This window comes from Streptomyces sp. UC4497, assembly GCF_054871485.1.
Genome location: NZ_JBTYHB010000040.1, coordinates 1 through 57671 on the forward strand (window position 1 = coordinate 1; position 57671 = coordinate 57671).

The following is a 57671-nucleotide window of genomic DNA, read 5'->3' on the forward strand; positions in this document are numbered from 1 at the left end:
TGGGGTGTGTCCCCCCCCCCCGCACCCCCCCCGCCCTGGGTTTGTTACCGGCCGGGCCTGCCCCCCCCCCCCCCGCGCCCCGGGGGGGGTTCGCCGGCGGCCCCAACCCCCCCCCGGGGGGGTGGGGGGGGGGGGGGGCAACGCCCCGGGGGGCCGGGCCCCACCCCCTCGCTCTCACTGCAATGTGACGCCCCGACTCCGCAACGCGTCGAGACATGGACGGCATGGCCGTGACCGAAGTCCGTCAGTAGGTCGCCCGTCCCCCGCTGATGTCATAGACGGCTCCGGTGGAGAAGCTGACGCGCTCGGACGCGAGGAAGGCGACCAGCTCTGCCACCTCTTCCGGGCGTCCGATACGCCTCATCGGGATGAGCCCGGTGATGTGGGCAAGGACGTCGGCGGCGGTGGAGTCGTTCATGGGAGTGGCGATGACCGCGGGGGCGATGACGTTCACGAGGACACCGCTGGTGGCCAGTTCCTTGCCTGCGGACTTGGTCAGCGCGATCACGGCCGCCTTGGAGGCGGAGTAGATCGAGAGGTTGGGGTTACCGTCCTTGCCGGCCATGCTGGCGAAGTTGACGACGCGACCCCAGCTCCGCACCCGCATGCCGGGCACGAAGGCCCGCATAGTGTTCACGGTGCCGATGACATTGACGTCGAAGACACCTCGCCACTGCTCGGACGTGGTGTCGAGCAGCGGGGCGTTCGGCCCGACGATGCCGGCGGAGTTCACCAGGATGTCGAATGGGCCGATGTCGGCGGCCAGTTGATGCAGCGTCGGCCCGTCGGTCACGTCCGCCTCGACGTCGGCACCTGCGAGATCGAGCGTGGTCACCTGAACGCCGTCGGCCCGCAGGCGTTCGGCGGCGGCAGCGCCAAGGCCGCTGGCGCCGCCGGTGACCAGGGCGGTCCGGGCAGAGGTTGTCATCGTGCGCCTCCTGTGATTGGTCAGTGGGATTCACGGCTGACGGCGGAGCCGCTGGAGCCGGTGAGGAAGTCGAGGTCGGCGCCGGTGTCGGCCTGTTGGACGTGGTCGACGTAGAGGCGTTCCCAGCCGCGGCCCGGGGCGGCGAAGCCGTCGAGGGTGGTCTTGTTCGGGGTGCGGCGGGCGAGTTCGTCGTCGGGTACGTCGATGTCGATGCGGCGGGCCGCTACGTCGAGGGTGACGGTGTCGCCGGTGCGGACGAGGGCGAGCGGCCCGCCGGCGGCCGCCTCGGGCGCCACGTGCAGCACCACCGTCCCGTACGCGGTGCCGCTCATGCGGCCGTCGCAGACCCGCACCATGTCCCGTATGCCCTGCTCCAACAGCTTCTTCGGCAGCGGCATGTTGGAGACCTCCGGCATGCCGGGGTAGCCCTTGGGGCCGCAGCCGCGCAGCACGAGGACAGAGTCGGCGTCGACGTCCAGGTCGGGGTCGTCGATGCGGGCGTGGAAGTCCTCGATGGAGTCGAAGACGAGAGCGCGGCCGCGGTGTTGGAGCAGGTGCGGGGAGGCCGCGGCGGGTTTGATGAGGGCGCCGTCGGGGGCGAGGTTGCCGCGCAGGACGGCGATGCCGCCTTCAGCGACGAGGGGCTGTACGCGGGTGCGGATCACCTCGGGGTCCCAAACAGGCGCGTCCTGAAGGTAGTTGACCAAGGGCTTGCCGGTGACGGTGAGCGCGTCGGGATCGAGCAGGTCGCTCACCTCGCGCAGTACGGCGAGGAGGCCGCCGGCGCGGTGGAAGTCCTCCATCAGGAACCGGCCGGCCGGCTGGAGATCGACGAGGACGGGGACGCGGGAGCCGATGCGGTCGAAGTCGTCGAGGGTGAGGTCGATGCCGAGGCGTCCGGCAATGGCGAGGAGGTGGACGACGGCGTTGGTGGAGCCGCCGACGGCGGCGAGCGCCACGATCGCGTTGTGGAAGGAGGACCTGGTCAGGAACGTGCCGGGGCGGCGGTCGGAGGCGACCATCTCGACGGCGAGGCGCCCGGAGTCGTGGGCGGCCTTGAGCAGGCGGCTGTCGGGAGCGGGGGTTCCGGCGGTGCCGGGAACGACGGCGCCGAGGGCCTCGGCGACCAGGGCCATGGTGGAGGCAGTGCCCATGGTGTTGCAGTGGCCGCGGCTGCGGATCATCGCGGACTCGGAGCGGGTGAAGTCGTCCTGGCTGAGGGTGCCACCGCGCACCTCCTCGGACAGTTTCCACACATCGGTGCCGCAGCCGAGCGGCCTGCCGCGGAAGGTGCCGGTGAGCATGGGGCCGCCGGGGACGACGACGGCGGGCAGGTCGACCGAGGCGGCGCCCATCAAAAGCGAGGGAATCGTCTTGTCGCAGCCGCCCAACAGGACCACTCCGTCAAGGGGGTTGGCCCGCAGCAACTCCTCGGTGGCCATCGCGGCCATGTTCCGCCACAGCATGGCGGTGGGCCGCATCTGGGTCTCCCCCAGGGACACCAAGGGCAGGTCGAGCGGGATGCCGCCCGCCTCGTACACACCATGGCGGACGGAGGCGGCGACCTCGTTCAGATGGGCGTTGCAGGGGGTCAGGTCGGAGGCGGTGTTGGCGATGGCGATCTGGGGGCGGCCCGTGAAGGCATCGTCCGGAACGCCGCGACGCATCCAGGCCCGGTGGATGTAGGCGTTGCGATCGTGACCCGCGTACCACTGTGAGCTTCGGAGCTTCACACGCGACTCTTTCCAATAGTCGATACGACGGTCTAATCTCTGGAATGCCATGGACAATACGCAGACGTTCGACGGACCGAAAGCCCCCGGCGGCAAGAAGATCGAGAGCCCGGAGGAGGGCTCAACCAAGCGTGCGGGCAAGGGACTTGTGGGATCCGACCGAGTACTCGCAGTCCTCAAGGAACTCGCGCGCCACCCCGACGGTGTAGGCCTTGAGGAGCTGACCCGGGTGATCGCCAGCCCGAAGCCGACCGTGCACCGCGCCCTGCAGTCATTGCGCCGAGCCGGGCTCGCCGACCAGGACGCTCAAGGGCGCTACCTACTCGGGGACGAGTTTCTGCGCATGGCTTTCGCGCACCATGAGGCCCGCCCCGAACACGTCCGCGTACGCCCTGTTCTGGAGGCGCTGGCCGAGCGGTTCAACGAGACCGTGCACTACGCGGTTCTGGACGGCCACGAAGTGGTCTACCGCGCCAAGGTCGACCCGCCCACCGGCGCCGTACGCCTGACCTCCACGGTCGGCGGCCGCAACCCCGCCCATGCCACCGGCGTCGGAAAGCTGCTGCTCGCATACGAGTTGAAGTCCCTCGCCGACGTCGAGGCATGGATCGACGACGACCCACTGGAGCGCCGCACGCCGCGGACCCACTGCACCACCACCGACCTGCACCATGAATTCCAGGCCACACGCGAGCGCGGCTACGCCGTCGACGACCAGGAGAACGAGCCCGGCGTCAACTGCATCGCGCTGCCCGTGTACGCAACGTCGGCGACGGCACCATCGGGGGCGGTGAGCGTGAGCGCACTGGCCTACCGCACCCCACTGACCACGCTGGTCGACGCGTACGACGAAATCCGCACCCTGCTCGGCCCGTTGGGCACCCCCCTCGCCTGACCGCATCGACGCTCACACCGCTGAACTGCCCGCCTACCTTGGAGACTGAGCCCGTTGTATCTCATGCGCATCGGTTCCGTCGGCGCCGAGAAGCCCGTCGCCCGCATCGACGACAACACCTACGTAGACCTCTCCGACGTCGTCTCCGACTTCGACGAGTCGTTCTTCGGCACCGGCGGCCTCGACCGCATCCGCCCCCTCGTGACCGAGCGCGCAGCAGCGGGCCAGGTATCACGCTTCGCCGGGGAACGCACCGGCGCCCCCATCGCCCGCCCGCACCAGATCCTCTGCATCGGACTCAACTACCGCGACCACGCGGCCGAATCCGGCATGGCTGTGCCGGACGAACCGATCCTGTTCACCAAGTCGCCCAACACCCTCGTCGGCCCCAATGACGACGTGCGTATCCCCCGCGGCTCAACCAAACCCGACTGGGAGGTCGAGCTCGGCATCGTCATCGGCCGGCGCACCAGCTACCTCGAATCGATTGACGACGCGCGTGATGCCATCGCCGGATATCTGGTCGTCAACGACGTCAGCGAACGCGCTTTCCAGCTGGAGCGCGGCGGACAGTGGGCCAAGGGCAAGTCCGCCGAGACCTTCAACCCCGCGGGCCCCTGGCTGGCGACGACCGACGAAATCGACGACGTTCTCGCGCTCGACATGTGGCTCGACGTCAATGGAGTACGCCGCCAGGACGGCAACACCAAAACAATGATCTTCGACCCGTACGTCATCGTGCACCATCTGAGCCAGTTCATGGTCCTGGAACCCGGTGACCTCATCAACACCGGCACCCCGCCCGGCGTCGGCATGGGCTTCACCCCGCCCATCTGGCTCGGGCCCGGTGACGTGATGGAGCTGGGCATCAGCGGACTCGGTACACAGCTCCAGCACGTCGTCGGGCCCCGGTGAGCGCGCACCATGCGCGCATTCGTCGTCACGGGCCCCGGCACATACGAGGTCCAGGACCTGCAGAAGCCCATCGCGGCACCCGGTGAAGTAGTCGTCGATGTGGAACGAGTCGGCGTGTGCGGCACCGATGTCGAGCTGTTCACGGGCGAGATGGCCTACCTGCACCAGGGACTGGCCGCCCACCCGCTGCGGCCGGGCCACGAATGGTCCGGCCGCGTGGTGTCCGTCGGCCCGGGCGTCGACGCCGGTTGGCTGGGGCGGCGCGTCACGGGGGACACCATGCTCGGCTGCGGGACATGCCACCGCTGCACACACGGCCGGCAGCACCTGTGCGAGCAGCGTGACGAGCTCGGCGTCCGTGGGCCCCGGCCGGGCGCCCTGGCCGAGCAAGTCTCCGTACCGGCAACCTCGTTGCACACCCTGCCCGCCTCCATCGACGCCACGCTCGGCGCCCTGGTGGAACCGGGTGGAAACGCCCTGCGCGCGGCGCAGGCGGCGGTTCGAGACCGAGGCGAACGGGTACTGGTCCTCGGCCCGGGCACCATCGGACTCCTCACCGCGATGTTCGCACGATCCCTGGGCGCCGAGGTGCACCTCGTGGGTGAGACACAGAGCTCGCTGGACTTCGCTGGCAGCCTCGGCTTCGAGCACCTCTGGCGACATGCCGCCGTCCCGGATCTCCCGTTCGAGGCTGTCGTCGACGCCTCCAATGCCACCCCACTACCGGCTCTGGCCCTGGACCTGGTCGAGCCGGGCGGCCGGGTCGTCTACATAGGTCTGGCCCCTGAACCGAGCCACATCGACACCCGCACACTCGCCCTCAAGGACGTCACCGCCGTCGGTGTCCTCTCCGCCTCCCCCGCCCTCGATGCGACCATCGCGGCGTACGCGGACAGGTCCGTGGACCCCAGATCCCTGGTGGGGGCGACCGTGGGTCTGGAGCAGATCGGCCCGGTGCTCGTCGGCGAACGCCCCGCAGGCGCCGGCGCCGGACCCAAGATCCATGTCGACCCGCGCCTGATCGAGAGGTGAACGAGGCGACGGCGTTCCGGACGGTGGTCCAGGAAGACCGCGGACGGTGACGATCACCGAGTGGGATACGGCCTGTCAGCAGGAGGCCGGCAGGACATGACTGGCGGGTCCGACGGTTCCGCGGGCGAGGTCGCGGCTGATGACCATGCGCTGGATCTGGTTGGTGCCTTCGAAGATCTGCATGACCTTGGCCTCCCGCATGTAGCGCTCCACTGGAAAGTCCCGGGAGTAGCCGGCTCCCCCGAAGATCTGCACCGCGTCCGTGGTGACCCGCATCGCCGCGTCGGTCGCGATGAGCTTGGCGATGCTGGCCTGTCGGCCGTACGGCAGTCCGGCGTCCTTGCGTCGCGCCGCGGCCAGCACGGTCGCCCGTGCGGAGACAATCGCTGCCTCCATGTCGGCGAGCAGGAAAGCGATCGCCTGGTGGTCGATGATCTTGCGGCCAAAGGTCTCGCGCTGTTGGGCGTAGGCGAGCGCTTCGTCCAACGCCCCCTGGGCCAGCCCGACGGCGACCGCGGCGATGCCCAGGCGGCCGGCGTCCAGGCCCGCGAGCGCGATGGCGAGCCCCTGGCCCTCCGCTCCAATGAGCCGGTCGTCCGGCACCCGGACGTCATCGAAGCGCATGGTTGCGGTCGCCGACCCTGTCAGTCCCATCTTGCGCTCCGGCGGATCAGCCTCGATGCCTGATACGTCGGCAGGCACGTGGAAGCAAGAGATGCCGCGACCCCGGTCGTCGGAGGTGCGTGCCATCACCGTGTAGAAGTCCGCGTATCCGCCGTGTGTCGTCCATGCCTTGGTGCCGCGCATCAGGTACGTGTCACCGTTGAGCACGGCCCGACTGGTCATGGCGGCCGGATCCGATCCCGCATGCGGCTCGGACAGACAGTAGGCACCGAGCAGGTCACCGGCCAGCAACTCCGGCAGCAGGCTCTCACGTTGGGTGTCGGTGCCGAACGTGGCCAGCGGGAAGCACGACAGCGTATGCACGCTGACACCGACGGCGACGCTCGCCCAGCGGGCCGCGAGCTCCTCGACGACCTGCAGATACACCTCGTAGGGCTGACCGCCACCGCCGAACTCGACGGGGTACGGCAGGCCAAGAAGACCGGACCGGCCGAGCGTGCGGAACACCTCGCGGGGGAAGCGTTCCGCCGCTTCATGCTCGGCGGCGCGCGGGGCCAAGTGACGCTCGGCGATCTCGCGTGTCAGGTCGAGGAGCCCCGCCGACTCTTCGGTCGGCAGCAGGCGTGAAACGGGCATGGACATCGTTCTCCGGATGGCTCGTGCGGGGACGGGGTGACGGAGGCGAGCAGGACGGACAGGTTGGGTCAGTGGCCGTTCAGTTCGTCACGACGCTGCTTGCGCAGGACGTATCGCTGGATCTTCCCGCTGGGGGTCTTCGGCAGCTGGTCGGCGAAGTGGACGGTACGCGGGTAGGCGTGGGCGGCGAACCGTGACTTCACCAGCTTCTTTAGTTCATCGGCAAGTTGGTCGTCTCCGTCCGCTCCAGGACGCAGGACCACAAAGGCTTCGAGTACCTCCCCGCGCAACTCATCCGGCACCCCGACGACCGCGACATCGGTCACCAGCTCGTGCTGCAGCAGCACGCTCTCGACATCGAAGGGGCCGATGCGGTACCCGGCCATGATGATGACGTCGTCGTCACGGGCGGAGAAGTAGAAGTAGCCCTCCTCGTCGCGAGTTCCGGCGTCGCCGGTGAGGTACCACCGGCCGTCTCCGGTGAAGCGTTCCGCGGTCTTCTCCGGGGCGCCGGTGTATCCGGAGAACCACATCAGCGGACTGTCCTCGGCCCTGATCGCGACGCGGCCCGCAGTTCCCGCAGGGGCAGGCTCGTCCCGTGCGTCGTACAGGATCTCGGCCGACCAGCCCGGCAGAGGCCGGCCCATCGACCCCGGCCGGACTGCCGAACGTACGTCCTCGGCCCACCCGTTGACGATGACCATCCCGTGTTCGGTCTGCCCGTAGTGGTCGCGCACCGGGACACCGAGCGTCTGCTCGGCCCATGTGATGACCTCGGGGGTGAGTGGCTCGCCGGCGGAAGAGGCGATGCGCAGTCGCACCCCGTCCGGCACGGGCTCGGGGGCGCTGCGCAGGCTGCGGTAGACGGTGGGGGCCGCGGTGAAGTTCGTGACACCGAACTCGCGCATCACCTGCCACGTCAGGGGCGCGGAGAAGCCAGAGTGCAGCAACAGGCTGCGTCGTCCCGCGGCCAACGGGCCGAGGATCGCGTAGTACAGCCCATAGGCCCAGCCGGGATCGGCGGCGTTCCAGAACACGTCGTCGCGCCGCACGTCAAGGCCGTACTCCAGGTACGCCTGGAACGAGGCCAGCGCCTTCACAGGAACGGGCACGCTCTTCGGCGTCCCGGTGGTCCCGGAGGTGAACAGCTGGACCAGAACCGCGTTCCCACCGAGCGCGACCGCCCGGCCCTCGGGCTCGTCCCCGCGATACGCACCGAGCAGGCGGCCGAACGACAGCTCGCCTTCGGCCGGTTGTCCGCCAGCGACCACGATCTGCCAGGGGGCATCGGCAGGCATGTCCTCACCAGGCACGAGCTTGTCCCGCTGGTCGGCGTCGACGACAACAGCCTTTGCAGCGCTGGCGGTGAGCCTCAGCGCGATGGCCGGCGGGGCGAAGGCAGTGAACAGCGGCACGTGCACGGCCCCGCGGCGCCAGATACCCAACAGCGCCACGATCAGGTCGGCCGACTTGCCCATCAGCACGGCCACGGCTTCGCCGGGGCCAACACCGATGCCGGCCAGGGCGGCGGCGAAGCGTGCCGAGTCGCGACGGAGCTCGCCGAAAGTGAGGTCGCGGGCGGACAGATCCGCCTCGATGACGGTGAAGGCCACGTCGTCGGCGGGGTGCAGGTCGCACAGCAGCTCCGCGGCGCACGCCTCTGGGGAGCCGAAGCGGGAGAGGAGCTCTTGGACGCGGACCGACGCGGTCGCCGAGACGCCGGCTCCCTTTGGCCCAACAGAAGACGAGAGCTCGGATCGCCCGTGGTGTTGCTCTTTGGATTGCCCGGTTGATCGGCCGGTGTTGGTCATGGTCATCCCCTTTCCGGCGGCATTGCCGGTCGACTCTTTGCTGTGGGGTTACGGCGACTTATGCTCCGGGTCACATGGATGGCCGACTACCCCCGGAAAGGGGCAGTGGCAATGCAGCCCGTTTCAGATGTGTCCATGCGCCCCGACGACGGAGACGCCATCCGGCAGGCACTGCGCCTCGTCCAGCGGCGCTCGGACATCCCGATCACGTTCGGCGGCCCCGTCCGGGGAGACGTCCTGCGCCTGACGGAGCACTTGGGAGTTCGCACGGCAGGCCTGCGCGGACTCGCCGTCGCGGCCTCAACCGGCCTGGGCGGGCAGGTCATCGTGGAACGCCGCCCTACCACCGTGGCGGATTACGGGGCGGACGACTCCATCACCCATGACTACGACACACCCGTGCTCGCGGAAGGCATCCGCTCTGTCGTTGCCGTTCCCGTCGTCGTGTCGGGTTCGGTACGCGGCGTTCTGTACGGCGCGGCGCGCGGCGTGACCTCGGTCGGTGAGCGCGCGACCGATGTGATGGTCGGCGCCTCGCGCCAACTGGCGGGCGAACTCGCCCTGCGGGACGAGGTGGACCGCCGCGTACAGCTGCGCCTGACCGCGCAGACCGATGCTGACCGAGGTATGAGCCGCAGCGCCACCGAGGAGATCCGCGCACTGCACGCCGATCTCCGGGCCCTCGCCCAGACTGTGCACAACGACACTCTGCGCGAGCAGCTCATGGACGCGACAAGGCGTTTGGCCGGACTCGGCGCGGTGCAGGGGCTGGCCACTCATGCACCACTGTCACCCCGCGAGACCGACGTCCTGGCCCAAGTCGCCCTCGGATGCAGCAACGCCGACGCGGCGTCGCGGCTCTCCCTGCGTCCCGAGACCGTGAAGGCCTACCTGCGCAGCGCGATGCGCAAGCTCGACGCCCATACGCGGCTGGAGGCGGTCGTCACAGCGCGCCGCCGCGGTCTGCTGCCCTGACAACCGGAGCACGGCCCCTGCCTGCCGCCTGCTGAGCACGTTGAACCTCTCAGCAGGCGGCAGCGCATCTCGGATGTCCATGTATCGCTCATCGAACGGGTTGGGGCCGGTACCGGCGGTGCCCATGTAGACCGCCATCTACACCCCACCCGGGCCGTATGCCCAGGTAGGCAGGGAGTCGTGTCGTTCAGATACCGAGCAGCTCGCAGCCGCAGACGGTATCCAGGATCGTCGCGCTCACCGGTCCGGCCGACGATCAGCCGTGGGCGTCGGCTTCGCCGACCGACACAGGGAAGTTGGTCACGACCAGGAGGAAGATCACCAGGAGGGTAGAGGCCGGCACCGGGGTGCGGTGCCGCAGGTTCTGTCGGCCGAGCAGGGACGGAACAGTACCGCCGCACGCATCGGTAAAGAGGTACCGCGATACCACGTTGTGGAAAGACAGGACGCAGCCGAGCAGGCTCGTAACCAGGAGCGCACTCACCGCGAGACCGACCCAGGTGCGGACGTAACGCTCCGCAGTGCGCTGGTACATGTCGCCGGTCTGAACGCTGGAGCCCGCCACCTCGACTACCTTGCCGCCCCAGCGGGGGATCGTCCGGTCAGGATCCCGTGCCTCATCGAGGTGGACAGCGGCAACGAGCAAAGTGCTGAGGACCTCGGCGCTGAGGTGTTCCCGATCAGGCCACGAGGAACACGACCCAGCGCCTACGCCGGTTACCACGCGAGGCATCAATGGTGGCGAGAGGGGCGGAGAGGCCCGGTCGACGATCCCGGACCTCCCCAGAGGAGTACTGCCTTCTACTTCGCGAAGCGGTAGAGCTTCTTGTTGGCGAACTCGAGCATGCCGACCTTGCCCATCTCGCGGCCGTAGCCCGACTTCTTGACACCGCCGAAGGGCACGTCCGGGCCTCCGAGGAGGCCGGCGTTGACGAACACCATGCCGACGTCGAGCTGGTCACCGACGCGCTCGGCGCGCTCCAGGTCATCGCAGATCACAACCGAGCTGAGGCCGTAGGGCGAGGAGTTGGCGAGCTCGATGGCCTCCTCATCGCTGGAGACCCGGTAGAGCTGCGCCACCGGGCCGAACAGCTCCTCGCTGTAGACGTCCATGTCCGGCGTGATATCGCCGATGACACTCGGCGTGTAGACGTTGCCCCTGGGCTGGTTGTCGCCGACAAGGAGCGTGGCACCCTGGTCAAGGGCTCCCTGCACCTGGCCCGTCAGCGTCTTGGTCGCGGAGTCGGACGACAGCGGTCCGTAATCGCCGTTCTCGTACGACTGGGCACCCATCGCGGCGGTGAACTTCGCCGCGAACTCGTCGAAGTGCCGGTCGATGACGACGATGCGCTTCGAGCCGATACAGCTCTGCCCGGTATTGTCCATGCGCCCCGCCACCGCATGCTTGACCGCGTGGTCGACGTCAGCCGTGTCGAGCACCAGGAACACGTCGGACCCGCCGAGCTCGAGCACGCACTTCTTCAGCGCACGACCGGCCTGCTCGGCGACGATCGCACCGGCACGTTCGGAGCCGGTGAGTGACACTCCCTGCACGCGATCGTCGGCGATGATGTCGGCGACCTGCTGATGAGTCGAGAACACATTGACGTACGCACCCTCGGGGAAGCCGGCATCGCGGAACAGCTGCTGCAGCGCGAGTGCGGACTCCGGGCACTGAGCGGCGTGGCGCAGGACCACCGTGTTGCCAAGGATCAGATTCGGCACCGCGAATCGCACGACCTGGTAGTACGGGTAGTTCCACGGCATGACCCCGAGGATCACTCCGGTCCCCTGGTAGCGGAAGAAGCTGCGCAGGCCGTCGGCGACCTCGAGCGGCTCGTCGGCGAGCCACCTTTCGGCGTTGTCGGCGAAGGCAGCAGTGATCTTGGCTGCGAACTGGACTTCGCCGATCCCCTGCGGGATCGGCTTGCCCATCTCGCGGTTGATGATCTTCGCGAGCTCGTCCTGGCGCTCGCTGAAGAGCTCGGAGAGGCGCCGCGCGAGAGCGGCGCGCTCGCGCACCGTGGTTCGGCGGGACCACGTTTGGTACACGTCGTGGGTGGCGACGAGGGCGGCCTCGATCTCCTCCGCGGTCGCCGTGGGGTATTCGGCGGCGATCTCGCCCGTGGACGGGTCGGTGACGGCGAATGTGCTCATCGGTCTTCCTCCTTGCCTTCTTGGCTCATGGGAGATGGTGTGCCGGAAGAAACGGCTGTCCCGCGACGGAAGGCCGCGGGACAGCCGAGGTGTGTGTGCGCCGGGATTCCGGTCAGACCCCGCGGCCGGGAGCGATCGTCGGGCCGTAGTAGCGCTGGCGCTCACGAGCCTCGCGATGCTTCGTGCCGCCTTCCACGGTCTCGGGGCGCTCCGACGTCATCGCGGCGCCGACGTCCCAGAAGGCGCCGTTGCCCGTGAGGTACCGCCACGGCTCCACGTGGGCCACCACGACGGCGGGACGGTTCTCGACCTCGCGGGCTTCCTCGAGGGCCGACTTGAACTCCTCGATCGTGTTGGTCGACCAGGAGACCGCGCCGAAGCTGGCCGCGTTCGCGGCGATGTCGACGGGCACGACGGCTCCGTCGAGACGTCCGGTCTCGGCGCTCCGCTCACGCAGCTGAGTGCCGAACTCGTGGCCGCCCTTGGCGACCTGCAGCGGCCAGATGCACTGGTGCCCGCTGTTGTCGATGATCACGACGGTGATCTTCTGGTGCTCCTGAACTGCGGTGATGAGCTCGGTCGGCTGCATGTAGTACGTCCCGTCGCCGATCAGGACGAAGACATCACCCGGCGCGTCCGGCGTGGCCAGCCGATAGCCGAGACCGGCCGGCAGCTCGTGACCCATGCAGGAGTTGGCGTACTCGGAGAGGACCTTGGTGCCGTTCGAGGTGTCCCACGCCTTGTGGACGCCCCCGACCACACCACCGGAACCGAGCACGAGGGCGTCGTCGGCGCCCGTGTGCTTGTTGAGCACGTCGATCACCTGTGCCTGGCTCATGTTCTCGCCAGCGATGTACTCCAGGTCCTGCTCGAGCACATCGGCCGTGGCCTGGCGCGCGGCAGCGATCTCGTCGCGGTAGCCCGCGACACTCTGGTACGCGGCGTCGGTCAGGCCCTCGTGCAGTGCGGTGAGCGACAGCTTCGCGTCACCGACCACGGGATAGGAGCCCATCTTGTGCGCGTCGAAAGAGCTGACGTTGAAGTGCACCAGCTGGACGTCAGGGTTCTCGAACAGGGAGTGCGATGCGGTGATGAAGTCCTGCAGCCGGGAGCCGACACTGATCACGCAGTCCGCCCGCCCCGCGATCCGGTTGGCCCCGATCGTGCCGTCGACGCCGAGCCCGCCGAGGCCGAGCTCCGAGTTCGGTCCCATTCCCTTGCCGGCGTAGGTCTCCACAACGGGAATACCGAAGTCGGCGCTGAGCCTGGCGAGTTCATCGGCCGCGTCCGAGTAGCGCACACCGCCGCCGGCGATGAAGACCGGTCGCTGCGCGCGGCGGATGATCTCGATCGCGTCCCGGATCTCCTCCTGCGCCGCCGGCCTGCGGCGGATGGGCCAGACACGCGGGGTGAAGAACTCCTCGGGGAAGTCGTAGGCCTCACCTTGGATGTCCTGCGGCAGGCAGACGACGACCGCTCCGGTATCGACCGGGTCGGTCAGGACCCGCAGCGCCTCGGGCAGGGTCACCAGCAGCTGAGAGGGCGTGGTGATGCGGTCGAAGTACCGGCTCACCGGCCGGAAGGCGTCGTTTGCCGACACATCACGCTCCACCGGGTGCTCAATCTGCTGGAGCACCGGGTCGCCCTTGCGATTGTTGATGATGTCGGCAGGGAACAGCAGGACCGGCAGGCGATTCGTGGTCGCGGTCGAGGCACCACTGATCATGTTGGTCGAGCCGGGGCCGGCGGATGCGGTGCAGGCAAGGGTCGCGGCCCGGTTGGTCGCCTTGGCGTACCCGATGGCCGCGTGCACCATCGACTGCTCGTTCTTACCGGCAATGTGCGGGAAATCGACGCCGTACTCGTCAATGCCCTGGGCCACGCCGACCGAATTGCCGTGACCGAAGATTCCGTACATCCCCGGGATCAGGCGACGGCGCTCGCCATCGAGTTCGCTGTACTGAACCTGCAGATACTCAACGATCGCCTGCGCAACGGTGCGCCGACGCACGCTCTTGCTGGGGGCGTCGGCTGCAGTGTCGACGGCCGCGGTGGTAGTCATGCCTTCTCCTCGTTCCGTGGTCAAACGCCGGCGTGATCGGCCGAGGCGTTCGAGGAGCCAGCGTTCCACCGCCCAAAGGGGCAGGACTGTGCCACTTTGGCACGACACCACGGAGCGTCTCGGCGGGCGTCGCACGGGGACACACCACCGGACACCAATCTGACCAAGCCCTGCTCGCGACATGTCTCATAACGAGACACCTGGAGGGCCGGACGGGGTGCGACTCTCAGTGCGCCGGCGAACGGGCCAGGAACGGAGTCTGTATGACTGAGCGTCCCAGCACTCAGAGCGACGCACCACACACGTCGGGGCCCGGCGACACGCAGCCACAGCGTATTCAGGGGCGCCTCGGTGTCGGGAGCGTCGTATTCGCCGTGCTTGCTTGGGCGGCCCCGCTGCTTGTCATCGTGGGCGTGCTGCCGTCCATGACCGGCTTTGCGGGGGTGGGGGTCGTTCCGGCCCTGCTCGTCACGATGATGATCGTGCTTGTGTTCTCCGTCGGCTACAACGCGCTGACCCGCTATGTCGACCGGCCCGGCGCCTTCTACGCCTACATCACCGCGGGCATGGGCAGGAATCTGGGCCTCGGAGGCGCCTTCGTCGCGTTGTTCACCTACTCACTGCTGCTGCTGTCCACCTGGGCCGCGTTCGGCTTCTATGCGAGGCACTTCTTCGTCGAAGACCTGGGTGTCCCGTCTCTTCCCTGGTACCTCTTCGCGTTGGCCGGGGTGGCGCTCGCCGGCGTATCGGCATACGGAAACGTGGAATTCTCCGCGAAGACCCTGGCCGTCGCGCTCAGCATCGAGATCCTCCTCGTGCTGATCGTGAACCTGCGCATCTTCTTCGACGGAGGGCCTGATGGCGTATCGACCGAGCTGTTCACCTCCGACGGCGTGACAACCGGAGGATTCGGACTGGCGGTGCTGTTCGCCTTCCTCTGTTTCGGAGGCTTCGAGTCGTCGGCGATCTATCGCGAGGAGGTCAAGGATCCGGTCAACACCATCACCCGGGCCACCTACGTCGCGGTGCTCGTCATCGGCGTCTTCTACATCCTCGCAGCGATCGCCATGGTCACCGGCCTCGGCTCCAGGGGCATCGCGGAGGCGCAGCAAGGGGCCGAGGTGTCGACGATGTTCAGTGACCTTGCCAAGCAGTACGTGGGGGCGGTGATGCCGAGCTTGGTAGACGGTCTGGTCATCATCTCCACGTACGCGACACTGCTCGCCCAGCACAACGCGGTGGCACGCTATCTGTACTCCTTCGGCCGGGATGGTGTCTTCTCCACCTCACTCGGTACGGCGCATCCAAAGCATCATTCGCCGTACCGGGCGTCCTTCTTCGTGACAGGGATGGAAATCCTCGCGGTGCTCGTCATCGCGGCCGTCACTGGCTTCGAGGCAGTCGGCTCCAATGCCTTCACTGTCTACATCCGTGCCAACGGCATCGGCGCCGTCGGCATCGTGGTGCTGCTCTGGCTCGTGAGCCTCGCGGTGATCATGTACTTCCGGCGGCATCCGGCCGACGGCCCACGAGGCGGGGCATGGCGGACCCGAGCTGCGCCCATCTTGGGACTGGTCGGCATCTCCGCGGTCTTCGTGCTCAGCGTGTCGAACCTCGACGCGCTCATTGGTGCCGGGCCGATCGTGTCTGCCGTCCTCGCGGTCCTGGTTCCGCTGGTGTTCGTCGTCGGCTGGGTCTGTGCGAGAACGCTTCGGACTCGTCGACCGGACGTCTACGCCAGGATCGGCCGGCAGTAACGGCACGGCCGGCGCCCCGCAGCACGTTGCGGACTCATCAAACAGAAGCGACCGAATTCGGCAGGGAGATTCTTGATGCGACTCGAGGACAAGGTCGTGCTCATCAGTGGTGGTGCGAGAGGTATGGGCGTCGCCCATACCCACGCGCTCGTCCAGGAGGGCGCCCGCGTCGTTTCGTTCGACGTGAACGACGGCGAGGGGCCCGCGCTCGTCAAGGAACTCGGAGAAGACCGGCTGCTCTTCTTGCACGGAGATGTCACCAACGCCACCGACTGGGCTCGCATCGTGGCGGCCGCGCAGAGTCACTTCGGAGGGCTCGATGTGCTGGTGAACAACGCTGGTGTGTCACCGATTCAGCGCCTCGAGACCGTTTCCGAAGCGGACTACCGGCGTGTGATCGACATCAATCAGGTCGGCACCTTCCTCGGCATGCAGTCGGTGATCCCAGTCATGCGCGAGTCGGGCGGAGTCATCGTGAACATCTGCTCCACCGCGGGCCTCGTCGGCTTCACCGACATCTTTCCCTACGTCGCGTCGAAGTGGGCGGTGCGCGGCATGACCAAGGCCGCAGCACTCGAACTCGCCAGCTCCGGCATCCGCGTCAACGCGGTGTGTCCTGGGGACACGGACACACCGATGATCAGGGAAAACCTCGGCTCCGCCGGGGGGTCGCTGCCACCGGCCGAAACGCTCCCCTTCAAGCGCTGGGCCCGCCCCGAGGAGATCTCCGCAGCCGTTGTCTTCCTCGCGTCAAGCGAGTCCTCATACATGAGCGGCTCCGAGATCGTGGTGGACGGCGCGTTCACCGCAGAGTAGAGAGGTCGTTGCTTCATGCCACAGAAACCCCTTCGGTTCGGACTCGTCGGTACCGGACGCATTGGGCAGGTGCACGCGGCGAGCATCGCCGCGAGCCCTGCGTCTGAACTGTCCTGGGTCGCAGATCCCTTGGTCGAGGGCGCGTCGGACGTGGCCGCCCGCTTCGGGGGCAAGGTCACGGACTCTCCCGCGGAACTCATAGGCTGCGGACAACTGGACGCCGTGGTCATCGCATCGCCGACCCCCACCCATGTGGACCTGATCGAGGCATGCGTAGATGCGGGGCTCCCCGTGCTGTGCGAGAAACCGATCGACCTCGACATCGCCCGGGTCGACGCGCTGCGGCCCAAGGTGGCCTCGAGCCAGGTGCCTGTCGCGCTGGGGTTCAACCAGCGCTTCGACCCGGACTTCGCGGAGGTCCATGCCCGGGTCCGGGCCGGAGAAATCGGCGACCTGGAACAGCTCGCGATCGTCAGCCGGGACCCCGGCCCCCCGCCGGCCGCATACATCAAGGTCTCGGGCGGCATCTTTCGGGACATGACCATCCACGACTTCGACATGGCCCGCTTTTTCGTCGGTGACATCGTCGAGGTGAGCGCGACCGGAGCGCAGCTGTTCGACCCGGGCGCCCGCGAACACGGAGATTTCGACACGGCTGTGGTGACCCTACGCGCCGCGTCCGGCGCCGTCGTCACGATCACGAACTCGAGGCACAGCGCCATTGGTTACGACCAACGCCTCGAAGCGTTCGGCCCGAAGGGGATGTTGGAGGTCGGCAACGCGCCCTCCAGTCTGGTGCGACTCTCCTCCGCATCGGCGGTCGAGACGAAGCGGCCCTACGTCGACTTCTTCCTGGAGCGGTATGCCGAGGCGTATGCGCTCGAACTGGCAGCGTTCATCGGGCTCGTGCGCGGCGAGGACTCAGCCAGTCCGACCTTCGACGATGGCCGCGCGGCCTTGCTCATCGCCGATGCGGCACAACGATCGGCCGAAACTGGCACTGCAGTCGAACTTCAAGCGCAGTGAGGCGGGCGAAGTGACGTACTTTCCTGCCGCACGGCTGCGGGGCAAGGTTGCGCTTGTCAGCGGAGGCGCACAGGGGATGGGGCTGAGTCACGCCCGTGCCCTTGCCCGCGAGGGCGCCGACGTAGCCGTTTTCGACGTTAGTGCTGGTGAATCGTCCACCCTCCCGGAGGAGTTCGGTGCAGAACACCTGCTGGTCTTGCACGGGGATGTCAGATCCGCCTCCGATTGGGAGCACGCCGTCGCGGCCACATGTGAGAAGTTCGGAAAGCTCGACACGCTCGTCAACAATGCCGGTGTCGCCGCCGCGCACCGCGTTGAGACCGTGACCGAAGCGGACTTCCGGCGCGTGACCGATATCAATCAGGTGGGCACCTTCCTTGGCATGCGGGCAGTCCTCCGCCCGATGCGCAGAGCCGGCGGAGGGTCGATCATCAACATCTCATCGACTTCGGGCCTGGTCGGCTTCGAGGACAACTTCAGTTACGTCGCGTCGAAGTGGGCGGTGCGCGGCATGACCAAGGCCGCCGCACTCGAACTCGCGGAGGATGGGATTCGGGTGAATACGGTCTGCCCTGGGGAGACCGACACCCCTCTCCTCCGGTCCGACCCCACCGCTGTTCCGCCCGAGAGCTCACGTTTCGGCCGCTGGGCTCGCCCGGCAGAGGTTTCGGCCGCGGTGGTGTTCCTCGCTTCTGACGAGTCGTCGTATGTAAGCGGCAGCGACATCGTCGTCGATGCGACCTACACCGCCGCCTGACGAGGTGCACAGAAGGAAGGGCCGGAGACTCCGTGGGTCTCCGGCCCTTCCGGCTATTGGGGTGTCTACGCCTGCGTCGTGGTGGCTCCGTCGACGGCGGGGACGTCGACCCACTTGCCGGAGTCAGCGCTACGCAGGGACACATCCACCAGCTCGGAGGCCGACCAGCCGTCGGCCGCCGACGGTGCGAGCTGCTTGCCCTCGGCCACCGAGCGCAGGAACAGCGCCGCCTCGATCGTCTTGAGGTCGTTGAACCCGATGCCGGGCCCGGCATTGGGCTGGAAGCGTCCGAAGTCTCCGAACGATGTGCCGGTCATGATCGTTCGGTAGCCACTGCCGTTGTCGGCCACCTCGAGCTGGTTCATACGGTCGAAGTTCCACCGCAGCGAACCCTCGGTGCCGTAGACCTCGATGATGTACTCGGCGTGCGGGCCGACGGCGACACGTGTCGACTCCAGGATGCCGATGGCGCCTCCATCGAAGCGGGCGAGAATGGCGGCGTAATCCTCGTTCTCGACCTCCCGATTCCCCCCTCCGGGCAATGGACGCTTCGGGATGAAGCGCTCGGTGACCGCGTTGACCGAGGTGATCGGAGCTACGAGGTACTGCGCCAGGTCAAAGCCGTGACTCAGAACATCACCGAGCACCCCCGAGCCGGCCTGCGCCTGCTCGTACCGCCAGGTAAAGCTCTGGTTGGGATCGGACGCGTAACTGGTGATCATGCGGAGCTGCAGGTTGGTGATGCGACCGAGCTCACCGGAGCGGATCAGTCGGCGCGCCTCGGCGACCGCTGGAGCGTGACGGTAATTGAATCCGACCGCCGTGAAGAGTCCCGCCGCGGCCGCGCCCTCCGCGATCTCCCGGGACTCACGGGCACTGCGGCCCATGGGCTTTTCGATCCAGAAGTGCTTGCCCGCCTCGATGGTCGCCAGCGCGATCTCGTGGTGCAGGAAGTTGGGCGAGCAGATGGACACGACGTCCACGTCCGGATGCGCGAGAAGTTCGCGGTAGTCGGTCGTCGTCTCGCGGAACCCGAGCGCTTCCGTAGCGTGGGCTCGTCCCTTCGGATCCGGGTCCGCGGCGATCACAAGTTCGGCCCCCTTAGGCAGTTCGGGGAAGAACTGCTGCGCCTGGAGGTAGGAGCGCGCGTGCAGCCGCCCCATCACTCCGACGGAGATGAGACCGACTCCGACCCGGTTTTGACTCTTCACAGCGACTCCTTCGGCTGACACAGGTCTCGTGAACGTTCCAACTGGCGCTCCCGGGCAGGCCTTCTTGGGGGCGTCGTGCACGTCAGCCTAGGAACGTCGACCTGGGAAGTGGTGTGTCAATCTGGAACACCAGGGGCTCTCGCCGCGCTGCTGTACTGACTCACATCGGTCCTGCTGAGTCACGAGGGAGTTCCGGCGACCATGAGCGAACCACTGCACCACATCGTGCCCGAGCACACGCGCGTGCTGATCACGGGTGCCACCTCCGGCGTCGGCGAGGCCACGGCGAAACTCTTCGCCGCGCGCGGGGCCACCGTGGCCCTGCTGGGCCGGCGTGCCAACGAACTGAGCCGTGTGGCCGACGAGATCGGCGACCGTGCCCATACATTCCACGCCGATGTGTCCGACTCCGCCTCGGCAACCAGTGCGGTGCGCGCAACGATCCAGGAGCTCGGTGGACTCGACGTGGCGGTCAACGCCGCTGGCGTCGCCAGAGCCTCGCTGCTCGAGGACCTGGACGACGGGGCGTGGCGCGAGGTGATCGAGACCAACCTGTCGGGCACGTTCTACGTTTCCCGCGAGGCAGGGCTGCACATGCGGGCTGCGGGTCAGGGCGCGATCGTGAACGTCGCCTCCGACATGGCCACCATGGGGGCTGCCGGCCTGGCGCACTACAGCGCCGCGAAGGCCGGTGTTGTCGGCCTCAGCCGCGCTCTCGCGATCGAACTCGCGCCAACCGTGCGTGTCAACGTCGTGAGTCCCGGCCCGATCGACACCCCCATGCTGCGTGGCGGGCTCGACGCGAGCAAACTCGATGCGTCGCTGCGCGAGAAGGAAGCCACCGTCCCGCTCCGCCGTCTCGCACATCCCGAGGAGATCGCACGGGCCGTCTGGTTCCTGGCCGTCGGAAGCACCTTCGCGACGGGCACCAACATGGCCGTCGACGGCGGCACCACCGCAGCCTGACCCACCTCTCGCATCCGGCCCGCCTCCCCGCGACCCCATCCGCACCACGCCCTGTTCAAGGAGCGCCACACACATGTCCGACCCGAACACCAGTAATCTCCGCAGCGCGCGGTGGTTCGGCCCGCACGACCTCACGGGATTCATCCACCGAACCGCGATCCAGGCCGAAGGCTTCTCGAAGTTCGCCATCAAGGACCGGCCGGTCGTCGGCATCGCGAACTCGTGGTCGGAGCTGGTGAACTGCAACATCCACTTCAAGCTGCTGGCCGACGCCGTCAAGCGCGGCGTACTGATGGCAGGTGGCTTGCCGCTCGAGTTCCCCACCATCTCGCTCGGCGAGAGCCTGATGAAGCCGTCAGCCATGCAGTTCCGCAACCTCATGGCCATGGACGTCGAGGAGTCGATCCGGGCCTACCCGCTCGACGCGATCGTGCTGCTCGGTGGGTGCGACAAGACAGTTCCCGCACAACTCATGGGTGCGGCAAGCGCCGACGTTCCGACGATCATGCTCACCGGTGGTCCTCAGGAGCCCGCCTACTTCCGCGGTCGTCAGCTCGGCGTCGGCACCGACACCTGGAAGTACGCCGACGAGCTCCGCGCGGGCACCATCACGCAAGAGGACTTCAACGAGCTTGAGGCGAGTGCGAAACCCACCGCCGGACACTGCAGCGAGATGGGCACGGCCTCGACCATGACCTCACTCGTGGAGGCACTCGGCATGTGTCTGCCAGGAACCGCCTCGATCCCCGCCGTGGACTCCCGCAGAGCTTCGGCGGCCGAGGCCACCGGTCGGCGCGCGGTCGAGATGGCGCTCTCGCAGGGGCCCAGGCCCAGCGAGGTACTCACCGAGGACGCCTTCGACAATGCGATAGCCCTGCTCATGGCCGTCGGCGGTTCGACCAACGCGGTTGTGCACCTCCTCGCTCTGGCGCGGCGGGTCGGCTACGAGTTGCGGTTGGACCGCTTCCACGAGATCTCGCAGCGCACCCCCCGGATCGTGAATGTGCGCCCGTCGGGCGAACACCTCATCAAGCAACTCTTCAATGCCGGCGGCGTCTCGGCCGTTCTGAAGGAGCTCGATCCCCTGCTGCACAGTGACGCAATCACCGTCACGGGGAAGACGCTGGCCGACGGCTACCGCGATGCCGCCGAGCCGGACGGAGATGTCATCAGCAAGCTCGACGAACCCTTCGACGCCTCGGGCGGCATCGCGGTCGTGCGCGGGTCGTTGGCTCCCAACGGCGCGGTCATCAAGCGGAGTGCCGCGTCGCCCGAGCTGCTGAAGCATCGCGGCCCGGCCGTCGTTTTCGAGGACATCTACGACCTCGGGCGTCGGATCGACGACCCTGACCTTGCCATCACCGAGGACTCCGTGCTGGTGCTGCGCAACAGCGGGCCCGCGGGTGCGCCCGGCATGCCGGAGTGGGGGATGCTGCCGATCCCCGAACGGCTTCTTCGCCGGGGCATCCGTGACGTCGTGCGCATCTCGGATGCCCGCATGAGCGGCACCGCGTTCGGCACCACCGTCCTGCACGTCTCCCCCGAGGCCGCCGTCGGGGGACCGCTGGCCGCCGTGCGGGACGGTGACCCCATCGTGCTCGACGTAGAGGGTCAACGGCTCGATCTCGATATCCCGGACGAGGAGATCGAACGGCGTCTCGCGGATGTCGAACTGCCCGCTCCGAAGTACCGCCGCGGTTACGGCCGACTCTTCATCGACCACGTCACACAGGCCGACGAAGGATGCGACTTCGACTTCCTGCAGAAGCTGCCGGACGAGGAGCCGCAGCGCCTCCCGTACGGCCTGACCAGTGGATGGCAAGGCGGCTGGTAGCCGCTACCGATGAACAACATGCGGCGCCTGGAAATGAGACGCCGCACGAAGTGGGGAGAAGATATGCACCGCCCGAAGGTCATCGTCATCGTGCCTCGGGAAGGCCAAGTGCCACCGCTTGCAGCTGTGGAAGCAGAAGCGGACGTCATCGTCGTGCGCACGGCTGACGAGCTGCGGGCCGCTCAGGAACACGCCGAGATCCTGTTCCTCAACGACTTCCGCAGCACGCTGCTGCGCGAAGTGGGACCGGGACGACTCCGCTGGATCCACACCTCCAGCATTGGCATGGATCCGCTCCTGACCGAACCGATCGTGAACAGCGATGTCGTCGCCAGCAACTCGCGCGGCGTCTGCGAGCGTCCGATCGCGGAATGGATCCTCGGCGTGCTGGTGATGTTCGCCAAGGACCTGCGTCGCACGATCGAACTCCAGCAACAACACCGCTGGCAACACAGGGAGACCGAACCGATCCAGGGACGCAAGGTACTCGTCGCGGGTCCCGGCCCGGTGGGGCGGGAGACCGCGCTGCTCCTTCGCGCTGCAGGAATGGATGTCACCGTCGTGGGCCGTACCGCCCGCCAGGACCCGACGCTCGGTGCCATCGCGGCCATCACGGATCTCGACGCATTGCTCCCCGAAGCGGACGACGTCGTGTTGACCCTGCCGCTCACCGAGGACACACGCGGCCTGTTCGACGCCGCCCGGCTCAAACAGATGCGTCGGGGTGCCCGACTGGTCAACGTCGGTCGGGGGGCTGTAGTGGTCGCGGACGACCTGCTCACCGCCGTCGACGACGGTCATCTCGATGCCGTGGCACTCGATGTGTTCGAGCAGGAACCGCTGCCGGCCGACAGTCCATTCTGGTCTCGCGACAACATCCTCGTGTCGCCGCACGCATCGGGAGACCTCGTGGGCTGGCGCGGTCGCGTCGTGGATTGCTTCGTCGAGAACCTGCGCCGTTGGAAGGTCGGCGAACCGCTGCACGACGTCGTCGACCTGAGCAAGCTGGGGGCCACCGCACCGGCGTCGACCGGGCACTGAGTTCGCTGTACGAAAGGCTGGTTCGCCGGGGGCGAACCAGCCTTTCGTGTTTCTCGGCCCACCCGTCGGAGTGTCCCACTCCGGCACAGAAAGCCAAGAGGGATCGCCAGTAGCTTCACGCTATCCCAGATCCTTCAACGAAGGGGCCCACATGGTCGGCAACGTCGAAGTAGCGACGCATATACCAGCGGCCGAGGGACTTCGGCTCCGCGGCAATATGGGAGTCGGGGAGCTCGTAATGAGCGTTCTTGCCTTTGCCTCCCCCCTGGCAACCGTGGCGGGCACCATGCCCGTGCTCCTGATGTTCAGCGGCAAGACGGCGCCCGGCATCTACATCATCACGACGGTGATGCTGCTCATCTTCTCGGCCGGCTTTGTGAAGATGAGTCGGTCGGTCGAGAACCCCGGTGGGTTCTATTCCTTCGTGACCGCCGGTCTCGGCAAATCAGCCGGCCTCGGAGGCGCGTTCCTGGCGCTCATCGGCTACCTCTGTATCGGCTTCTTCGCACCGTCGTTCTTCGCGGTCACGCTGCAGGGGTTCGTCACGAACACCCTCAATGGGCCCGAAATTCCATGGTATTGGTATGCGATCGCGATCACCGCCGCCACCACCTTCCTCGCCTACTGTCGTATCGACCTCTCGGCGAAGGTACTCACGGTCGCGATGATCCTCGAAGTCGTGACCGTCGTCGCCTATGACGTCGCTTCATTCACGACCAGCGACGAGCGCGTCGCTCACGGGATCGGGTTCTCGATGCCGTGGCTGACGGACTCCGGGGTTGGCGTGGCGCTCCTGTTCGCGATAGGAAACTTCCTCGGCTTCGAGGCCACCGTAATCTTCCGTGACGAGGTCAAGAGCCCGGATCGCACCATTCCGCGCGCGACGTACCTGGCCGTCGCCGGCATCGGCGTGTTCTATGTCGTCGCAGCGTGGGCGTACATCGCGTTCCTCGGCGCGGACCGGGCGCAGGGGGCCGCACGGGCTGACACCGTCGGGCTGTTCAACAACTCCGCGGGGCAGTTGCTCGGAACGGTCTTCACCGATGCCGTCACGGTGCTCCTGCTCACGTCCGTACTCGCGACGATGCTCTCGACTCAGAACATCGCCGCCCGCTACAGCTTCTCACTCGCCCAGGACGGCGCGCTGCCGAAGACGCTCGGCCGTGTGCACCATCGTCACCGCTCGCCCTACGTCTCGGCGTTGACCATCGGCGCCGTCTGGACCGTGGCCACGGTCGTGTTCGCCGTAGCCGGTACCGCCCCTGACAGCATTTACCCGATCGCCAGCGGCAGCGGCACCTTCAGCGTGCTGCTGCTGATGTTCATCGTGAGCCTCGCGGTACTGGTCCACTTCCTTCGGCGGCGTCGCGAGAACCCCGAAGCCCTGTGGAACACCGTGCTTGCTCCGGCCATCAGCATGCTGTTTCTGGGGGGCGTGACCTATCTGGCCATCATCAACTACTCCGAACTGATTGGAGGGTCGACTCTCATGACGGTGATCTTCATGGCTTTTACCTTCGCCCTGTTCATCGGCGGCATGCTCTACGCCCTCTTCCTGCGCAAGAAGCGTCCGTCGGTCTACGCGAAACTCGGGCGTGAGAGGGTCTGAAGTCTCCGAGCGCCGGGGCAGAGTTCCGAATCAGGTGGCCGTCCACGTCACCGGAGAATACCCGCCGAAGGTGACGTGAAAGTGGACACGAAGTTTATTGTCCAGTCACCGACCCGAGACGTAGCGAATTGGGGCGTTCCCGCCCGCGTACGCCCATACGCTTTGGATGCAGCACAAGAACTGGAGCAGCACACCTGATGTCGAGAAGCGCCGCCGGCATGGGATCGTTGATGCAGAATCTTCAAGATCGAGCGATCGACATCGACGATTCCGCCCGACGTCGATGGGAATACTCCTACGACGCATCGAACTACCGAATGCGTCCCGCAGCGGTGGCGCTCCCGAGGCACGTCCATGACGTCCGCGAGATCGTGCGCCTTTGCGCCGAGCACGGCGTTCCTCTCACGACCCGGGGCGGGGGGACCTCGATGGCGGGCAACGCCGTAGGTGAGGGTGTCGTCATCGACGTGTCGCGGTGGATGACCACGATGGAGGAGGTGGACGTCGACTCGCGGACCGTCTGGGCCGATGCAGGTGTAGTGCTCGGGGAACTGCGCAGCGCCGTCGAGAGACAGTCGGCCGGAGAAATGACCTTTGCGCCGGATCCGTCGTCCGTCTCGCGAGCGACGATCGGGGGCTCGATCGGCAACGACGCGTGCGGCAATCACTCCGTGGCGTACGGGCGCATGTCCCACCATGTGCGTGAGGTGGAACTCGTCACCGCTGACGGGGCGTTCCTCCGTGCCGGACGCGACGGAATCCGGGCCGTCGACGAGCGAGACCACGTTTCGGTCACACGCGCCGCCGAACTCGACGCCACACTGCGCTCGTTCACGCAGAAGCACCTCGGCCTGATCCGGACGGAGCTGGGAAGAATCCCGCGCCAGGTCTCCGGATACCAACTGGGCGCGCTGCTGCCGGAGAACGGATTCGACGTCGCCCGCGCCCTCGCCGGCAGCGAAGGGACCTGCGCGATCATTGTGCGTGCACGAGTCGCTGTGGTCCCGAAGCCCCGAACCACCGCGCTGCTGTGCCTGGGTTATGAGAACACGGTCGAGTCCGCTCGGGACGTGATGCCCATCCTCACGGCAAAGCCCACAGCGGTGGAAGGGCTCGACCTGTCGATCGTGGACATCATGCGCCACCGACGAGGCGCGGCCAGCGTCGACTCACTGCCCCGCGGTAACGCCTACCTGATGGTCGAGTTCTCAGCCGACACGATCGAGCGCGCATCGGCGGACTGCGAGCGGCTCCTCGACACTCTGCGTGCCGATGGCCGCGTGCTCGACCACACCATCGTGACCGATCCGCACGAACGCGCAAAGCTGTGGAAGGTACGCGAAGACGGGGCCGGCCTGTCGTCACGCCGCATTGACGGGGTGCAGACCTGGCCCGGCTGGGAGGACTCGGCTGTCGCGCCCGAGAGGCTTGCCGACTATCTCGCCGAGCTCCTTTCTGTGGTGCGCAAGTACGGCTACAGCGCGTTCATGTATGGCCACTTCGGAGCGGGCTGTGTGCACATGCGACTCGATTACGACCTGCGCAGCGAGCACGGCCGCCAGGACTTCGTGAACTTCACCCGAGAAGCGGCCGCGCTCGTCGTGTCGCACGGCGGCACTCTCTCCGGCGAACACGGCGACGGCCGAGCGCGCAGCGAGTTGCTCGAGGTCATGTACTCCCCCGAGATGGTCGAACTCTTCCGGGCGTTCAAGAAGAGCTGGGACCCCGCAGAGCTGCTCAACCCAGGCATCATCGTCGACCCGGCACCGTTCGCGGCCTCTCTTGCACTCGAAGGTCTACCCGAACCTGGGCGGGGCCCAGAGGGAACATTGCCGTTCGCCGGGAACACCCATGCGTGCATCGGCGTAGGACGATGCCGTGCGACCTCCGGTGGATTCATGTGCCCGAGCTATCGGGCGACGAGGGACGAGAAGGACTCGACCCGAGGCCGTGCCCGCGTGTTGCAGGAACTGACGCGCACCAAGGGTGGTAGCCTGTCCGGCTGGTCGAGTCCCGAGGTACGAGAAGCCCTCGACCTCTGCCTTTCGTGCAAGGCATGCTCAAGTGACTGCCCGACCGGTGTCGACATAGCCGAGGCCAAGTCCGAGCTCGTGAGCGAGCACTATCGCGGCAAGCCACGTCCCTTCACCCACTATTCCATCGGGTGGCTGCCGAGGTGGCTCCCCCTTCTCACTCGGGTCGCACCCCTCGCCAACTTCGTGGCACGCAACCGGATCGCACGCCGCATCGGCGAACGTCTCGGAGTGAGCGCACGACGCCGTCTCCCCGCGTTCATATCAGCGCGCGTGACACGGCGTCGCATACGTGAGGCCCAGTTTTCCGACCGTGCCGACGTCCTGGTCTTCGCCGACAGCTTCACCCGGGCGTTCCGCCCCGAAGTGATACCCGCCGCAGCTCGGGTGCTCGGCGAGAGCGGCAGAACGGCCGGATGCACTCCTTCCGCCTGCTGCGGACTGACCTGGATCTCCACCGGCCAGCGCGATGGCGCACGACGCCGACTCCGCCGCCTGATCACTCGCTTCGACGACGGCACCGACCGGCCGATCGTCGTACTCGAACCGAGCTGTGCGGCCGCCATCCGAGACGACGGCCCGAAACTCGTCGGCGGCGCCGCGGCGCAGCGAGTCGCCGCTCGCGTGCAGTCGTTCGCCACAGCCATGGACGACGCGCTCAAACACGGGTGGAAGCCGAGCGCACCGCCCCCGGAGCGCGCGGTCCTGCAAACGCACTGCCATGAGCACGCGGTGTTCGGCTCGGAGGCCCAGCGTCGCGTACTGCGGCACTGGGGTGTCCCGGACATCACGGTGTCCTCCTCCTGCTGCGGTGTCGCCGGCAACTTCGGCTTCGAGGCCGAGCACTTCGATGTGTCGATGAAGGTGGCCGAGCACTCGATCCGACCGGCCATGGATGCCGCCACCGACGCCTCGGTACTCACCGACGGCTTCAGCTGCGCGATGCAGGTACGCCAGATCGACCCGCTGCGCGACAGCACCCATCTCGCGTCACTGATGGACCCCGCCCGGACTGCGGGCTCCGCAGAAGACAGTCCCCGTACGGGCTTCGCCGATGGCTGAGCAACAGCACGAGCTCAAGATCACTCTGTTAGTCCCTCCAGCTGCCACGGAGCTGGCGCTCGGGGCTCATCTCCCCTGCCCAGTCCTGTAGTTGGATGAGGAATGGAGAAGAGAAAGGGGCCGCCCTGGCAGGTGACAGACGACCTGTGGACGCGGGTGGAGCCATTGTTGCCGACCCGGCAGCGACGGAAGCGGCATCCAGGGCGGCTGCCGTTGGATGACCGCCGATGCCTGCAGGGCATCTTGTTCGTGCTGCACACCGGGATCCAGTGGGAGTGGCTACCGCAGGAGCTCGGCTTCGGTTCGGGCATGACCTGCTGGCGTCGTCTGCGGGACTGGAACGAGGCCGGGGTGTGGCAGCGGCTGCACCAAGTACTGCTGACGGAGCTGCACCAGGCCGAGAAACTGGACTGGTCACGGGCGGTGATCGACGGACCGTACCGGCAGACCCGTCGGGACGACGCGAAACCGGACCGGGCCCGGCCGACCACACGCGCCTGACCGAGCTGGAGCCACCTCGGCACCGGGCGGCCTGGTCACCGACTGCAGCTACTACTGCGGCGACTCCGCTACTGACTGCGCAGGGCGAAATCAAGCCAGTCACGAGCGTACGCCGACCGCGACGCAATCCGCGCTCGTACGCGCTCACGGCATGGGCGTGCTCGCCACGCCCCGCTCCACGGCCGCCGCCACCTGCAGGTTAACGGGAACGGACACAACGTGTTACCAATGGTGTCCGCCAGGCGATCGCCTCTAGACGCATCCATGCATTGTGTTAGATCCTGCCAGCTGAGGCTCAAGCCCTGCACTCGCAGCCGACGAGGAGGTCTCCATGCCATCAGTTGCTTCGCACTCGTGGGCCGTTTCGTCGGAGCCCCAGCACACACACGAAATCCGCGACCTGTTCCTGAGTCACGCCACCGACGATCTCTCTGCGCTCCGTCCGGTGGTCGCCCGCTCCTGGCGGCGCAGTCGCGCTGCGGGCGTCGACTCGCAGGCCGACCGCGGCTACTTCGACGAGGGCCGTGTCGACGAGCGCACCATGCTCATTGCTGAGCCACATCTGAGAAGGCTCGACGAGGTCGCCGAGGACATCGGTGGCCACGTGAGCCTGAGCTCGCCGAATGGCGCGCTGATCAATCCCCCCTTCCTGAGAGAAGACGCCGACTTCGCGGCCGGCTACTCACTGTCGGAGGCAAGCTGCGGAAGCAACGGTGAAGGCGTCGCGCTGGAAGAGGGGCGTGCCATCTGGCTGGCGCCCGCGGAGCACTACCGAGAAGACATGCGCGGCAACTGGTGCTTCGCCTCGCTCATCCGAGATCCGTTCCACAATCGAGTGCGCGCAGTGGTCGGGCTGACGCTGCCCGCCGCCCGGGTACCAGAGCTCGACCCGTCGTCCACGCTTCTGATGCTCGAAGGGGTCACATCGCGGATCGAGCGAGAGATCGAGACGCGCATGTCGTCGCGGGAGCGCACCCTTCTGCGTGAGTACCTCACCGTTTGCCGCCGACGCGGGAAATCCGCGGTGGTGGTGACCGATGGCAGGCACTCCTTCATGAACTCCGTTGCAACCGCATCTCTGCAAGGCTCGGATCTGTCCGTCATCAATGGCTACGCCAAGAGTGTGATGTCCTCAGGGCAGACTACGAGCGTGGAAGTGATGCTGGCCGGCTTCGGGCCGGCCAGCATCGAGATCTCGCCCGTGGCACTGACGGCCTCGGGCTTCGGCGCGGTCACCGTCGTCCGTCCCCTCTCTCGCCACAGCCGGGCGCTCGATGCGCCGGCAATCCCGCAGCTCGACGTCTTGTCGTCCGCTGATCAGCTGCTCGAGCACCTCGACGGCCGGAGCATCGCCCTGCAACAAGCCGTCGGTTCGGCGCGGGCCGCGGTCGAGCAGGATCGATCCGTGGCCATCGTGGGCGAACCCGGCAGCGGAAAGACACGACTCGCCGAGGCGCTTGCCTGCTTCCGCAGCGATGTGATGCGGATCGACGCGCGCGACACCGCCGCCGGTTCCCGGATCGATGAGGCGTTTGAGGGTGCCACCCCGGACTCCCAGCCGGCTCTGTTCATCGCACACGCCGACGAGCTCCCCCCAGAGGACTCCCGCACATTGGCCTTGCGCCTACGAACCAGCGCGCGGGGCACAGTAATCTTCACGGCCGCAAGCGTCAGGAATGACGCGCCCCGTGCGATCGCCGATGCCTGCGGGGCGCTTGAGATCCCGCTCGCCCCGTTGCGTAGACGGCGCGAGGACATCCCCCTGCTGGCCCATGCGATCGCCGGTGAGCTCGGGAGTCGGCGGCTCTCACGCAAGCTCGTCGCAACCCTCACCAACTCAGACTGGCCGGGCAATATCGCCCAACTGCGCCAGGTCGTCTCGGACGCCGTCGAACGGTCGCAAGGCATCGAGGTCACGGAAGACAATCTGCCCGAGAACTTCCACCAAGTGCTGACCAAGGGGCGGTTGTCGCGCCTCGAGGACGCCGAACTGGCCGAGATCCGCAGCGCCCTGCGTGAAGCGAACGGGAACCGGCGACTCGCTGCGGAAATGCTGGAGATCGGGCGTTCCACTTTCTACCGGCGCATGGACTACTTCCGCAGTCGAGGCTTCGACCTCTGACCGCATGACGAACGGCCCGGACCCTCTTGGTCCGGGCCGTTCGTCGTGTCCGAAGGGGGAGCGTCGAGTGTTTCGATCTGGCACGGATGGTGGTGCCCGCATCGGGCTTTAGTTGAGTCAGTTCTCCGGACCGGCCTCGATAAGGGCTTGGGAAGCCGGCCTCGGCCGCACTCCGGCGACGACGAAATCCCGACGCGAACAGGACGACAGGACATGAACGGCGATGAGCCGGGGACCATCCTGGTGGCCCCTCACCACTTCCCGGACCTGAATCGCGAGCATGCGCTCGCCGATGAGCTCGACTACCCACTCGTCGCGGCGGCCGACGTGGATGCCTTCCGCGCAGGACTGGCGGACGCCGAGATCGTCATGGTCACGCCCTACGCGCGGCTCACCGCCGAAGAATTCCCGATGATGAAGAGGTGCCGCGCGGTGATCCGCTACGGCATGGGCTACGACAACATCGACGTCGATGCCGCAACGAAGGCCGACATCCCGGTCTCCATCGTCCCGGGCACTGCCTCAGAAGAAGTGGCTTCGCACGCCTTCGCGATGGGCCTCTCACTCGCGCGACGCCTTCCGACTGGCGACGCAGCCATCCGCGAGTTCGGCTGGAACGGGGTCATCGGTTACGACACCCCCGTGCTTTCCCAGCTCGAGGTCGGCATCGTCGGCCTGGGGCGCATCGGCCAGCACGTGGCACGGATGTACTCGGCGGTCGGTGCGAGAGTGCGCGGCTACGACCCCTACATCACTGACGGTCCGGTCGAACTCGGCAGCCTGGAGAGCGTGCTCGAGGACTCCGACATCGTCTCGCTGCACCTTCCCCTGAACGACGACACCCGACACGTGGTCTCGGAAAGCGTGCTCGCGCGGATGCGCAAGGGCGCCGTGGTCATCAATGTGTCGCGCGGTGGGCTGATCGACGAGGAGGCGCTGGCGGCGGCCCTGAAGTCAGGGCACATCGCAGGCGCCGGCATCGACACCTTCTCGCAGGAGCCGGTCGCCTCCGAGCACCCGCTGCGATCCGCCCCGAACACGATCCTCACCCCGCACATCGCCTGGCGCTCCAACCGCTCGACCGGAGCGCTGCAGGCCGGGGCCGTGGAGCGCGCGCGGCTCGCGCTCACCGGACGCCCCCTTGTCGACCTCGTGAACTGAGACGTGGAGAAGACCGACGTGTCAACGAACATCCAGACGAACCCTGTCACAGACACTGCCCCTACGGAGGATCCGCACCTGCGCCGTGGCCCTCGCGGCTATCCGTTGCTGCCGGGCGGCTACGGCCGATCCACCTACTACACCGGCGCACCGAGTCCCTACGCCGTGCGCGGCGAGGGCTACCGGGTGTGGGACGACCGGGGCCGCGAACTGATCGACGCGAACAACAACTTCACCTCACTCATCCACGGCAATGCCCATCCGGAGATCACGGAGGCGGCGACCAAGGCCCTTTCCTCCGGGGCGAGTTGGGGCATCCCCAACCTGAACGAGTGGGAGCTGGCCGATCGGCTGCTCTCGCGGCTGCCCGACCTCGACCAGGTGCGCTTCACCAACTCCGGCACCGAGGCCGTCATGTCGGCCATCCGGATCGCCCGCGCCGGCACCGGTCGCGAGCGCGTGATCGTGACCAAGGGCGGCTACCACGGGACGTCGGACATCGCCCTCGTCCCCGGCGGTCCCACCTACACAAGGGGCGTACCGCAGGGGGTGATCGACGATGTCACTGCCGTGCCCCTCAACGACATCGAGTTCCTCCGCCAGTCGGTTGAGGCAGCACCCGACGAGTACGCGGCGATCATCCTCGACCTCCTGCCGAACCGGGCCGGCCTACTGCGGATCTCCGACGATTTCGTCACCACGGCACGTGAACTCGCGACGCGCTACGGGATCGTTCTCATCATCGACGAGGTCATCAGCCTGAGGCTCGGCCTGCACGGTCTGAGCGGCGAGTACGGCATCGCGCCCGACCTCCTGACGACGGGGAAGACCATCGGAGGCGGCTTCGCGGTCGGCGCGGTCGTCGGTCTCGGCTCGCTCATGTCCGAGGTCGACCCGACACGGCCCGGAAGCCTGCCGCACGGCGGAACCTTCTCCGGCAACCCGGTCAGCATGGCAGCAGGCGCCGCGGCGCTGCGCCTGTACAGCGAGTCCGAGGCGAAGCGACTGAACGACCTCGGCGACGGCGCACGCGAGTCGGTCAAGGACCGCGTCTCCAGCGTCGGTTGGGAGGTACGAGGGCGTGGCTCGCTGCTCCGGGCCGTTCCTGCCGGCTCCCAGAAGGTCGACGAATCAACACAGCACCGCCTGTGGTGGGAGTCGTACAACCGCGGCCTGCTCGGCTCACCGGCCAACCTGCTGTCGCTGTCGACCCCGATGGACCAGGCGGTCGTCGACGACATCGCGGACCGCCTCAGCGATGCGGTGCTCGCCGTCGCCGCCACACAGGACTGAGAGAGGGCAACAGCCATGCGTATCGTCTCCTACCTCCACGAGAACCACGCTCGAGGCGGCGTGCTGCTCGACGACACCGTGTTCGATCTCGAGCGCCTGCTGAAGGCGGCCTGTACGACGCCGGCCTCCTCCGTCCGGGACTTCCTGAGCGTGCACGGCACCGAACTGTCGTCGTTCACGTCCGGTGTGGCCCGACTGATCGACCAGAATCCCCATACGCGCGTCGGTGCCCGCTCCGCTCTTCGTCTGGCCGCTCCCGTTCCTGACCCGGCGAAGGTGCTCTGCGTCGGCCTGAACTACAAGGACCATGTCGACGAGACCGGCCGTGCGCTGCCGGAGTACCCCGACGTGTTCGTGAAGTTCGCCTCGACGCTCATCGGCCCCGAGGATGAGATCCAGGGCGCCGATGTCAGCGCCAACCTCGACTTCGAGGGCGAGGTGGCCGTGGTCATGGGCCGCACGGCGCGTCACGTGCCGGAAGAAGAGGCCCTCGAATACGTCGCCGGCCTCGCCCCGCTGAACGACATCTCTGCCCGGGATCTGCAGTACCGAGGGACGCAGTGGACGGCCGGAAAGACTGTCGACGGTTCGACGCCCTGGGGCCCCGCGCTCGTCACCCTCGACGAGGTCGGCGACCCGCAGGCGCTCGAACTCGTGACCCGCGTCAACGGTGTTGAGCTGCAGCACTCGAACACGCGGCATCAGATCTTCCCGATCGCCCGGATCATCTCCTACCTCTCCAGCTTCCTCACGCTCGAGCCGGGCGATGTGATCGCGACCGGCACACCACAGGGAATCGGCGCGAAGCGCACTCCACCGATCTGGCTGAAGCCGGGCGACACCGTGGAGATCGACGTGGAGCACGTCGGCGTGCTCAGCAACCGGGTCGCCGAGTACTGACGCCACGACACCGCACCCACCCCACGCGGGCGTTCCCTCCCCGCAAGCTCTAGACAGACATGGACGAAAGATGACCGAGGCCCAGAGGAATTCAAGCGGTCGCGACGCGAAGTACCGCATCGCCGTCGACACCGGTGGCACGTTCACAGACGTGGTCGTCGGCTCCGACAGCGGTGACATGGCCGTCGGCAAGGCACTGACCACCTACGACCGTGTATTCACCGGATTCGAGGCCGCGGTCCGCCGCGCGGCCGAGTCCGTCGGCTGGAGCGGCGACGAAGTGCTGCGCAATGCCGACGTGATCGTCTACGGCACCACGCACGCCACCAACGCCGTGCTCACCGGAAAGATCGCCAAGACCGCGCTGCTGGTGACCGAGGGATTCGCCGACACCCTGCTGCTGCGCGAAGGCGGCCGCCGCGACGCATTCGACTCGAAGGCCGCCTACCCCGGCCCGTACATCCCGCGCCGACTCACGTACGAGATCCGTGAGCGCATCAACTCCGAGGGCGACGTGCTCGTCCCCCTCGACGAGGAACAGGTGCGTGGTGCCCTCAAGACCCTCGCGGACGAGGGGGTCGAGGCGGTCGCCGTGTCCTTCCTGTGGTCCATCGTGAACGACGCTCACGAGGCGCGCCTCGCGGAGCTGATCGAGGAGACCCTCCCGGGAATCCCTTACACGCTCTCCAACCAGGCCAACCCGACCATCCGCGAGTACCGGCGTTCGTCGGCTGCCTCCATCGACGCTTCGCTGAAGCCCCTCATGGCCGACCATCTGGGCAACCTGCGCTCCGACCTGGTGAGTTACGGGTTCGCGGGTGACCTCCTGGTCGTCACTTCGGAGGGCGCCGTGCTCGACGTCGCCGACGTGCTCAACCGCCCCGTACTCCTGCTCAATTCGGGTCCGTCGATGGCTCCGCTCGTCGGCGCGGCGGCGGCACCCGACCGTGAGACCGTCGTCGTCTGCGACATGGGCGGCACGACGTTCGATGTGTCGCTCGTCGAGCGGGGGATCGTGCGCCACACCCGCGAGGCGTGGCTCGGTGAGCCTTTCGTCGGCCACCTGACCGGTCTGTCGTCGGTCGCGGTCTCGAGCATCGGTGCCGGCGGTGGCAGCATCGCGTGGATCGACGGCGGCGGGCTGCTGCGCGTCGGGCCGCAGAGTGCCCGCAGCACCCCCGGACCCGCGGCGTACGGCCGGGGCGGGGAGGAGCCGACCGTCACCGACGCCTGCGTGGCGCTCGGCTATCTCGACGCCAGCGGCTTCGAGGGCGGATTCACCCTCGACCACGACGCCGCCGTACGTGCCATCGAGTCACGCATCGCCGACCCCCTCGGCATGACCATCCGGCAGGCGGCGCAGGCCATCCTCGATGTCTCGGCCAACCACATGGCGACGGCGATCCGGCAGGCATCGCTGGAGCAGGGCGTCGACCCGCGTGGGGCGCTCATCGTGGCCGGTGGCGGAGCCGGTGCCATGGTCGCCGCAGCGATCGGCATGTTGCTGGAAGCCGACACGGTGCTCATCCCCGCGACCGCGGGGGTGCTCGCGGCCTACGGCGCCCACCGTGCGCCCATCGCCACCGAGTTCCTCTCGCCGCTGCACAACGACACTCATGCCTTCGATGTCGGGTCGGCGACACGGGCCGTCGAGGAACTCAAGGTGAAGGCGGCCGAGTTCGGGGACCGCTTCCACGGCGTCGGAGCCGAGCCCGAGGTCACCTACTTCGTCGACGCGCGCTACCCCGGCCAGGCATGGGACCTGCGCGTGCACCTCGAAGGAGTACCGAACGTCCGCGATGACGCCGCCCAGGTCATCGAGCGGGCGTTCCACGCAGAGCACGACCGCCGCAACGGCACCCATGACGCGCAGAGCCGCGTGGAGATCATCACCTGGGGTGTGCGCGTCGAGGTGCCTCGGCCGGAACAGCTCAAGGACACGGTCGCCGCCGGTGGATCGCCCGAGGTGCACCGCATCGATCCCATGACGTTCGGCGGCGAGAGCTTCGACACCACCCGCTATCGGGGGGTGACGCTCGGCCCCGGCGACAAGGTCGTCGGCCCGGCCGTCATCGACCAGCCCACGACAACGATCGTCGTCCCGCCGGAGTGGGACGCGGCCCTCGACGACCGTTCCAACATCTACCTCACTCGTAAGGAGGCGTGACATGTCGCGTGAATTCGACCCCGTCAAGCTCTCGGTACTGGCGAACGCCTTCGACGGCATCGTTCGTGAGATGACCAGCGGACTGCTCCGCTCCGCTCGCTCCTCGGTGATCAACACAGCGCGCGACTTCTCCTGCGCCGTGCTGACTGCCGACAACCAGCTGCTCGCCGCGGCGGAAGGTGTGCCGGTGCACGTGTTCGGCGCCGGTCCTCTCGGCGAGGACATGGTCGCGCTGCACGACGACATCCGCGAGGGCGACGCGTTTCTGCACAACGACCCCTACATGGGCAACTCGCACGCGGCCGATCACTGCATCCTCGTGCCGATCTTCGTCGAGGGGCGCCATCTGTTCACCGCCGTCACCAAGGCCCACCAGGCCGACTGCGGCAACTCCCTTCCGACGACGTTCTACGCCACAGCGCGCGACGTCTACGAGGAAGGCGCGCTGATCTTCCCCTGTGTGCGGATCCAGCGCGACTACACCGACCTGGACGACATCATTCGCATGTGTCGGGCGCGCATCCGCGTCCCCGACCAGTGGTACGGCGACTACCTGGCATCGGTCGGCGCCTCGCGCATCGCGGAGCGTCGTGTGCAGGAGCTGGCGGCCAAATTCGGTGCCGACACGCTCGTCGAGTTCGTCGACGCATGGTTCGACTACTCGGAGCGCCTCGCCACGAGCGCGGTGGAGACGCTGCCGGAGCGGATTCTCAGCGGCTCGACGTCCCACGACCCCTTCCCCGGCACCGATCCCGACGGGGTCCCTCTTCAGGCCACGATTTCCGTCAAGCCCGCCGACGGCCGGGTCACGATCGATCTGCGCGACAACCCTGACAACCTGCCGAACGGACTCAACCTCACGCGCGCTACGGCGACCGGCGCCGCCCTGGCCGGCATCCTGTCGGGTCTTCCGGAGTCCCTGCCCAGCAACGCCGGCACGTTTCGGCGCTTCGAGGTGCTGCTGCGCGAAGGCTGCGCCGTCGGCGTGCCGAAGCATCCCTACTCGTGCTCGTCCGGCACCACGAATCTGGCGGACCGCGTGGTCAACATCGTGCAGTCCGCGTTCTCTCAGATCGAGGACGGCTACGGCACCGCCGAAGGAGCGACCGGTCAGGCGCCGGCGAAGTCGGTGGTCTCGGGCATCGACGAGCGCAACGGCAACGCCTACGTGAACCAGATCCTGGTCGGCGGCGTCGGCGGACCGGCTACGCCCTACGTCGACGGCTGGCCGACCTACCAGCGCCCGGTGTGCGGTGCTCTGCTCTACCACGACAGCGTGGAGGTCGACGAGCAGCGCTACCCGATCTACATCCACGAGCGTGTGCTCGTCGCCGACTCGGGCGGCGCGGGCCGACAGCGCGGTGGGCTCGCGACGCGCGTCACGATGGAGGCCCGCGATGACGACGTGACCATCACGTACGGGATCGAGGGCAAGTTCAACCCGCCGAAGGGCGTTCGCGGTGGCACCGGAGGTGCTGTTCCGCAGGCCTGGGTGGAAGGCGTCGACGGAAGCCGCAAGGAGATCCCGGTGGTCGGCCGGTACGACATGCTCCGCGGCGAGAAGGTCGTGTCGATCACGCCCGGTGGTGGCGGGTATGGCGATCCCCTTGAGCGGGAGGGGGAAGCAGTGCTCAACGACCTGCACGAGAGCCGGATCACGGAGGAGTCTGCGCTCCAGGTCTACGGCGTCGTGATCAAGGATGGTGTCGTGAACGACACCGCCACAGCGAAGCTGCGCCGCGACCGTGCGGCGGCCCACTAGCCAGGCACCGACAGCGACACCCGCCACCTGGCTCGTGTCCCAATCTGGCACAGGCCGACGTCACAGGGCGGGCCTATAACGGGTGCGACGACAGTACATCGCACCCGTGAACGTCCGCCCTCGGCAGCAAGACTTCGGCCAGAAGCATCGGTACCAAGAAACGAAGTGAGACAAGTGGATCCCATTCGAGTCGGCGTCATCGGCGTCGGAAACGTGCTCAACCAGTACCTCGACAAGATCGGAGTCCATCCCGACGTCGAGATCGTCGCACTCGCCGACGTCAACGCCGAGGCCGTCGCCAAGCGTGCGGCGGAGTACTCGGTACCGAAGGCCCTGACTCCCGACGAACTGCTCGCGGACCCCACCGTGGAGTTGGTACTCAACCTGACCCCGCCGACGCTGCACGCTCCGGTCACACTTCAGGCTGTCGCGGCCGGGAAGCACGTCCTCTCGGAGAAGCCGTTCGCGATCTCCCTCGAGGAGGCGCAGCAGATCCTCGACGCCGCCCAGGCAGCGGGCGTGAAGGTCGGCTCCGCGCCCACGACCTTCCTGGGGTCGGGCATGCAGACCAGCCGCAAGCTCATCGACGACGGCTGGATCGGCCAACCCGTCACGGCCTTCGGTTCGTTCGCCAACCGCGGCTACGAGCACTGGCACCCGAACATCGATCCCTTCTACAGCCCCGGCGCCGGCCCGATGCTCGACATCGGCCCGTACCTCATCACCAATCTGGTGAACTTCTTCGGACCTGTGAAGAGGGTCTCGGCCAGCGCACCGCGGTCCTCCGAGACCCGCCCCCGTCCCACTCAGGGCGGCGGTTACGACGGCGTCATCGACATCAAGACACCTACGCACGTCGCGGGCACGATCGACTTCGAGTCCGGAGCGACCGCAACGGTGATCGTGAGTTGGGACGTCTGGAACCACAACCTTCCGCACCTCGAGATCTACGGCACGAGTGGGTCGATCGCCGCGCCCAATCCGGACCACTTCTCGGGCGCACCGATCCTGCGCCGTGGTGAGCCCCGTGACCTCGCCCTCGACATGACTCCGCCCGGCGGCGGTGACTGGCGCGAGACACCCATCACGCACCGCGACGACGCGTACCGGGGCATCGCCCTGGCCGAGTTCGGCCACGCGATCCGGAACGGTCTCGAGCCCCGAACCGGCGGCCCCTTCTCCTATCATGTGCTCGAAGTACTTCTGGCCTTCGAGAAGTCGTCGGAGCTCGGCCGGCACATCGAGATCGAGAGCACCTGCGAGCGGCCCAGGCCGCTGCCGTCGGTCGGGCCGCACGAGCCCTATCGATTCGACTGATCCAGCAGTAATCAGGCGTTCAAGCCTCCCCCTAAACGGGAGTTGCTCACCATCGCCGGCCTTGTCGCCCCACCCAACCTCGAGTTGCACACGGCGACGAGGCTCGGCGGGGTGGGGGCCCCAGGACTGCGGAGCCACACGGGCGCACTCGCGGATCCGTGCCATGTTCGAGGGGCGGCGAGTACTTACAGGAAGGACTTGCCCATGGCCGCGCCGAGGCAGCACGGCGTCACATCTTCGGAGCCGATGCACCCCGCGTACCGGAAGATCTTCCTTCGTATCGTGCCGCTCATCATGCTGATGTACCTGCTGGCATGGCTGGACCGGGTCAGCATCGGATTCGCATCCTTGGAGATGAACGACGACCTCGGCCTGACGACGACCGCCTTCGGGCTCGGGGCCGCCTTGTTCTTCGTCGGATACTTCTTCTTCGAGGTACCCAGCAACATCATCATGGAGAAGGTGGGCGCGCGAGTCTGGCTCGCCCGGATATTGATTACCTGGGGGCTGGTAACAGCCGCCACCGCATTCGTAGTCGGCGAATACAGTTTCTATGCGGCTCGCACACTTCTCGGAGTCGCCGAGGCCGGGTTCTTCCCTGGTGTGCTTCTCTACCTCACCTACTGGGTGCCGCGCGCTGTCCGTGGCCGGATCACGGCATTGTTCATCATGGCCGCCCCGATCGCGAGCGCGGTTGGGGCCCCGCTGGCGTCGTTGGTGTTGACGCATCTGGACAACACTTTCGGACTGCGGAGCTGGCAGATCCTGTTCCTCCTGCTCGGGTTCCCCACCGTTCTGGTCGGGGTCCTCGTCTTCTGGCTGCTCCCCTCGCGGCCGGCAGATGCTGCCTGGCTGTCGGCCTCCGAGCGTCAATTCCTTGAAGCCGAACTTGAACGGGAACGCGCGGAGACCCCCGACGCATCCCGCCCGTCGCCGCTCTCCGCGCTCAAGTCACCTCCGATCCTGGCACTCGCTCTGATCTTCTTCGGCATCAACTCGGGCAGCTACCTGCTGAACTTCTTCCTCCCTCAGGTCATCCAGGCGATGGAGACGAGCACCGGTGCCGGCATCACAACCATGCAGGTCGGACTCCTCACCGCCATCCCGTGGATCACTGCTTTGGCAGTCATGTACTTCACTGCCCGGCACTCGGATCGCACGGGCGAGCGGGTTTGGCACGTGTTCACCGGTGCCGTGAGCACTGCCTGCGCACTCGCCGCCGCTCCCCTCGTCGGGAACGCGGTGGCGGCCATCGCGCTGCTGTCCGTCGCGGCGGCCGGTCTCTACGTCGCGATGCCACTCTTTTGGCAGCTGCCGCATCGCTTCCTGTCCGCGAGCACAGCCGCTGCCGGGATCGCGCTCATCAACTCGATCGGCAACCTGAGCGGGTTCGTTGGCCCATACGCGACCGGCGCCCTCTACGACGCAACAGGCTCGTTCACAGGCGGCATGGTGCTTGTGTCCGCTCTCGTCTTTATCGCTGCGCTCGCGCTCGTCGCCCTCAACCGCGGCAAAGCACACACCGTAACGCCGAACACACTTCAGCCCGACCGGTCGCCTCAATAGTCCCGCTGGCTTAGAGGTCGCTTCTAATGGCGTGATCGCTCGCTGAACGGTGTCGGACGGATCCCCTTGAGGTTCCGTTGGTGGTAGTGCTGGCAAGCAGGGACGCCCGGAGGGCTCAGCATCCTGAGCCTGATTCCTGTCACGAGCGCACGTACCCCGTTTCGGGCAGGCCCCTGCCCGAAACCGGTGTTACTCAGACCGCTCGGGGGAATAGCTGCTCGACTGCGGCCACCACCGCGGCACGGCGGGCGGCGGTGGTGGGGTCCACGGCGTGCACGGCGGCGGCCTTGCTGAGTTCGGGTTGCGACGCCCAGGTCATGGCGATCTGGTTGACCAGGGCGAGGACGTCGGCCGGGTCCCAGGCGGGGTCGAGCTGTCCAATCTGCTGCACCTGGCGGAGCTGGTCGATTTTGCGGGCGATCACCGTCTGGTCGGGATCGTCGGCACCGGCCGTGGTGCCCTGCCGTTCGAGGCGGCCCCAGGTGATCAGGCGGTGGTGGTCTGGACGGGCGACGAAGTAGTCGAACAGGCGGCCCGCGTAGCCAGGGAGGTCGGACGGGTCCATCTGGGTGGCTTCGGCGATGACGACATACTCCCGAGCAGCAACAGCGGCATAAAGCGCGTCTTTGCTGCGGAAGTAGGCGTAGACGCGTTCCTTGCTGGTTTTGGCGAGCTTGGCGATGCGGTCCACGCGGGCGCCGGCGATGCCGTGGCCGGCAAACTCCTCCATGGCAGCGGCAAGGATGCGCTCGCGCGTGGTGTCGCCGCCGGCGGTGGGCGCTGCGGTCTGGCCGGAGTCGCGGGACTGGGACATAGGCCCAGGATAGAGCACCGAACCGTTCGGTTTGGCAGTCGGGATGGTCGGCGCGTACAGTCAAACGGAACAGTTCGGTTTGGTCTCTGTGCGTGAAACTGACGAAATCCCGAGGGAGTGAACTCATGCAGCACCGCTATCTGGGCTCTCAGGGTCTGCGCGTCTCGGCGCTCGGCCTGGGCACCATGGGCATGTCCATGGCCTACGGCGCCTCGAACGACGACGAGAGCATCGCGACCATCCGCCGCGCCCACGAAATCGGCATCGACTTCTTCGACACCGCCGAGCTGTACGGCGCCGGTACCGGCAGTAACGAAATCCTCCTGGGCAAGGCAGTCCGCGGCTTCCGCGACGAGGTGGCCCTCGCCACCAAGTTCGGCTTCGACATGACGACCCAGCCGCTGGGCTCCGGTTTCAACAGCCGCCCCGAGAACATCCGCAAGGTCGCCGAGAACAGCCTGCGCTACCTGCAGAGCGACCACATCGACCTCTTCTACCAGCACGTCTCCGACCCCACCATTCCGGTCGAGGAGGTCGCGGGCGTGGTCGGCGACCTGATCACCGAGGGCAAGGTGAAGTACTTCGGCCTGAGCAACGTCGGCCCCCAGTACATCCGACGCGCCCACGCCGTCACCCCGCTCTCGGTGCTCCAGTACGAGTACTCGCTCTTCGAGCGGGAGGTGGAGGAGGAGATCCTTCCCGTCCTGCGGGAGCTCGGCATCGGCTTGGTGCCCTACTCCCCGCTCGGCCGCGGCTTCCTGACCGGGGCGGTCAAGCCCGCGACTGAATACCCCGCGGACGACATGCGCAGCTGGGATGAGCGCTGGCAGGGCGAGAACTACACCTACAACCTCCGCGCCACCGAACAGCTCAAGGAACTCGCCGCGGCCAAGGGCATCACCACCGCCCAACTCGCGCTGGCCTGGCTCCTCGCCCAGGGCCAGGACATCGTGCCCATCCCCGGCACCCGCAGCGCCAAGCGTCTCGAGGAGAACGCCGGCGCGGACAGCGTGCAGCTCACTGACGCCGACATGGCCCACATCACCGAGATCCTCCCCCACGGCTCGGCGGGCAGCCGATACCCGGCCGCGATACTGTCCAGCTTCACCACCGACTGATTCCACCGACGCCACAACACCTCTCCACCGTTCATGTGGTGAGATGCCCGTGACAGACGAGAGCGGCGGCCTTGCCGACAAAGGCAAGGAAGTGGTCAGGCTTGTGTTCATAGCGGCGATGTAGACGACGGCATCCGCCAAGCCCTGGGGGTGAGCTTCGGCGGCGGGCCGGGCGCTCTGGCGCTGCCTTGGGGCGACGGGTTCGCCGCCGGGCAGCTGACGGTGCCGACGTTCGGGAACCACCCGCTGCGGCTGCCCCTGGACTGCGTCGGCAGCGGGGCCGCGGTGCGCCGGTACCACGCGGACCATCCCGAGGTCGTCGATGTGCTGCGCTACTTCGACGCGGCGACGGCGGCGGGCCAGCTGCACCGGCCGGTGCTCGTGGCCGCGGCGCTGTTCGACCCCTCGGTGCCACCACCGGGCCAGTTCGCCGTATACAACGCGCTGGCCGGGGAGCATGAGCTGAAGGTGCTGGAAGCCGGGCACTTCGAATACGAGGGTACGTAGGCGGAGCAGGCCCAACTCGACGCGGCCGTCGGCGAGTTCTTCGCCCGCACGCTGAAGCGACGTGCGGCCCATCCCGTTGCGGGAGGGACCGCTCCCGGTGCTGGGAGGGAGCTACTTCCGGTGCCGGGAGGGGACTACTTCCGGTTCCGGCCCCCCGCAGCCGCAACTGCCCCGGCGCGCGAGCGACACCGGCAGCATCATCGACACCGGCTCGCTGTCCTGCCCCCAACTCAGGCGGCGCACGAGCAGCTCCACCGCCTCCTCCCCCATCTGCCGCATCGGCTGGCGCACGGTGGTGAGGGCCGGGCGCACGAGGCGGCCCAGCGCGATGCCGTCGAAGCCGGTGACCGCGATGTCCTGCGGCACCCGCACACCCCGGCGTTCCAGTGTCTCCAGGGCGCCGACCGCCAACTGGTCGTTGGCGAACAGCAGGGCCTCGGGGCGCTCGCCGGGGCGGTCGAGCAGGGCGTCGGCGGCGCGGGCGCCCTCGGCCTGCGTCATCATGTCGACGCGCAGATCGGGTTCGTCGGGCACGGGGATCCCGGCGGCGCGGCAGGCGTCGACGTATCCGCCGAAACGGGCCCGCACGTCCGGCGACTCCTCCGCGGACCCGACGTAGGCGAGTCGGCGCAGACCGTGGTCCTCGATGAGGTGCCGGGTGAGTTCGCGCTGGCCGTCGGCGTTGGCGACCTCGATGTGGTCCAGGTGGTCGGGGCCCTCCGGGTCGCGCGGCCCGGCGAGCATGACCACCGGCTGCCGCTGCGAGATGACCTCCAGGTCCTCCGTGGGGACGGTGCGGGCCAGTACCGCGAACCCGTCGACGCGCCCCGCCACCTTCGCCACCTGGCTCTCCGGGCCGCCCTTGAGGGAGGCCGCGATCAGCAGCGCGTAACCGTGGCGGCGCGCGGCGCGCTCCATGCCACGGATGATCTGGTCGGAGTAGAGCATCGCGGCATCGTCGTCCGCGCCGCGCTCCGCCGCGGACTCGGCGTCCGGGTCGGAGTAGTCGGGAAAGCACGGTCCGAGCACGCCGGTGGAACGGCTGGCCAGTCCGCGGGCGTTGCCACTGGGTACGTAGCCCAGCTCACGGGCGGCTGCGAGGACCCGCTCGCGGGTCTGCGCGCGGACCGAGTCGGGGGTGCGGTGGACCCGTGACACGGTGGCGATGGAGACACCGGAACGTTCGGCGACGTCGTACACGGTGGGAGCTGTGCTCACGGTTGGGGTCCCCGAGTCCTGTGACAGCCCGGCATGGCCTGAGCGGCGAATGAAAGCGCATTCACCATAGGCAGGAGGTGTCGTGAGGGGCAAGGGAGGCCAGGCCGGGGGGCGAGGGAGGCCGGGCACCGCAAAAACTGTTATCCCGTGGCCGCCCCGGCCGTCTCCCGTGCATAAGACCCCCCGCCACGTACGAGGAGCCCCCCATCCGCGCACAGCTCTCTGCTCGCACCCGCATGCTCGACCGCCGCCGGCAGCGAGCGTCCGGCACGGACAGCGCGGAGCGCAGCGAGAGCGCGGGCGGCGTTCGCCCACCCCGGGATGCTGCACACCGCCGACGAGTCGGACCGGACGAAGCGGCACGTCAAGGCGGGTGACCAGCCCTGGTCGGCGGGCTGGGAGCGGGTTTGGGTGACAGGTTGGTCATGCGGTCTGTAGGGCCGGTGTGGCCATGACGGCTTCGTATTCGACCGGGGTCAGGCGGCCGAGTGCGGACTGTCTTCGGCGCCGGCGGTAGGTCCTCTCGGGATACGCCTCGCCTCTGAGACACGTACTACTGGCCGCTGGCCAAGTAGGGACCTGGCTCCGAGGTCATCGGATCATCGGTTGTGTCTTCAATGGCTTCCGACGAGGACGAGCGGGGGCTGCCCTGGTGGGCCTCCCTCAATCGCTGAGCAACCCGGTCTCCCCCGAACTCAGTGGCCACAGTGCAGAACCGATCCACAACGAACTGTTTGGCGTCCGGAGCCAACGGCCCGAACCACTCTCTCAGCAGATGGGTTGTCTGTACCCACTCTGCTCCCGGCGCGTAGGCGGCTACCTGCTCAGCAACCTTGGGAACGATCGCGTCGAGTTGCTCGGTGAGGGTGTTGGGCGAGTCGAGGAGGAGTTGCGCGAGAACAAGTGTGGGGTCTTTGCGAAGCTGGTCGTGGTACATCGACGCCTGATCGATGCGAAGTTGCTTGACCTCGCACTCGGTTCTCGCTCGAGCCCGACGACGCATGTCCGATTCGGCAATGCGAAGATCGACTGGAGGCACGTGGACGTGCACAGTGGCCCAGTCGACGCATATCCCCTGGTCCGGTAGGCGTACGGGCTCTCCCAGACGCGTGTTGGCACGGCTCTGCAGCTGCGCCGGAACCAGAATCGGGCAGGCAGCCGCAATCCTCGTGACTTCCTCGAGAGCGAAGGATGCCGCAGGCGCCTCCGGGGCATGATGCCCCCACCTAGTACGCCACCGTCCCTCTGCTTGTACCGTGAAGCGGAAACCGTCATCAGCACTCGGGGCGGTGAATTCGATGGAAAACCCGCCCCGTCGCGCTGGCAAGGGCCAAGGTCTAAACACCAGATGTCTCAGCTTCGTCGTGTACACGAGGCTGGTGAGGATCTGCCTGCTGGGCACGCTGCATTAGGACGGACCGGAATCGATTGCGGTCCTGCCGGTTTCCGACTTCCCCACGCTCAAGCCAATACTCGGCGATTCGGACCAGGTTGAGGAAGCGCTGTCCACGCAAGTGATCGGTTGGTGTGTCGTGGACCGCTCGCACCAGAACGCTGAGGATCCGGTCAGACGCACTGGGGCGTGCTGTGGCCGTGTCCAGCCAGGCAGCGCAAGCTTGCCGGGTGAGTGAAGTCGGCTCCTCTACCTCGAGCGCGATGCGCCAGCCGCTGACCACCCAGTCCTCTACCGAACTTGCGGCCCCACACAGGAGCGTAGGCGTTCCCGAGGCGCCTTCCTGTTGCATGGCAAGGTACATGAAAGCGCTCGCCGCGGCCTGCCGCTGCCCTTCATGACCACTGGTGAACCACGAGTTCAACGTCTTGCGTAGTTGCGGGCGGAGCTTGTCGTCCTCCCAGAGAGCGTCGATGGCCGCGCCTACAGCGTTCGCGACGTCCAACTTCTCTTTGGCATCGAGCCGTTCTCGCCTGTCGAGCGAACCAGCCAGGTCACCGAGGCGGCGAATCATCTGTACGGGATGCGCAGGAGTGACACTCTGGAAGACCTGAGCCAGCGTCTGCAAGAGAGGAGCGTTCTCCTTCTCGATCCATTTACTGGTGGCGTTTCTCGTGAGCTGGCCGACCTCCGGGTCCAACGCGGCAGTCACGAGCAGTGCGTGAGCGTGCTTCCTCAGAGTTTTGTCCGCGGACCAGCTAGCGGCTACGCCAAGCAGTACCCGCATGGAGCGGGCCACTTGGACGTGATGCAAGATCCACGGGGACAACCGCTCCGCCACTTTCTCGGCCTTTGGTGCGGGCAGGTCGACACACAGCTGCGCCGTCCACGTCGTGAATCGCTCAATGAGCTCGGGTCGGTCCAGCAGGAAGTACCGCACCACGGCCTCTGCGAAGCCAGGGCCAGGGAAACGCAATCTGCCGTCGGGGAGAACCTCCGACTCAGCCTGGTTGGCGAGCTGGATCAGGCCCGGCCCTTGCTGACCGCTCAGACGCTGTACCTCGTCGTTCTTCTCTCCCAGAGCACGCGAGAGAGACGCGATCTTCTCGTGGATGCTGTCGACCGGCTCTCCGTCGTACACCGCGGCTAGGAGCAGGTAGTTGCGGTCGTAGCTGGTGCGTCCTGGGTGGGAGTGCCAATTGGTCAGAACATCCATCCACCCCGCCACTGCATTGCTGGCGGCCTTGATGACTGCATCGAACCCCTTGGATCCGGGGGCCGTACTGTGGCCGGTGGCAACGCGGTACTCGGACTCCGTCCGCACGAATGTCTTGGCCCAGGCTCGAACCTGCCCGGGAAGCAGTCCGCTGAGCTGCTCGCCAATGCGTGTATCGGCAGCCCAGGCCTCTGGGTTGGCGAGCTTCGCGGACTGCAGGAACTTCTGAAACAGCGTCACAGAATCGGGCGGCTGAGGAGGACGTGCAAGATCTCCCGCTACCCCCCTGACGTCACGCCACAACGCAGTGCCCACCACGACGACGAGGTACGAGCCGTCCGCGCGCAAATCATCGGAGTGCAGGAGCTCCAACCCGAAGTCACAGGAGGCCGGGAGAGCCTCCTCGGCGGCCCGCAGGTCGAGAATCCACCCCGTTCGCTTGTGCCCCTTGAGCCCCTCCATGTTGAAGGCGTCCCCCGACTCCCGACGTATCCGCCGCAGAGTCAAGGAGTCACCTGGCCTAGTGGTCAAGAGCCTCAGCGCTGTGGTCCACCGACCGCTGCCGAGGCGATCCGCGACCAAGACTACGACGCGGTTGTCTTCCAGAAGTTGCGCTAGACGGTCCTCATTAAGGACCGACACATAGTCGGCCAAGTCCTGATCAACCACGGCCGGAGGAAGCGGCGCCCCGCTGTGGCGCTGCACCGCTTCAAACAACTGGCCGATCAGGGTTCCGTGATTGGTGTCCGCGTGGACGCTGGCACTGGGGGCCCCGCCTGTAGCCGAGGTATCGGGCGCAGGGGCACCGCTACTGTCGTCGGTCCCGCCTGGATCCGTGTCGCCGCCGACAGTCTCGGGCTGTGCGAGCCCATCAAGACCAGTGTCTGCATCGGCGTTACCTACTGACGTCACGTCACCAGCGCCGGGTTGACGCTCCTGCTCTGCGTCAACTGCACTTCCCAGCTGCGGCACTGGGCCGACGAACGGCGTTGCGCTGGCCGCGGAGGGACCCTCAGGCATGCACAAACTCCTCTTGACGTAGCTGTGCGACACGATGCGATGGGTGCACCGGCAGATCGGTGCACAAGATTCGGTGTCAGTCCCGATCCTCGATTACGGGGGCCTTCATGCCGACCACCCTTCCGCCGGGCTCCACGCTCTTCGCCCTGATGGTGCTCGTGGCGGAGCCCCGGATAGCCTGCTGCGCCTCCATGCCGGTCACTTCGCCTGCCACGACGTCGTAATGCTGCTCGCTGAACGGCCCTGATCGCGCGCGCGTCTCGCCCTGAAAGGTGAACCGCTGACCGTAGATGTTCTCCAGTACGTCCCGGACCCGGCCAAGGATCTGCCTCACGGCTACTTCGTCGGAAACGATCATGGTTCGGTCACGTTCATACGGCGCCATGGCAAGAGCCAGAGCCTCCAGCACCGGGGCGTGGCTCGTTAGTCGGTCGGAGTCGATCCGGAGAGGCAGCGCAAGATCTCCCACCAGTACGTCCGGAATATCAGGCGCCGCGTCGGGGCCTGCTTCCCGGTCGCTACGCCGTCGCTGCAGAGCCACATTGAGACGCTCGTACAGGAACGTAAAGGTTGCCGGCAACGCGCTACTCACGACCATCGACAGATCCAGCGGATCGGGCACGAGCCCCCCTCGCCCTAGGTGGGATACACAACCAGCTTCATTCATACAGGTGTTAAGTCGACGACTACATCCAACTCTGCGATCGTGGCTAAAACCCGTTTATCAGCACTACCGCGCACAAGGGTTGCGAGAGCCAGTTCGATTCCCAAGGGCCGACCGCAACGCCATCCTTCATTCCCCCTCGCCCGGCTCTTGAGGTAAGGGTTGCACCGACGAAGGACCGACCTTGTCTACGGGGCGGTGACCGTGGTGTTGATAGGGGGCCTCATCAGGGCGAGTCGCAACCCTCGCGACACGCCACGCCGCATCGAACGACAAGGACCAACCAGAGTCCCGCACCATACGCAGCGCCTTCAGGCTGGTAATTGGGGAGAGCACCAACCGAGTGGCCGATAAATTCACGAGGCGAGTCTGGCAGGGAGAGCACTACTCCCGATGGGGATTTCGAGCCAACCTTTACGGAGACTCAAGCCACACGAACAACTTCCGTCACACAAGTATTCACGGGCCACAAAGAAACCGCGCGGCCATTTCTATATCGAGGAGTCGACGGACAGGCGACGACTACCGGCCGGGGAGCCATCGACACCCTCAGGGCCCCTCGCCATGACCACCGCACTCGACCACCGCCCCGTACGACCAACCCGCGCGGCCGCGCCACACCCACCGAAGCCAGAGGCTGACGGCACGTCAGGAAAGTCAGCAAGCCGTCAGCATGCACCCTGACTCACCCGACAACACCCGACCACACACGCGACGCACCGAATCTGCCTGAACCTCGCTCCGACCAGCCCTAATACCTGCTATGCGGGGCTGAACGCCCGCGACGCCCTTGACACGGCGAAGAAGGTCATGAACCCGAAGACCCCGAGGGAGTGCCCGCGCGGCCCCCACCGCCGCGCGTACACGCCCGCCCCCACGACGGCGAGGAAGGCGAGATCGCGGGCGAGGGGGATGTCGTGCAGGGCCGCGGCGAGCGCGAGCACCGGCAGTCCGACGGCCGGCAGCAGCGCCGTCGTGACGGCCTGCCCGCGCACCGTCGTGTCGGTGACCGTGAACAGCGCGAGCAGCGCGGCGAGGCCGCCCGTGATCGCGCCGGTCAGCGACTGTCCGACCGCGCCGCACAGTGCGACGGCGAGCCCGATCCCCAGCACGGCCCGCGTCGCGAACCGCAGCCGCATCCGTCCCGGATCCGCCGCCACGAACGCCCTCTTCAGCAACGTGCCCCGCCCCTTCCGTACCGCGTCCGTCCCCTGACATGGAAAAGGCGCCGCGGAGACCCTCCCGGGGTCCGCAGCGCCATCGACAGGCCCATCTCAGCACCTGGGGGGCCTGTGGTTCAACAGTGCCCGGAATCGCTGGGCCATTGGCCCAGTCTTCGACTCACGCACCGTCGCCCCACCGGACCATCTGTCCAGCCTGGCCACCGACGTCACTTCCTCCCGACAGGAAGCCCGTGATGCGCGGTGTCTGTGAAGTCACGGTGAAGCGGGTTTCGGCTGCTCGGCACGGGCAACATGCCGCCCGTGACTCACCCCAGTGACGGCATTCCGAACAATGCCCCATACGGTTCCAGCCCGAACAGGCCTCCATATAGAGGCCCTTATCCCGCACAAGGCGGAGACACCGCCCCGATGCACGGCGGTCCTGGCGCCCCGTACGACGGCGGTCCCGGTGCCCCGTACGACGGTGGTCCCGGCGCCCCGATGCACGGTGGTGGCCAACGCCCCGCGTACGACGGTCCTCCGCCGCCCGCCTACCGCCAGGACCCGAACGTCCCGTACGAACCCGTCCCTCAGACCGGTTACGGCCAGAACGCCGGGTTCACCCCCTCCGGCCGCCCGGTGCGGAACCGCAGCGGGCGTGGCGCGGACCGCTTCGCCCTGATCGTGCACACGCTGGCCGACATCGCCGCGGTCTTCCTCGGTCTCTGGATCCTGCTGTACCTGCTCGACGCGAACCAGTCGAACGTGTTCGTCGACTTCGTGCACGGCATGGCCGACTGGCTCGCCGGCTGGTCGCAGGACATCTTCACCATGGACACCGAGGGGCTGCGCGTCTTCTTCAACAACGCACTGCCCGCGGTGATCTATCTCGTGGTGGGCCACGGCGCCGCCGCCTGGATCCGCCGCCTGTGAGTCGCTCGTCGGCCGGACTTCGGGGCGGCCCCCAACGCCCTGGAGACTCCGCCGACGGGCCCTCTTGCGATCACACCCGTCGCACACCTTGACGCCCACGGGCACCCGGCGGGACGCTCGGCTCACCTTGAATCCGACGTCAACTCCGACGTCCACATCGAGAGGTGCGCCGATGACGCAGGTCTGGACGGTCCGAGGTCCGATCGACTCCAGCGAACTCGGGAACGTACTCGTCCATGAACACGTCGTCATCGTCGGCGAGGAGTTCCGGCAGAACTACGCGCAGTGGGACGAACAGGCCGTCGTCGACGACGCCGTCGCCCAGCTGAACGAGCTCAAGGGGCTCGGCATCGACACGATCCTCGATCCGACGGTGCTCGGTCTCGGCCGGTACATCCCCCGCATCCAGAAGATCGCCGCGCGCACGGACCTCAACATCGTCCCCGCGACCGGGCTCTACACGTACAACGATCTGCCGTTCCAGTTCCACTACAACGGGCCCGGCACCCTGTTCGGCGGCCCCGATCCGCTCATCGACCTGTTCGTGAAGGATCTGACGGAGGGCATCGCGGACACCGGTGTGCGCGCCGCGTTCCTCAAGTGCGCCATCGAGGAACAGGGCCTCACCCCCGGCGTCGAGCGCGCCATGCGGGCGGTCGGTCAGGCGTCCGTACGCACCGGGGCGCCGATCACCGTGCACACCCACCCCGCGTCGGAGTCGGGGCTCGTCGCGCAGCGCGTGCTCGCCGAGGAGGGCGTCGACCTCACGCGTGTCGTGATCGGTCACTCCGGGGACACCGCCGACCTGGACTATCTGATGCGGCTCGCCGACGCCGGCTCGTACCTCGGCATGGACCGGTTCGGGCTCGACACACCACTGACCACCGAACAGCGCGTCGACACCATCGCGGAGCTGGTGCGCCGCGGCTACACCGACCGGATCACGATCTCGCACGACGCCGCGTGCCTCATCGACTGGTTCGGCGACATCGACCGCGCCGAGATCGCCCCGCACTGGAACTACCGGCACATCAGCGAGGACGTACTGCCCGCCCTCGCCGACAAGGGTGTGTCCAAGGACGACATCGACACGATCCTGCGGGCGAACCCGCGGCGCCACTTCGAGAGTTAGGTCCTGAAGACAAGGCGGCCTCAGGGGCTGACCGCGCCTCCCCCGCGCTCCACGCTGCGCAGCACCTCCGCGTGGAGGGCGGCCAGTCCGTCGGGCGGCACGGTCGCGGGGCTGCCGGTGAGGGTGTACCACTCGTCGGCGCCGGTGTACTGGACGGCGATCCGGGCCCGGCCCCCGGCCTCCTGGATGGTGGCGACGGTGAGGTCCCCGGTGACCACGCCGACCTCGTCGGTCATGGCGCCGCCGGGGCCCGCGTGCACATCGCCGGTGAGGGTCTCGGCCTTCTTCCCGTCCCCGCTCATGTCGTCCCCGCTCATGCGGAACACGTGCCCAGCATCGTGGTCAGCTCGGCCTTCTCGGCGTCGGTGACCGTCAGTTCGTACGTCGACTTCACCGACACCCAGGAACGGGCGTACGTGCACCAGTAGTCCTTGGCGTCCGGCTGCCACTCGTCGGGCCCCTGGTCGCCCTTGGAGCGGTTCGAGTGGGCGGACACCGACAGGAGTTGGGGGTGCTCCAGGTCGTTGGCGAACGTCTTGCGCTGCTCCTGCGTCCACTGGTCGGCGCCGGAGCGCCAGGCGTTGGCGAGCGGCACGGTGTGGTCGATGTCGAGGTCCCCGGAGTCCGTGAACTTCTCGCCGTCGTAGATGCTGACCCAGTTCCCGGAGACGGCGCGGCACTCGTCGTCCGTCTTCACGTCCTTGCCGTCGCGCTTGAGGACCGCTTCGCGGGTGGTGCAGTTGTCGCCCTGCTCCGCCCAGTGCGGGAACTTGTCGCGGCTGTAGCCGGACATGGAGCCGTGGGGTGCCACCTTCAGTTCGGCCAGTTCGTCGCGGGCCTCGTCCGCGCTGGGCACGCCGGGGAGGGTGCCCTCCTGGGCGGGGGCGCCGGTGGTCGCGCTCGCCGAGGTCGAGGGTTCGGCGCCCTGCGCCGGGTCGTCGGACCCGCTGCCGACCCCCTGACACCCCGCGAGCAACAGCACCGTGAGCGCGGCCGGCACCGCCGACCGGCCCAATCGCCCGAACCGCGTACGTTCCTGAAACCCCATGCCCCGCAACTACCTTCCGTCGACCGCTTCGAACACCTCGAAGCGTACGGGGCGGCCGACGGAGTGTCAGGGACCGGACATGGCTCAGTGAGTCGAGGCCAGCAGCTTCAGCACCTCGTCCGTGGTGCCGGTCTCCCCCAGGCGCGGGAAGATCCGCTCGACGCTGCCGCGGTGCCCTTCCGGGTCGAGGTCGGTCATGGCGTCGGTGGCGAGGGTGACGTGGTAGCCGTGCTCGTGGGCGGCGCGGGCCGTGGACTCCACGCCGATGCTGGTGGCGACCCCGGTCAGGACGACCTGGGTGATGCCGCGGCGGCGCAGGTGCAGATCGAGGTCGGTGCCGTAGAACGCCGACCAGTTCCGCTTGGTGACGGTGATGTCCTCCGGGTGCCCGGCGAGCGCGTCGGTGATCTCGTCCCAGCCCTCGGGCATGGCACGGCCACCGCTGGGCGTCTCGGTGCGGCCGGGCGTGGCGTCGGAGCCGTCGACGGAGAAGGTGACCCGGACCAGGACGACCGGGAGCCCCGCCCCGCGGAAGGCGTCGGCGAGGCGCGCGCTGCGGTCGACGACGTCGGACACGGCGTGCGGCGCGCCGGACACACCCATGAGGCCCTTCTGAAGGTCGACGACGACGAGGGCGGTCTTGGGGTCGAGGGTGGTGAGAGACACGTGAACTTCCTTAGGGGCGAGCAGTGTTGAACGGTCTTGACAGAAGAGTGGGGGCGTCAGTCCCGGCCGACCCGGCGCAGCGCCCGGTCGGCCGCGGTCACCAGGAGCAGCAGCACGGAGACGACGACGAGCATCCAGGCCAGTTCGTGCAGCCCGGCCGTGTCGGCACCGGTCTTGAAGAACGCGGCGTTCCCGGCGGAGGCGAGCAGCGCGCCGAGATAGGTGAACGTGCGCAGCAGTCCGGCGGACGCGCCCGTGCGCTCCGGGTCGGCCTGGGCGTAGAGGGCGTTCTGGTTGGCGAGGCCGACGAGGCCCTGCGGGATGCCGAAGACCGCGCCGATGACGACGAGGAGCCAGATCGGACTGCTGGAGTTCAGCCCCAACAGGGCTGCCACTCCGACGAGTTGGGCGATGCCGCCGACGAACAGCTTGCCGCGCACCTGCGGGCGGCGCCCGGTGAGGACGGTGACACCGATGGCCATCAGGGACATCGGGAGCAGCAGAAGTCCCGCCTGTTCGGGGCCGAGGCCGCGGCCGTCCTGGAGCCATTGGCTGTAGCCGTACAGGAACGCGTACGACGTTGTGTACGCGAGGAGTTGGCGCGCGTACGTGGCGAGCAGCGGGGTGTTGCCGCTCAGTACGCGCAGGTCGATGAAGGGGTCGGCGGAGGCCAGTTCCCTGCGGGCGAAGACCGCGCCCGCGACCGCGCCGATCACCGGCAGGTACCAGTGCGCGGCCCCCGGCGACGTGAGGAACAGCATGAAGGCGGTGAGCGACCCGGCGAACAGCAGCATGCCGGGCACGTCCGCGGAGGTGGTGGCGTCGGCTTCGCGGCCCGCCCTGACGTGCTTCGGCAGCCGCAGCGCGCCGAGCACGAGACAGGCGAGGGAGAGCGGCACGTTGATCGCGAAGATGAGGTGCCAGCCACCGAGGCCGATCAGCACGCCGCCGAGGGTCGGGCCGATGACGGCGATGACCTGGTTGGACACCGACAGCGCGGCGAGGATGCCGCTGGGGCTCTTCATGCCGGTGCGCTCGGACTCGGTGCGCAGCAGATACATGGAGGCCGGGTACGCGGCGGAGGTGCCGAAGCCGAGCAGCACCCGGGAGACGATCAGCACCCAGAAGCTCGGTGCGAGCACGCCGAGCAGGCCCGCGACACCGACGAGCGCGGTGCCGAGCAGATAGAGCCTGCGCGGCCCGAACGCGTCGACGAGCCGGCCGATCACGGGCTGGCCGACGGCCGTGGCGAGATACAGCGCGGAGACGAGCCAGGCCGTCCGGGACGGCGGAACGCCGAAGGCGTGGCCGATCGGGACGAGCGCCACCGCGAGCATCGAGGAGTTGATCGGGTTCAGGATCGACCCGAACATCATCGGCGCGACGAGGCGCCGGTCGAACCCGTCGCCCGCGCCCCGCTTCCGCCCGCTCCGGACGCGCTCGGCTATGCCGCTCACGCCTGCGTCACCTCGTCGAGCAGCGCCATCGCCGTGATCACGGCGCGCAGCTGCTCCTCGCTGCCGCGCTCGACGAGCTGCCCGGCGAGCCACGCCTGACGCGCCCGGCGCACACCCTGACGTCGCTCGCGCCCCGCCTCGGTGAGCGCGACCACGCGGCGGCGCCCGTCCTCGGGGTCCGCGTGGCGCTCGACGAGGCCGCGCTCCTCCAGGGCGATGACGTGCTTGGCCATGGACTGCGGCCGCACGTTCTCGATCGCCGCGAGGTCGCTGGCGGTGGAGGGCCCGTACTTGTCGAGCCGGGAGAGCACGGACGCCTGGGCGGGCGAAAGCTCACCCTCGGGGTCCACGTCGAGCGCCATCAGCTTGCGGCGGAGCCGGCTGATGATCACCCACACCTCGTCGGTGGCCCGGGCCGCGAGCTCCTCGATCGGTGCGCTGTCGTCGGTCATGCCTCAACGGTAGATCGACAGCCCAGGCTGTGCAACCTGGGCTGCACAGTTTTCCTGCCGAGTACGTCGGTCCGTCCCGGTCGTGGCGGCGCATCCGCGGGACCGCCCCCGCGTGAAGGTGATGAGGTACGAGAAAGTCCGGCCCATCCGTCGGGCCTTCGGCTCCGGATTACTTCTGCACCCGCGATCACGCGCGTACCGGTACAGCGCCTTGGAGGACCTGAACGTGAAGGAAGCCGTCCACATCGGCCCGGGCCCGGCACCCGGGCCCGATCTGCAAGAACTCATGGCCGACGTGGCCAGGGGCGACCAGGAGGCCTTCGCGTCGGTGTACGACGTCGTCGCCGGGTCCGTGCTCGGCGTCGTGCGCAGCGTGCTGCGCGACCGTGCGCAGTCCGAGGAGGTGGCGCAGGAGGTGCTCGTCGAGGTGTGGCGGACGGCGGCGCGCTACCGGCCCGACCGCGGCACCGCGATCAACTGGGTGCTGACCCTGGCGCACCGGCGCGCGATCGACCGGGTCCGCTCGGTGGAGGCCGCGGCCGCCCGGGACCACAAGGCGGCGCTGCTCGACCGGACACCGGAGTTCGACGAGGTGACCGAGGAGGTGGAGGCCCGTCTGGAGCGCGAGCAGGTGCGCCGCTGTCTGCGCATGCTGACCGAACTCCAGCGTGAGTCCGTCTCGTTGGCGTACTACCGGGGTCTGACCTACCACGAAGTGGCCGAGTTGCTGTCGGTGCCGCTGGGGACCATCAAGACGCGGCTGCGCGACGGTCTGATCCGGCTCCGTGACTGCCTGGGGGTGAGCGTGTGAGCGCCGCGGATCTGCACACGTTGACGGGCGCGTACGCGCTGCACGCACTCACCGAGGCCGAGCGGGAGGAGTTCGAGCGGCATCTCGGCCCCTGCGAGTCCTGCGCGCAGGAAGTGGCGGAGCTGTCCGCCACGGCCAACCGGCTCGGCCTGGGCCTCTCGATGGTGCCCCCGGCCGGATTCAGGGACCAGGTGCTGCAACGGATCACGACCGTCCGCCAAGAGGCGCCGCGCACCTCCCCGGACACCCCGAAGGCCCGGCTGTCGTGGCGGGCGCGGCGTGTTCCGCGCTGGACGCTGGCCGCCTGCCTCGCCGGGATCGTCGCGCTGGGCGGTACGACGGTGTGGCAGTACCAGGAGGCACAGGACGCACAGCAGCGGGCGCGCACCGCGCAGGCCGGCACGGACGAGGTGGCGGCGGTCCTCGCCGCGCCCGACGCGAAGGTGCGCACCGCGTCGCTCGGCAGCGGGGCGAACGGCACCGTCGTGGTCTCCGAGCAGCAGGACAAGGCGGTGTTCGTGGCGTCCGGGATGACGGCGCCGCCGCGCGGCAAGGCGTACCAGCTGTGGTTCGACGACGGCGGCACGATGCGCTCGGCCGGCCTGATGGATCCGGGGCGCGAGTCGCAGACGGTGCTGATGGCCGGCGCGGTGGGCGACTCGACCGGTATGGGGATCACGGTGGAGCCGGCCGGTGGTTCGGACCGGCCGACGTCCAAGCCACTGGCGTTGATGTCACTGCCGACGTAGGCACATGCGGGGCCCCGGCCGTCCTGCGGACGGCCGGGGTTCAGTCACGGCGGGGCGGACGCGGGAAGAAACCGCTGGTCCGGGCCGCGTACTCGGCGTACCCCGGGCGCTGTGCCATGTGCCGCTCCAGCAGTGCCTTTCCGCTGCCGCCGATCAGCAGGTAGCTCATGGTCATCGGGGAGACGACGGCGAGCACGGCAGGTAGTGGGCCCGCTTCGCATGCGATGAGGAACAGGCCCCACCAGACGCAGAAGTCGCCGAAGTAGTTGGGGTGGCGGGTCCAGCTCCACAGGCCGCGGTCCATGAGGCGGCCCCGGTTCGCGGGATCGGCCTTGAAGCGGGCGAGTTGGTGGTCGCCGACCGCTTCGAAGAACAGGCCCACGGCCCACACCACCGCTCCGGCGACCGCGAGGAAGGACAGCGGCCGGGTCGCGTACGCGGTGATCTGCACCGGCAGCGACACCAGGACGATGAGCGCGCCCTGGAGCAGGTACACCATGCGCAGCGCGTACCACTGGCGGTTTCCGGGCGCCTTGGCGAGGAGCTGTTCGTAGCGCGGGTCCTCGCCGTGCCCGCGCGAGCGCCGGCCGATGTGGACCGCGAGCCGCACACCCCACACCGCGGTGAGCGCGGTGACGAGC

Annotated in this window: 46 protein-coding genes and 3 pseudogenes (1 of these 49 running past the window's edge); 28 read left to right on the forward strand and 21 right to left on the reverse strand. The window is 67.7% G+C overall.

Annotated elements, in window-relative coordinates; genetic code table 11:
* Positions 1-244 precede the first annotated feature (244 nt).
* Together ACYSUO_RS35520 and ACYSUO_RS35525 are read right to left on the reverse strand one after the other, a co-directional pair.
* Positions 245-928 (reverse strand): SDR family NAD(P)-dependent oxidoreductase, encoded by a 684-nt coding sequence (locus ACYSUO_RS35520; protein ID WP_422479642.1) that lies wholly within the window; start codon positions 926-928, stop codon positions 245-247.
* A 20-nt stretch (positions 929-948) separates the two neighbouring features.
* Positions 949-2661 carry an IlvD/Edd family dehydratase gene (locus ACYSUO_RS35525; protein ID WP_461780335.1) on the reverse strand — a complete coding sequence of 571 codons (1713 nt, stop codon included), beginning with the start codon at positions 2659-2661 and terminating at the stop codon, positions 949-951.
* 49 nt (positions 2662-2710) lie between these two features.
* On the opposite strand from ACYSUO_RS35525, the gene ACYSUO_RS35530 reads away from it, so the two are divergent.
* The 3 genes from ACYSUO_RS35530 to ACYSUO_RS35540 are packed head-to-tail and all read left to right on the forward strand — an operon-like array spanning position 2711 to position 5503.
* Positions 2711-3556 (forward strand): IclR family transcriptional regulator, encoded by an 846-nt coding sequence (locus tag ACYSUO_RS35530; RefSeq protein ID WP_461780336.1) that lies wholly within the window; start codon positions 2711-2713, stop codon positions 3554-3556.
* A gap of 54 nt (positions 3557-3610) precedes the next feature.
* Complete coding sequence (locus ACYSUO_RS35535) at positions 3611-4471, forward strand: fumarylacetoacetate hydrolase family protein (protein WP_461780337.1); 861 nt, start codon at positions 3611-3613, stop codon at positions 4469-4471.
* Positions 4472-4480: 9 nt separating this feature from the next.
* Positions 4481-5503 carry a zinc-dependent alcohol dehydrogenase gene (locus ACYSUO_RS35540; RefSeq protein WP_461780338.1) on the forward strand — a complete coding sequence of 341 codons (1023 nt, stop codon included), beginning with the start codon at positions 4481-4483 and terminating at the stop codon, positions 5501-5503.
* Between the two features lie 75 nt (positions 5504-5578).
* Here the strand turns inward: ACYSUO_RS35540 and ACYSUO_RS35545 are convergent, their stop codons facing one another.
* Together ACYSUO_RS35545 and ACYSUO_RS35550 are read right to left on the reverse strand one after the other, a co-directional pair.
* Positions 5579-6763 (reverse strand): acyl-CoA dehydrogenase family protein, encoded by a 1185-nt coding sequence (locus ACYSUO_RS35545; protein ID WP_461780339.1) that lies wholly within the window; start codon positions 6761-6763, stop codon positions 5579-5581.
* A 68-nt stretch (positions 6764-6831) separates the two neighbouring features.
* A complete protein-coding gene (locus tag ACYSUO_RS35550; protein ID WP_461780340.1) occupies positions 6832-8574 on the reverse strand; it encodes an AMP-binding protein in 1743 nt (580 codons plus the stop codon).
* 111 nt (positions 8575-8685) lie between these two features.
* Here ACYSUO_RS35550 and ACYSUO_RS35555 point away from each other — a divergent pair, with 111 nt between their 5' ends.
* A complete protein-coding gene (locus tag ACYSUO_RS35555; protein WP_461780341.1) occupies positions 8686-9549 on the forward strand; it encodes a helix-turn-helix transcriptional regulator in 864 nt (287 codons plus the stop codon).
* Between the two features lie 256 nt (positions 9550-9805).
* On the opposite strand, the gene ACYSUO_RS35560 is transcribed toward ACYSUO_RS35555, so the two are convergent.
* The 3 genes from ACYSUO_RS35560 to iolD form a co-directional block, all read right to left on the reverse strand.
* On the reverse strand, positions 9806-10114 hold the full coding sequence (locus tag ACYSUO_RS35560; protein WP_461780342.1) for an amino acid permease: 309 nt from the start codon (positions 10112-10114) through the stop codon (positions 9806-9808).
* 236 nt (positions 10115-10350) lie between these two features.
* Complete coding sequence (locus ACYSUO_RS35565; protein WP_461780343.1) at positions 10351-11706, reverse strand: NAD-dependent succinate-semialdehyde dehydrogenase; 1356 nt, start codon at positions 11704-11706, stop codon at positions 10351-10353.
* Between the two features lie 112 nt (positions 11707-11818).
* Entirely contained in the window at positions 11819-13768 is a 1950-nt protein-coding gene (gene iolD / locus ACYSUO_RS35570) for a 3D-(3,5/4)-trihydroxycyclohexane-1,2-dione acylhydrolase (decyclizing) (protein WP_461780344.1), read from the reverse strand.
* 263 nt (positions 13769-14031) lie between these two features.
* Between iolD and ACYSUO_RS35575 the strand changes: the two genes are divergently transcribed.
* From ACYSUO_RS35575 to ACYSUO_RS35590, 4 genes are all read left to right on the forward strand, one after another.
* Positions 14032-15525, forward strand: a complete 1494-nt coding sequence (locus tag ACYSUO_RS35575) for an APC family permease (RefSeq protein WP_461780345.1) — start codon at positions 14032-14034, stop codon at positions 15523-15525.
* A 75-nt stretch (positions 15526-15600) separates the two neighbouring features.
* Entirely contained in the window at positions 15601-16341 is a 741-nt protein-coding gene (locus tag ACYSUO_RS35580; RefSeq protein WP_461780346.1) for a glucose 1-dehydrogenase, read from the forward strand.
* A gap of 15 nt (positions 16342-16356) precedes the next feature.
* Entirely contained in the window at positions 16357-17367 is a 1011-nt protein-coding gene (gene iolG, locus ACYSUO_RS35585) for an inositol 2-dehydrogenase (protein ID WP_461780347.1), read from the forward strand.
* A complete protein-coding gene (locus ACYSUO_RS35590) occupies positions 17312-18124 on the forward strand; it encodes an SDR family NAD(P)-dependent oxidoreductase (RefSeq protein WP_461780348.1) in 813 nt (270 codons plus the stop codon). The genes iolG and ACYSUO_RS35590 overlap by 56 nt, the downstream gene beginning before the upstream one ends.
* Positions 18125-18189: 65 nt before the next feature.
* Here ACYSUO_RS35590 and ACYSUO_RS35595 read toward each other — a convergent pair whose 3' ends face one another.
* A complete protein-coding gene (locus tag ACYSUO_RS35595; protein ID WP_461780349.1) occupies positions 18190-19335 on the reverse strand; it encodes a Gfo/Idh/MocA family protein in 1146 nt (381 codons plus the stop codon).
* Positions 19336-19536: 201 nt separating this feature from the next.
* Between ACYSUO_RS35595 and ACYSUO_RS35600 the strand changes: the two genes are divergently transcribed.
* The 14 genes from ACYSUO_RS35600 (at position 19537) to ACYSUO_RS35665 (ending at position 40669) form a co-directional block, all read left to right on the forward strand.
* Positions 19537-20301 carry an SDR family NAD(P)-dependent oxidoreductase gene (locus ACYSUO_RS35600; RefSeq protein WP_461780350.1) on the forward strand — a complete coding sequence of 255 codons (765 nt, stop codon included), beginning with the start codon at positions 19537-19539 and terminating at the stop codon, positions 20299-20301.
* A 73-nt stretch (positions 20302-20374) separates the two neighbouring features.
* Positions 20375-22135 (forward strand): IlvD/Edd family dehydratase, encoded by a 1761-nt coding sequence (locus ACYSUO_RS35605; protein ID WP_403999148.1) that lies wholly within the window; start codon positions 20375-20377, stop codon positions 22133-22135.
* 9 nt (positions 22136-22144) lie between these two features.
* Complete coding sequence (locus ACYSUO_RS35610) at positions 22145-23176, forward strand: D-2-hydroxyacid dehydrogenase (RefSeq protein ID WP_461780351.1); 1032 nt, start codon at positions 22145-22147, stop codon at positions 23174-23176.
* 238 nt (positions 23177-23414) lie between these two features.
* Positions 23415-24785 carry an APC family permease gene (locus tag ACYSUO_RS35615; protein ID WP_461780352.1) on the forward strand — a complete coding sequence of 457 codons (1371 nt, stop codon included), beginning with the start codon at positions 23415-23417 and terminating at the stop codon, positions 24783-24785.
* A gap of 218 nt (positions 24786-25003) precedes the next feature.
* Positions 25004-27880, forward strand: a complete 2877-nt coding sequence (locus tag ACYSUO_RS35620) for an FAD-binding and (Fe-S)-binding domain-containing protein (protein ID WP_461780353.1) — start codon at positions 25004-25006, stop codon at positions 27878-27880.
* A gap of 102 nt (positions 27881-27982) precedes the next feature.
* On the forward strand, positions 27983-28381 hold the full coding sequence (locus ACYSUO_RS35625) for a transposase (protein ID WP_461780354.1): 399 nt from the start codon (positions 27983-27985) through the stop codon (positions 28379-28381).
* Positions 28382-28712: 331 nt separating this feature from the next.
* Positions 28713-30503, forward strand: a complete 1791-nt coding sequence (locus tag ACYSUO_RS35630; RefSeq protein WP_461780355.1) for a sigma-54-dependent Fis family transcriptional regulator — start codon at positions 28713-28715, stop codon at positions 30501-30503.
* Positions 30504-30716: 213 nt separating this feature from the next.
* Positions 30717-31664, forward strand: coding sequence for a C-terminal binding protein (locus tag ACYSUO_RS35635; RefSeq protein WP_403999162.1), 948 nt, complete (start codon positions 30717-30719; stop codon positions 31662-31664).
* Between the two features lie 18 nt (positions 31665-31682).
* Positions 31683-32957: an aspartate aminotransferase family protein gene (locus tag ACYSUO_RS35640; protein WP_461780356.1), complete on the forward strand. Its 1275-nt coding sequence runs from the start codon at positions 31683-31685 to the stop codon at positions 32955-32957.
* Positions 32958-32972: 15 nt separating this feature from the next.
* Positions 32973-33857, forward strand: a complete 885-nt coding sequence (locus tag ACYSUO_RS35645; protein ID WP_461780357.1) for a fumarylacetoacetate hydrolase family protein — start codon at positions 32973-32975, stop codon at positions 33855-33857.
* Positions 33858-33927: 70 nt separating this feature from the next.
* On the forward strand, positions 33928-36024 hold the full coding sequence (locus tag ACYSUO_RS35650; protein WP_461780358.1) for a hydantoinase/oxoprolinase family protein: 2097 nt from the start codon (positions 33928-33930) through the stop codon (positions 36022-36024).
* A gap of 1 nt (position 36025) precedes the next feature.
* A complete protein-coding gene (locus tag ACYSUO_RS35655) occupies positions 36026-37786 on the forward strand; it encodes a hydantoinase B/oxoprolinase family protein (RefSeq protein WP_461780359.1) in 1761 nt (586 codons plus the stop codon).
* A 174-nt stretch (positions 37787-37960) separates the two neighbouring features.
* A complete protein-coding gene (locus tag ACYSUO_RS35660; protein ID WP_403999178.1) occupies positions 37961-39103 on the forward strand; it encodes a Gfo/Idh/MocA family protein in 1143 nt (380 codons plus the stop codon).
* A gap of 204 nt (positions 39104-39307) precedes the next feature.
* Positions 39308-40669 (forward strand): MFS transporter, encoded by a 1362-nt coding sequence (locus ACYSUO_RS35665; RefSeq protein ID WP_461780360.1) that lies wholly within the window; start codon positions 39308-39310, stop codon positions 40667-40669.
* Between the two features lie 193 nt (positions 40670-40862).
* Here the strand turns inward: ACYSUO_RS35665 and ACYSUO_RS35670 are convergent, their stop codons facing one another.
* Positions 40863-41483 (reverse strand): TetR family transcriptional regulator, encoded by a 621-nt coding sequence (locus ACYSUO_RS35670; protein ID WP_461780361.1) that lies wholly within the window; start codon positions 41481-41483, stop codon positions 40863-40865.
* A 125-nt stretch (positions 41484-41608) separates the two neighbouring features.
* Here ACYSUO_RS35670 and ACYSUO_RS35675 point away from each other — a divergent pair, with 125 nt between their 5' ends.
* Positions 41609-42601, forward strand: coding sequence for an aldo/keto reductase (locus ACYSUO_RS35675; RefSeq protein WP_461780362.1), 993 nt, complete (start codon positions 41609-41611; stop codon positions 42599-42601).
* A gap of 31 nt (positions 42602-42632) precedes the next feature.
* Here ACYSUO_RS35675 and ACYSUO_RS35680 read toward each other — a convergent pair.
* Positions 42633-42743: pseudogene (locus ACYSUO_RS35680) on the reverse strand (IS5/IS1182 family transposase); the annotation flags it as partial.
* Between the two features lie 2 nt (positions 42744-42745).
* Here ACYSUO_RS35680 and ACYSUO_RS35685 point away from each other — a divergent pair.
* A pseudogene (locus ACYSUO_RS35685) lies at positions 42746-43108 on the forward strand (acetylxylan esterase); the annotation flags it as partial.
* A 111-nt stretch (positions 43109-43219) separates the two neighbouring features.
* On the opposite strand, the gene ACYSUO_RS35690 reads toward ACYSUO_RS35685, so the two are convergent.
* From ACYSUO_RS35690 to ACYSUO_RS35710, 5 genes and pseudogenes are all read right to left on the reverse strand, one after another.
* Positions 43220-44326 carry a LacI family DNA-binding transcriptional regulator gene (locus ACYSUO_RS35690; RefSeq protein ID WP_461780363.1) on the reverse strand — a complete coding sequence of 369 codons (1107 nt, stop codon included), beginning with the start codon at positions 44324-44326 and terminating at the stop codon, positions 43220-43222.
* A gap of 553 nt (positions 44327-44879) precedes the next feature.
* A complete protein-coding gene (locus tag ACYSUO_RS35695) occupies positions 44880-45263 on the reverse strand; it encodes a hypothetical protein (protein ID WP_461780364.1) in 384 nt (127 codons plus the stop codon).
* A 400-nt stretch (positions 45264-45663) separates the two neighbouring features.
* Entirely contained in the window at positions 45664-47397 is a 1734-nt protein-coding gene (locus ACYSUO_RS35700) for a hypothetical protein (protein ID WP_461780365.1), read from the reverse strand.
* A 634-nt stretch (positions 47398-48031) separates the two neighbouring features.
* Complete coding sequence (locus tag ACYSUO_RS35705; protein WP_461780366.1) at positions 48032-48577, reverse strand: hypothetical protein; 546 nt, start codon at positions 48575-48577, stop codon at positions 48032-48034.
* Positions 48578-49416: 839 nt separating this feature from the next.
* Positions 49417-49797: pseudogene (locus ACYSUO_RS35710) on the reverse strand (FUSC family protein); the annotation flags it as partial.
* Positions 49798-50421: 624 nt separating this feature from the next.
* Here ACYSUO_RS35710 and ACYSUO_RS35715 point away from each other — a divergent pair.
* Positions 50422-50715 (forward strand): hypothetical protein, encoded by a 294-nt coding sequence (locus ACYSUO_RS35715; RefSeq protein ID WP_266719075.1) that lies wholly within the window; start codon positions 50422-50424, stop codon positions 50713-50715.
* A 172-nt stretch (positions 50716-50887) separates the two neighbouring features.
* Positions 50888-51847, forward strand: a complete 960-nt coding sequence (locus ACYSUO_RS35720; protein ID WP_461780367.1) for a phosphotriesterase family protein — start codon at positions 50888-50890, stop codon at positions 51845-51847.
* Positions 51848-51867: 20 nt separating this feature from the next.
* Here ACYSUO_RS35720 and ACYSUO_RS35725 read toward each other — a convergent pair whose 3' ends face one another.
* The 5 genes from ACYSUO_RS35725 to ACYSUO_RS35745 form a co-directional block, all read right to left on the reverse strand.
* Positions 51868-52164, reverse strand: a complete 297-nt coding sequence (locus ACYSUO_RS35725; protein WP_461780390.1) for a hypothetical protein — start codon at positions 52162-52164, stop codon at positions 51868-51870.
* Entirely contained in the window at positions 52161-52895 is a 735-nt protein-coding gene (locus ACYSUO_RS35730; protein ID WP_461780368.1) for an HNH endonuclease family protein, read from the reverse strand. Before ACYSUO_RS35730 ends, ACYSUO_RS35725 begins: the two co-directional genes overlap by 4 nt.
* Positions 52896-52979: 84 nt before the next feature.
* Entirely contained in the window at positions 52980-53561 is a 582-nt protein-coding gene (locus ACYSUO_RS35735; RefSeq protein ID WP_461780369.1) for a hydrolase, read from the reverse strand.
* Between the two features lie 56 nt (positions 53562-53617).
* On the reverse strand, positions 53618-55018 hold the full coding sequence (locus tag ACYSUO_RS35740; protein WP_461780370.1) for an MFS transporter: 1401 nt from the start codon (positions 55016-55018) through the stop codon (positions 53618-53620).
* The gene (locus ACYSUO_RS35745) at positions 55015-55470 is read right to left on the reverse strand and encodes a MarR family winged helix-turn-helix transcriptional regulator (protein WP_461780371.1); all 456 of its coding nucleotides are present in this window, start codon (positions 55468-55470) and stop codon (positions 55015-55017) included. The genes ACYSUO_RS35740 and ACYSUO_RS35745 overlap by 4 nt, the downstream gene beginning before the upstream one ends.
* A 226-nt stretch (positions 55471-55696) precedes the next feature.
* On the opposite strand from ACYSUO_RS35745, the gene ACYSUO_RS35750 reads away from it, so the two are divergent.
* Positions 55697-56281, forward strand: a complete 585-nt coding sequence (locus ACYSUO_RS35750; RefSeq protein ID WP_461780372.1) for a sigma-70 family RNA polymerase sigma factor — start codon at positions 55697-55699, stop codon at positions 56279-56281.
* Positions 56278-57030 (forward strand): anti-sigma factor, encoded by a 753-nt coding sequence (locus ACYSUO_RS35755; RefSeq protein ID WP_461780373.1) that lies wholly within the window; start codon positions 56278-56280, stop codon positions 57028-57030. Before ACYSUO_RS35750 ends, ACYSUO_RS35755 begins: the two co-directional genes overlap by 4 nt.
* Before the next feature lie 40 nt (positions 57031-57070).
* Here ACYSUO_RS35755 and ACYSUO_RS35760 read toward each other — a convergent pair whose 3' ends face one another.
* A protein-coding gene (locus tag ACYSUO_RS35760; RefSeq protein WP_461780374.1) for a DUF1295 domain-containing protein crosses the window boundary here: on the reverse strand, positions 57071-57671 show its 3' portion. 206 nt of this gene lie beyond the right edge of the window; 601 of the gene's 807 nt are visible here — the last part of the coding sequence; the start codon falls outside the window, past its right edge; it ends in the stop codon at positions 57071-57073.

Coding starts and splice junctions, on each gene's coding strand:
- ACYSUO_RS35520 (WP_422479642.1), bottom strand. CDS start 928: ATGACAACCTCTGCCCGGACCGCCCTGGTCACCGGCGGCGCCAGCGGC.
- ACYSUO_RS35530 (WP_461780336.1), top strand. CDS start 2,711: ATGGACAATACGCAGACGTTCGACGGACCGAAAGCCCCCGGCGGCAAG.
- ACYSUO_RS35540 (WP_461780338.1), top strand. CDS start 4,481: ATGCGCGCATTCGTCGTCACGGGCCCCGGCACATACGAGGTCCAGGAC.
- ACYSUO_RS35545 (WP_461780339.1), bottom strand. CDS start 6,763: ATGCCCGTTTCACGCCTGCTGCCGACCGAAGAGTCGGCGGGGCTCCTC.
- ACYSUO_RS35550 (WP_461780340.1), bottom strand. CDS start 8,574: ATGACCAACACCGGCCGATCAACCGGGCAATCCAAAGAGCAACACCAC.
- ACYSUO_RS35555 (WP_461780341.1), top strand. CDS start 8,686: ATGCAGCCCGTTTCAGATGTGTCCATGCGCCCCGACGACGGAGACGCC.
- ACYSUO_RS35565 (WP_461780343.1), bottom strand. CDS start 11,706: ATGAGCACATTCGCCGTCACCGACCCGTCCACGGGCGAGATCGCCGCC.
- iolD (WP_461780344.1), bottom strand. CDS start 13,768: ATGACTACCACCGCGGCCGTCGACACTGCAGCCGACGCCCCCAGCAAG.
- ACYSUO_RS35575 (WP_461780345.1), top strand. CDS start 14,032: ATGACTGAGCGTCCCAGCACTCAGAGCGACGCACCACACACGTCGGGG.
- ACYSUO_RS35580 (WP_461780346.1), top strand. CDS start 15,601: ATGCGACTCGAGGACAAGGTCGTGCTCATCAGTGGTGGTGCGAGAGGT.
- iolG (WP_461780347.1), top strand. CDS start 16,357: ATGCCACAGAAACCCCTTCGGTTCGGACTCGTCGGTACCGGACGCATT.
- ACYSUO_RS35590 (WP_461780348.1), top strand. CDS start 17,312: ATGCGGCACAACGATCGGCCGAAACTGGCACTGCAGTCGAACTTCAAG.
- ACYSUO_RS35600 (WP_461780350.1), top strand. CDS start 19,537: ATGAGCGAACCACTGCACCACATCGTGCCCGAGCACACGCGCGTGCTG.
- ACYSUO_RS35605 (WP_403999148.1), top strand. CDS start 20,375: ATGTCCGACCCGAACACCAGTAATCTCCGCAGCGCGCGGTGGTTCGGC.
- ACYSUO_RS35610 (WP_461780351.1), top strand. CDS start 22,145: ATGAACAACATGCGGCGCCTGGAAATGAGACGCCGCACGAAGTGGGGA.
- ACYSUO_RS35615 (WP_461780352.1), top strand. CDS start 23,415: ATGAGCGTTCTTGCCTTTGCCTCCCCCCTGGCAACCGTGGCGGGCACC.
- ACYSUO_RS35620 (WP_461780353.1), top strand. CDS start 25,004: ATGGGATCGTTGATGCAGAATCTTCAAGATCGAGCGATCGACATCGAC.
- ACYSUO_RS35625 (WP_461780354.1), top strand. CDS start 27,983: ATGGAGAAGAGAAAGGGGCCGCCCTGGCAGGTGACAGACGACCTGTGG.
- ACYSUO_RS35630 (WP_461780355.1), top strand. CDS start 28,713: ATGCCATCAGTTGCTTCGCACTCGTGGGCCGTTTCGTCGGAGCCCCAG.
- ACYSUO_RS35635 (WP_403999162.1), top strand. CDS start 30,717: ATGAACGGCGATGAGCCGGGGACCATCCTGGTGGCCCCTCACCACTTC.
- ACYSUO_RS35645 (WP_461780357.1), top strand. CDS start 32,973: ATGCGTATCGTCTCCTACCTCCACGAGAACCACGCTCGAGGCGGCGTG.
- ACYSUO_RS35650 (WP_461780358.1), top strand. CDS start 33,928: ATGACCGAGGCCCAGAGGAATTCAAGCGGTCGCGACGCGAAGTACCGC.
- ACYSUO_RS35655 (WP_461780359.1), top strand. CDS start 36,026: ATGTCGCGTGAATTCGACCCCGTCAAGCTCTCGGTACTGGCGAACGCC.
- ACYSUO_RS35665 (WP_461780360.1), top strand. CDS start 39,308: ATGGCCGCGCCGAGGCAGCACGGCGTCACATCTTCGGAGCCGATGCAC.
- ACYSUO_RS35670 (WP_461780361.1), bottom strand. CDS start 41,483: ATGTCCCAGTCCCGCGACTCCGGCCAGACCGCAGCGCCCACCGCCGGC.
- ACYSUO_RS35675 (WP_461780362.1), top strand. CDS start 41,609: ATGCAGCACCGCTATCTGGGCTCTCAGGGTCTGCGCGTCTCGGCGCTC.
- ACYSUO_RS35695 (WP_461780364.1), bottom strand. CDS start 45,263: ATGTACCACGACCAGCTTCGCAAAGACCCCACACTTGTTCTCGCGCAA.
- ACYSUO_RS35700 (WP_461780365.1), bottom strand. CDS start 47,397: ATGGAGGGGCTCAAGGGGCACAAGCGAACGGGGTGGATTCTCGACCTG.
- ACYSUO_RS35720 (WP_461780367.1), top strand. CDS start 50,888: ATGACGCAGGTCTGGACGGTCCGAGGTCCGATCGACTCCAGCGAACTC.
- ACYSUO_RS35725 (WP_461780390.1), bottom strand. CDS start 52,164: ATGAGCGGGGACGACATGAGCGGGGACGGGAAGAAGGCCGAGACCCTC.
- ACYSUO_RS35730 (WP_461780368.1), bottom strand. CDS start 52,895: ATGGGGTTTCAGGAACGTACGCGGTTCGGGCGATTGGGCCGGTCGGCG.
- ACYSUO_RS35745 (WP_461780371.1), bottom strand. CDS start 55,470: ATGACCGACGACAGCGCACCGATCGAGGAGCTCGCGGCCCGGGCCACC.